Annotated in this window: 57 protein-coding genes (2 of these 57 cut by a window edge); 21 read left to right on the forward strand and 36 right to left on the reverse strand. The window is 35.2% G+C overall.

Annotated features, from left to right (window positions below; genetic code table 11):
* The 3 genes from ftsZ to RT037_RS04720 form a co-directional block, all read left to right on the forward strand.
* Nucleotides 1-1,059, forward strand: partial view of a cell division protein FtsZ gene (ftsZ, locus tag RT037_RS04710; protein ID WP_313028494.1) — the 3' portion only. It extends 900 nt beyond the left edge of the window; the window shows 1,059 of its 1,959 coding nt (coding positions 901-1,959); its start codon lies beyond the left edge, outside the window; its stop codon occupies nucleotides 1,057-1,059.
* An 89-nt stretch (nucleotides 1,060-1,148) separates the two neighbouring features.
* Nucleotides 1,149-1,595, forward strand: coding sequence for a GatB/YqeY domain-containing protein (locus tag RT037_RS04715; RefSeq protein ID WP_313028495.1), 447 nt, complete (start codon nucleotides 1,149-1,151; stop codon nucleotides 1,593-1,595).
* 249 nt (nucleotides 1,596-1,844) lie between these two features.
* Entirely contained in the window at nucleotides 1,845-2,255 is a 411-nt protein-coding gene (locus RT037_RS04720) for a BrxA/BrxB family bacilliredoxin (protein ID WP_079667618.1), read from the forward strand.
* 433 nt (nucleotides 2,256-2,688) lie between these two features.
* Here RT037_RS04720 and recN read toward each other — a convergent pair whose 3' ends face one another.
* The 6 genes from recN to RT037_RS04750 form a co-directional block, all read right to left on the reverse strand.
* On the reverse strand, nucleotides 2,689-4,341 hold the full coding sequence (gene recN, locus RT037_RS04725) for a DNA repair protein RecN (protein ID WP_313028496.1): 1,653 nt from the start codon (nucleotides 4,339-4,341) through the stop codon (nucleotides 2,689-2,691).
* 24 nt (nucleotides 4,342-4,365) lie between these two features.
* Nucleotides 4,366-5,268, reverse strand: coding sequence for a DUF4835 family protein (locus RT037_RS04730; protein WP_313028497.1), 903 nt, complete (start codon nucleotides 5,266-5,268; stop codon nucleotides 4,366-4,368).
* Nucleotides 5,269-5,352: 84 nt separating this feature from the next.
* Entirely contained in the window at nucleotides 5,353-6,555 is a 1,203-nt protein-coding gene (coaBC, locus tag RT037_RS04735) for a bifunctional phosphopantothenoylcysteine decarboxylase/phosphopantothenate--cysteine ligase CoaBC (RefSeq protein WP_313028499.1), read from the reverse strand.
* Nucleotides 6,556-6,646: 91 nt separating this feature from the next.
* Nucleotides 6,647-6,970 carry a DNA-directed RNA polymerase subunit omega gene (locus RT037_RS04740; protein WP_313028500.1) on the reverse strand — a complete coding sequence of 108 codons (324 nt, stop codon included), beginning with the start codon at nucleotides 6,968-6,970 and terminating at the stop codon, nucleotides 6,647-6,649.
* A gap of 34 nt (nucleotides 6,971-7,004) precedes the next feature.
* Nucleotides 7,005-7,994, reverse strand: a complete 990-nt coding sequence (locus tag RT037_RS04745) for an outer membrane protein assembly factor BamD (protein ID WP_313028501.1) — start codon at nucleotides 7,992-7,994, stop codon at nucleotides 7,005-7,007.
* Between the two features lie 130 nt (nucleotides 7,995-8,124).
* Nucleotides 8,125-8,760 (reverse strand): TetR/AcrR family transcriptional regulator, encoded by a 636-nt coding sequence (locus RT037_RS04750; RefSeq protein WP_313028502.1) that lies wholly within the window; start codon nucleotides 8,758-8,760, stop codon nucleotides 8,125-8,127.
* A 72-nt stretch (nucleotides 8,761-8,832) separates the two neighbouring features.
* Here RT037_RS04750 and RT037_RS04755 point away from each other — a divergent pair, with 72 nt between their 5' ends.
* The 4 genes from RT037_RS04755 to RT037_RS04770 are packed head-to-tail and all read left to right on the forward strand — an operon-like array spanning nucleotide 8,833 to nucleotide 11,203.
* Nucleotides 8,833-9,459 carry a TatD family hydrolase gene (locus tag RT037_RS04755; RefSeq protein ID WP_313028503.1) on the forward strand — a complete coding sequence of 209 codons (627 nt, stop codon included), beginning with the start codon at nucleotides 8,833-8,835 and terminating at the stop codon, nucleotides 9,457-9,459.
* Nucleotides 9,452-10,177 (forward strand): tRNA threonylcarbamoyladenosine dehydratase, encoded by a 726-nt coding sequence (locus RT037_RS04760; RefSeq protein ID WP_313028505.1) that lies wholly within the window; start codon nucleotides 9,452-9,454, stop codon nucleotides 10,175-10,177. The genes RT037_RS04755 and RT037_RS04760 overlap by 8 nt, the downstream gene beginning before the upstream one ends.
* A gap of 3 nt (nucleotides 10,178-10,180) precedes the next feature.
* A complete protein-coding gene (gene rnpA / locus RT037_RS04765; protein ID WP_313028506.1) occupies nucleotides 10,181-10,546 on the forward strand; it encodes a ribonuclease P protein component in 366 nt (121 codons plus the stop codon).
* A 48-nt stretch (nucleotides 10,547-10,594) separates the two neighbouring features.
* Entirely contained in the window at nucleotides 10,595-11,203 is a 609-nt protein-coding gene (locus tag RT037_RS04770) for a DUF4126 domain-containing protein (RefSeq protein WP_313028508.1), read from the forward strand.
* 55 nt (nucleotides 11,204-11,258) lie between these two features.
* On the opposite strand, the gene RT037_RS04775 is transcribed toward RT037_RS04770, so the two are convergent.
* Both RT037_RS04775 and RT037_RS04780 read right to left on the reverse strand, forming a co-directional pair.
* Entirely contained in the window at nucleotides 11,259-12,650 is a 1,392-nt protein-coding gene (locus tag RT037_RS04775; RefSeq protein ID WP_313028510.1) for a DUF5689 domain-containing protein, read from the reverse strand.
* A gap of 19 nt (nucleotides 12,651-12,669) precedes the next feature.
* Nucleotides 12,670-15,537 (reverse strand): carboxypeptidase regulatory-like domain-containing protein, encoded by a 2,868-nt coding sequence (locus RT037_RS04780; RefSeq protein WP_313028511.1) that lies wholly within the window; start codon nucleotides 15,535-15,537, stop codon nucleotides 12,670-12,672.
* 227 nt (nucleotides 15,538-15,764) lie between these two features.
* Between RT037_RS04780 and RT037_RS04785 the strand changes: the two genes are divergently transcribed.
* Complete coding sequence (locus tag RT037_RS04785; protein WP_313028513.1) at nucleotides 15,765-16,967, forward strand: endonuclease; 1,203 nt, start codon at nucleotides 15,765-15,767, stop codon at nucleotides 16,965-16,967.
* Between the two features lie 152 nt (nucleotides 16,968-17,119).
* On the opposite strand, the gene RT037_RS04790 is transcribed toward RT037_RS04785, so the two are convergent.
* Complete coding sequence (locus RT037_RS04790) at nucleotides 17,120-17,716, reverse strand: superoxide dismutase (protein ID WP_313028514.1); 597 nt, start codon at nucleotides 17,714-17,716, stop codon at nucleotides 17,120-17,122.
* Between the two features lie 318 nt (nucleotides 17,717-18,034).
* Between RT037_RS04790 and lepA the strand changes: the two genes are divergently transcribed.
* The 3 genes from lepA (at nucleotide 18,035) to RT037_RS04805 (ending at nucleotide 20,996) form a co-directional block, all read left to right on the forward strand.
* Nucleotides 18,035-19,831 (forward strand): translation elongation factor 4, encoded by a 1,797-nt coding sequence (gene lepA / locus RT037_RS04795; RefSeq protein WP_312324348.1) that lies wholly within the window; start codon nucleotides 18,035-18,037, stop codon nucleotides 19,829-19,831.
* A gap of 106 nt (nucleotides 19,832-19,937) precedes the next feature.
* A complete protein-coding gene (locus RT037_RS04800) occupies nucleotides 19,938-20,561 on the forward strand; it encodes a hypothetical protein (RefSeq protein WP_313028516.1) in 624 nt (207 codons plus the stop codon).
* Between the two features lie 3 nt (nucleotides 20,562-20,564).
* Nucleotides 20,565-20,996, forward strand: a complete 432-nt coding sequence (locus RT037_RS04805) for a nucleoside deaminase (protein ID WP_312324345.1) — start codon at nucleotides 20,565-20,567, stop codon at nucleotides 20,994-20,996.
* A 37-nt stretch (nucleotides 20,997-21,033) separates the two neighbouring features.
* On the opposite strand, the gene RT037_RS04810 is transcribed toward RT037_RS04805, so the two are convergent.
* The 6 genes from RT037_RS04810 to RT037_RS04835 form a co-directional block, all read right to left on the reverse strand.
* Complete coding sequence (locus RT037_RS04810; RefSeq protein ID WP_079667735.1) at nucleotides 21,034-21,792, reverse strand: type III pantothenate kinase; 759 nt, start codon at nucleotides 21,790-21,792, stop codon at nucleotides 21,034-21,036.
* A gap of 74 nt (nucleotides 21,793-21,866) precedes the next feature.
* Nucleotides 21,867-23,726 (reverse strand): M1 family metallopeptidase, encoded by a 1,860-nt coding sequence (locus RT037_RS04815; protein WP_313028517.1) that lies wholly within the window; start codon nucleotides 23,724-23,726, stop codon nucleotides 21,867-21,869.
* Between the two features lie 210 nt (nucleotides 23,727-23,936).
* Nucleotides 23,937-25,652 (reverse strand): hypothetical protein, encoded by a 1,716-nt coding sequence (locus tag RT037_RS04820; protein WP_313028518.1) that lies wholly within the window; start codon nucleotides 25,650-25,652, stop codon nucleotides 23,937-23,939.
* A gap of 74 nt (nucleotides 25,653-25,726) precedes the next feature.
* Nucleotides 25,727-26,713: an AAA family ATPase gene (locus RT037_RS04825; protein ID WP_313028519.1), complete on the reverse strand. Its 987-nt coding sequence runs from the start codon at nucleotides 26,711-26,713 to the stop codon at nucleotides 25,727-25,729.
* A gap of 2 nt (nucleotides 26,714-26,715) precedes the next feature.
* Nucleotides 26,716-28,692 (reverse strand): TonB-dependent receptor, encoded by a 1,977-nt coding sequence (locus tag RT037_RS04830; protein ID WP_313028521.1) that lies wholly within the window; start codon nucleotides 28,690-28,692, stop codon nucleotides 26,716-26,718.
* A gap of 107 nt (nucleotides 28,693-28,799) precedes the next feature.
* Nucleotides 28,800-29,474, reverse strand: coding sequence for an NUDIX hydrolase (locus RT037_RS04835; RefSeq protein WP_313028522.1), 675 nt, complete (start codon nucleotides 29,472-29,474; stop codon nucleotides 28,800-28,802).
* A gap of 126 nt (nucleotides 29,475-29,600) precedes the next feature.
* On the opposite strand from RT037_RS04835, the gene RT037_RS04840 reads away from it, so the two are divergent.
* On the forward strand, nucleotides 29,601-29,918 hold the full coding sequence (locus RT037_RS04840) for a hypothetical protein (RefSeq protein ID WP_312324469.1): 318 nt from the start codon (nucleotides 29,601-29,603) through the stop codon (nucleotides 29,916-29,918).
* A 32-nt stretch (nucleotides 29,919-29,950) separates the two neighbouring features.
* Here the strand turns inward: RT037_RS04840 and RT037_RS04845 are convergent, their stop codons facing one another.
* The 9 genes from RT037_RS04845 to RT037_RS04885 all read right to left on the reverse strand — a co-directional run bounded on the left by RT037_RS04845 (nucleotide 29,951) and on the right by RT037_RS04885 (nucleotide 38,595).
* Nucleotides 29,951-30,589, reverse strand: coding sequence for an outer membrane beta-barrel protein (locus RT037_RS04845; RefSeq protein WP_313028523.1), 639 nt, complete (start codon nucleotides 30,587-30,589; stop codon nucleotides 29,951-29,953).
* A gap of 12 nt (nucleotides 30,590-30,601) precedes the next feature.
* Nucleotides 30,602-31,381, reverse strand: a complete 780-nt coding sequence (locus RT037_RS04850; protein ID WP_312324466.1) for an ATP-binding cassette domain-containing protein — start codon at nucleotides 31,379-31,381, stop codon at nucleotides 30,602-30,604.
* Entirely contained in the window at nucleotides 31,381-32,133 is a 753-nt protein-coding gene (locus tag RT037_RS04855; protein ID WP_313028526.1) for an ABC transporter permease, read from the reverse strand. The genes RT037_RS04850 and RT037_RS04855 overlap by 1 nt, the downstream gene beginning before the upstream one ends.
* A gap of 27 nt (nucleotides 32,134-32,160) precedes the next feature.
* Nucleotides 32,161-33,474, reverse strand: a complete 1,314-nt coding sequence (locus tag RT037_RS04860; protein ID WP_313028527.1) for an exopolysaccharide biosynthesis polyprenyl glycosylphosphotransferase — start codon at nucleotides 33,472-33,474, stop codon at nucleotides 32,161-32,163.
* Between the two features lie 90 nt (nucleotides 33,475-33,564).
* Complete coding sequence (locus RT037_RS04865; RefSeq protein ID WP_312321644.1) at nucleotides 33,565-34,197, reverse strand: 7-carboxy-7-deazaguanine synthase QueE; 633 nt, start codon at nucleotides 34,195-34,197, stop codon at nucleotides 33,565-33,567.
* Nucleotides 34,190-35,074: a bifunctional 5,10-methylenetetrahydrofolate dehydrogenase/5,10-methenyltetrahydrofolate cyclohydrolase gene (locus RT037_RS04870; RefSeq protein WP_312321643.1), complete on the reverse strand. Its 885-nt coding sequence runs from the start codon at nucleotides 35,072-35,074 to the stop codon at nucleotides 34,190-34,192. Before RT037_RS04870 ends, RT037_RS04865 begins: the two co-directional genes overlap by 8 nt.
* Before the next feature lie 35 nt (nucleotides 35,075-35,109).
* Nucleotides 35,110-35,940 (reverse strand): class I SAM-dependent methyltransferase, encoded by an 831-nt coding sequence (locus RT037_RS04875; protein ID WP_312321642.1) that lies wholly within the window; start codon nucleotides 35,938-35,940, stop codon nucleotides 35,110-35,112.
* Nucleotides 35,934-37,583, reverse strand: a complete 1,650-nt coding sequence (gene pgi / locus RT037_RS04880; protein WP_313028528.1) for a glucose-6-phosphate isomerase — start codon at nucleotides 37,581-37,583, stop codon at nucleotides 35,934-35,936. Before pgi ends, RT037_RS04875 begins: the two co-directional genes overlap by 7 nt.
* Before the next feature lie 109 nt (nucleotides 37,584-37,692).
* Nucleotides 37,693-38,595, reverse strand: a complete 903-nt coding sequence (locus RT037_RS04885; protein WP_312321640.1) for a DUF4349 domain-containing protein — start codon at nucleotides 38,593-38,595, stop codon at nucleotides 37,693-37,695.
* 209 nt (nucleotides 38,596-38,804) lie between these two features.
* Between RT037_RS04885 and RT037_RS04890 the strand changes: the two genes are divergently transcribed.
* Nucleotides 38,805-40,163, forward strand: a complete 1,359-nt coding sequence (locus RT037_RS04890; protein ID WP_312321639.1) for an acyl-CoA dehydrogenase family protein — start codon at nucleotides 38,805-38,807, stop codon at nucleotides 40,161-40,163.
* A 93-nt stretch (nucleotides 40,164-40,256) separates the two neighbouring features.
* Complete coding sequence (msrB, locus tag RT037_RS04895) at nucleotides 40,257-40,685, forward strand: peptide-methionine (R)-S-oxide reductase MsrB (protein WP_312321638.1); 429 nt, start codon at nucleotides 40,257-40,259, stop codon at nucleotides 40,683-40,685.
* Between the two features lie 86 nt (nucleotides 40,686-40,771).
* Here the strand turns inward: msrB and RT037_RS04900 are convergent, their stop codons facing one another.
* The 3 genes from RT037_RS04900 to RT037_RS04910 form a co-directional block, all read right to left on the reverse strand.
* Nucleotides 40,772-43,171 (reverse strand): TonB-dependent receptor domain-containing protein, encoded by a 2,400-nt coding sequence (locus tag RT037_RS04900; RefSeq protein WP_313028529.1) that lies wholly within the window; start codon nucleotides 43,169-43,171, stop codon nucleotides 40,772-40,774.
* Nucleotides 43,172-43,189: 18 nt separating this feature from the next.
* Nucleotides 43,190-43,582, reverse strand: coding sequence for a copper chaperone (locus RT037_RS04905; RefSeq protein ID WP_312321636.1), 393 nt, complete (start codon nucleotides 43,580-43,582; stop codon nucleotides 43,190-43,192).
* 68 nt (nucleotides 43,583-43,650) lie between these two features.
* Nucleotides 43,651-44,031: a hypothetical protein gene (locus RT037_RS04910; protein ID WP_312321635.1), complete on the reverse strand. Its 381-nt coding sequence runs from the start codon at nucleotides 44,029-44,031 to the stop codon at nucleotides 43,651-43,653.
* Nucleotides 44,032-44,183: 152 nt separating this feature from the next.
* On the opposite strand from RT037_RS04910, the gene RT037_RS04915 reads away from it, so the two are divergent.
* Entirely contained in the window at nucleotides 44,184-44,969 is a 786-nt protein-coding gene (locus RT037_RS04915) for a murein L,D-transpeptidase catalytic domain family protein (RefSeq protein WP_313028530.1), read from the forward strand.
* A 26-nt stretch (nucleotides 44,970-44,995) separates the two neighbouring features.
* Here the strand turns inward: RT037_RS04915 and RT037_RS04920 are convergent, their stop codons facing one another.
* From RT037_RS04920 to RT037_RS13830, 8 genes are all read right to left on the reverse strand, one after another.
* Entirely contained in the window at nucleotides 44,996-45,871 is an 876-nt protein-coding gene (locus RT037_RS04920) for an SH3 domain-containing protein (RefSeq protein ID WP_312321633.1), read from the reverse strand.
* Between the two features lie 46 nt (nucleotides 45,872-45,917).
* Nucleotides 45,918-46,145, reverse strand: coding sequence for a hypothetical protein (locus RT037_RS04925; protein ID WP_313028531.1), 228 nt, complete (start codon nucleotides 46,143-46,145; stop codon nucleotides 45,918-45,920).
* Nucleotides 46,146-46,391: 246 nt separating this feature from the next.
* Nucleotides 46,392-47,078, reverse strand: a complete 687-nt coding sequence (locus RT037_RS04930; RefSeq protein ID WP_312321631.1) for a response regulator transcription factor — start codon at nucleotides 47,076-47,078, stop codon at nucleotides 46,392-46,394.
* A 66-nt stretch (nucleotides 47,079-47,144) separates the two neighbouring features.
* Nucleotides 47,145-48,683, reverse strand: coding sequence for a HAMP domain-containing sensor histidine kinase (locus RT037_RS04935; protein WP_313028532.1), 1,539 nt, complete (start codon nucleotides 48,681-48,683; stop codon nucleotides 47,145-47,147).
* Nucleotides 48,684-48,835: 152 nt separating this feature from the next.
* Nucleotides 48,836-49,180, reverse strand: coding sequence for a hypothetical protein (locus RT037_RS04940; protein ID WP_313028548.1), 345 nt, complete (start codon nucleotides 49,178-49,180; stop codon nucleotides 48,836-48,838).
* A 1-nt stretch (nucleotide 49,181) separates the two neighbouring features.
* Nucleotides 49,182-51,218: a S9 family peptidase gene (locus RT037_RS04945; RefSeq protein WP_313028533.1), complete on the reverse strand. Its 2,037-nt coding sequence runs from the start codon at nucleotides 51,216-51,218 to the stop codon at nucleotides 49,182-49,184.
* A gap of 84 nt (nucleotides 51,219-51,302) precedes the next feature.
* Nucleotides 51,303-52,043 (reverse strand): uroporphyrinogen-III synthase, encoded by a 741-nt coding sequence (locus RT037_RS04950; RefSeq protein ID WP_312321628.1) that lies wholly within the window; start codon nucleotides 52,041-52,043, stop codon nucleotides 51,303-51,305.
* A gap of 24 nt (nucleotides 52,044-52,067) precedes the next feature.
* Nucleotides 52,068-52,709, reverse strand: a complete 642-nt coding sequence (locus RT037_RS13830) for a DUF4271 domain-containing protein (protein WP_409456490.1) — start codon at nucleotides 52,707-52,709, stop codon at nucleotides 52,068-52,070.
* Between the two features lie 117 nt (nucleotides 52,710-52,826).
* Here RT037_RS13830 and RT037_RS04960 point away from each other — a divergent pair, with 117 nt between their 5' ends.
* The 4 genes from RT037_RS04960 to RT037_RS04975 are packed head-to-tail and all read left to right on the forward strand — an operon-like array spanning nucleotide 52,827 to nucleotide 56,164.
* Nucleotides 52,827-53,543 (forward strand): polyprenol monophosphomannose synthase, encoded by a 717-nt coding sequence (locus RT037_RS04960; RefSeq protein ID WP_312321625.1) that lies wholly within the window; start codon nucleotides 52,827-52,829, stop codon nucleotides 53,541-53,543.
* Between the two features lie 4 nt (nucleotides 53,544-53,547).
* Nucleotides 53,548-53,910, forward strand: a complete 363-nt coding sequence (locus tag RT037_RS04965) for a DUF4296 domain-containing protein (RefSeq protein ID WP_313028534.1) — start codon at nucleotides 53,548-53,550, stop codon at nucleotides 53,908-53,910.
* A gap of 10 nt (nucleotides 53,911-53,920) precedes the next feature.
* On the forward strand, nucleotides 53,921-55,054 hold the full coding sequence (tgt, locus tag RT037_RS04970) for a tRNA guanosine(34) transglycosylase Tgt (RefSeq protein WP_313028535.1): 1,134 nt from the start codon (nucleotides 53,921-53,923) through the stop codon (nucleotides 55,052-55,054).
* Between the two features lie 15 nt (nucleotides 55,055-55,069).
* Nucleotides 55,070-56,164: an LptF/LptG family permease gene (locus RT037_RS04975; RefSeq protein WP_313028536.1), complete on the forward strand. Its 1,095-nt coding sequence runs from the start codon at nucleotides 55,070-55,072 to the stop codon at nucleotides 56,162-56,164.
* On the opposite strand, the gene RT037_RS04980 is transcribed toward RT037_RS04975, so the two are convergent.
* A complete protein-coding gene (locus RT037_RS04980; protein ID WP_313028537.1) occupies nucleotides 56,158-56,871 on the reverse strand; it encodes a biotin--[acetyl-CoA-carboxylase] ligase in 714 nt (237 codons plus the stop codon). The genes RT037_RS04975 and RT037_RS04980 overlap by 7 nt on opposite strands.
* Before the next feature lie 86 nt (nucleotides 56,872-56,957).
* Between RT037_RS04980 and rsfS the strand changes: the two genes are divergently transcribed.
* A complete protein-coding gene (gene rsfS / locus RT037_RS04985) occupies nucleotides 56,958-57,335 on the forward strand; it encodes a ribosome silencing factor (protein WP_313028539.1) in 378 nt (125 codons plus the stop codon).
* 34 nt (nucleotides 57,336-57,369) lie between these two features.
* Nucleotides 57,370-57,671, forward strand: the start of a protein-coding gene (ftsH, locus tag RT037_RS04990) for an ATP-dependent zinc metalloprotease FtsH (RefSeq protein ID WP_313028540.1). Its footprint extends 1,711 nt past the window's final position; the window shows 302 of its 2,013 coding nt (coding positions 1-302); its start codon is at nucleotides 57,370-57,372; its stop codon lies off the right edge, out of view.

The raw sequence follows: 57,671 nt of genomic DNA on the forward strand, positions 1-57,671 counted from the left end.
GACATTATTTTTGGAGTTGGTTCGGACGAAGAATTGGGCGATGCAATCAGCGTATTGGTTATTGCAACAGGTTTTTCTAAAGATGATGTTAGACAAACTAATGTTAAAGAAACGATCCAGAAGATCGACTTGTTCGCAGATAGAGATCAATCTATACCAAGACGTACGGATTCTCCTTTCAAAACCAGAGCTGAAAGAGATGCTGAAGGCGGCTTAGAAAATCGCGGAAAAAATGTTTTCCGTCTAGAAGATGATGAGGATTTTTCAACTCCCAATTTTCCAACTAATACCTTCGCGGGAACTGCTGTAGAAAAAGTTCCACAAGAAGTTAAGTTTTTCGAAAAAGAAGAATCCGAAAGCTTCAATCAAAATTGGGAGCGAGACGAAGCACCTCAAGAATTCAACCTTTTTAATTATGATGAAGAGGAAGAATTTAATCATAATGAAGACCTAGAAGCGGAAGCTTTTACGTTTGAGGTGGAACATAAAGTTAATGACCAACAAAATATCCAAATCTCTGATGAGGAAAAACCTGTTGAAATTAACTTCGTAATCAACGAGCCGATCAACGAAGAATCGATGTTTGTACACAAAGAGGAAGAAGTTGAGCCGATTATTAATAAAGTAGAAGAAGTTAAAGAAGATTTTAACCCAGTTTTCGAAACTAAAATTGAGGAAGAAATCCAGGTTCCAAAACCGGATATGCTTTACAATCGTCCTGCGGTTAACGAGCCAAAACCAGTAGAAAATTCATTGGAAAAAATCATTGAAAAACCTGTGGTAGAGGAGAAAGTTGATGAGTCAGAATTTACGTTTATCAATAAGTCAACCGAGTCTAACAAGATTCAGGAGAGAAGAAATAAACTTAAAGAATTCAATTCTCGTTATCAAAAATTTGATCACGTTGAAGAGTTTGAAAGCATCCCAGCATTCAAAAGAAAAAATATTGACATCGATAGCAATAGCGCATCAGATAGCAATATCAATAACTTTTTGAGTGACAACAACGGAAGAGTTCAACTTCGCGAAAACAAGTTTTTGAACAAAGACGTAGACTAAATAATATAACAATGTAAAAATGTAGCATTGTAACAGATAGACTTTAATTGCTAAACTGTTACTTTGATACATTGTTAAATTAATTAAAAATGAGTTTAGAACAGAAAATAACAGATGCGATGAAAACCGCTATGAAAGAGAAAGACAGAGTTGCTCTCGATTCTCTTCGTGCCGTTAAAGCGCAGATTCTTTTGCTTAAAACTGAGCACAAAGGTGCCGAAGTTTCAGAAGAACAAGAGATTGCAATTTTGCAAAGAATGATCAAACAAAGAAAAGATTCTTACGATCAGTTTTCGGCTCAAAATCGTATGGATTTGGCAGACGTAGAAGTTGCCCAATCCAAGGTTATCGAGCAGTTTTTGCCAGCCCAACTTTCAGAAGAAGAATTGGAAGCGGCTATCAAAAACATTATTGCTCAAACAGGTGCCGAAGGCGCCAAAGATCTAGGAAAAGTAATGGGTGTTGCATCCAAAGAATTAGCTGGTAAATCGGACGGAAAGAGCATCTCGACGATGGCTAAGAAGTTACTTTCTTAGAAGGTTGCAGTTATCAGAATTGAGGTTGCAGTTTTTGCTAAAACCTTCAACCTACGACTAAAAACCTAAATAAAAGGATATCCAAACTTTGCATATCGATTTGATTAATGGAACCCAATTTCATCACGAAATTGGTTTTTTTTGTGTCAAAATGTCTCAATAGATTTTTGGCATTGTTTTGATAACATAACTCAATGAGAGAATTAGAGATTAATCAATATCTTTGTTAAACTAAAAAAAATAAATATTATGTATCCAGCAGATTTAGTGCTGCCAATGAAGGCAGAACTTACCGATAAAGGTTTCCAAGATTTGACAACGCCAGAGCAAGTTGATCAAGCTTTAAAGCAATCAGGAACAACTTTGTTGATGATTAACTCAGTTTGTGGTTGTGCAGCAGGAGCAGCAAGACCAGGCGCAGTATATTCATTAACTGGTGACAAAAAGCCAGATCATTTGGTAACAGCTTTCGCAGGTTTCGATACAGAAGCCGTTGCAGAAGCTAGAAAATTGTTAGCACCATTCCCACCATCTTCACCATGCATCGCATTGTTCAAAGACGGAGAATTGGTACACATGCTAGAGCGTCACCACATCGAAGGTAACCCAGCAGGCGCAATCGCCGCTAACTTACAAGCCGCTTACAACGAATATTGCTAAGCCATTAGCCATTCAAAAAATAGAATGCTTCCAGATTTTGGAAGCTTTTTTTATTTTTTCTTGGGCGGACAATTCGCGCTATCCGCTATATCTTTTGGCTTCGCTCGGTCGGCTCCGCTGCGCTCCGCCGCCTCACTCGCCAAAAGGATGCCGCTTCTATCGCGGCCGCAATTCGGGCTCGTTGAAAGATTAAGTTTTTTTGAAGTTTCCTTAATATTAAATAAAATCAGTTCGCGATAAAGCACTTTTCTTTAAATCAGTCGTCACTTCGAGTAAAAATCTGAAAGATTTTGTATCGAGAAGTTTTAATGATAAGAAAATTAACTTATTTTCGATACAGTTTTCTGCGAAAACCACTCAAACTGACGTTTATTTTCTTATCTCAAACGCAGTTTTTCTAGACTTTATAAAACGAAGCTTTCTTATTGTTTGACTAGATTCCCATCAACTCTTTCGCTTGCGAGATAGCAGCTTGCGTTACGGTGCTACCCGAAAGAAGCTGTGCAATCTCTTGTAGACGATCGTCTTCATTTAAAGGGATAATATTCGAGCGCGTCAATCCGTCCACGTCCATTTTGGTTACTTTGTAATGGTCGTCGGCTTTTGCAGCAACTTGTGCGAGATGGGTGATAACAATGAGTTGCATATTTTTTCCCATATCGTGCATCACTTTTCCGATTTCTTCTGCAACACGACCAGAAACGCCGGTATCGATTTCGTCCAAAATCAAAGTTGGAAGATTGCTATGTTCTGCCAAGATTTTCTTTATTGAAAGCATAACACGAGAACGTTCTCCACCAGAAATAGCACTTTGGATTGGCTTCATAGGAAAGCCAGAATTCGCCTGAAACATAATCTGGATATGCTCTTTCCCAAAAGAGTTATATTGCTCCGAAAGCGAGCGTTCCAAAGCAATTTTGGCTTTTTCTAAACCTAACTGTTTTAGGAGACTTTCAATTTTTTCAATAAGATTGGGTGTGCCTTTATCACGAAGCTTAGAAAGTTCTTTCGCTTCTTTTTCCAAATCTTTTTCAAGCTGAATAATTTGACCTTCGATGTCCGCAATTTCTGCCTCCAAATGCGTGAAGCCAGATTGTTCTTTGTCGAGTTGTTTTCTAATTTCGACCAGCGACTCTACATCCGAAACCTGATGTTTTAGGAACAAAGAATTTAGCGTGTTCATTTGTCGCAACATTTCTGCGAGAGCAGCAGGATCGATGTCAACTTTTTCAAGTTCGTTTTCGAGTTCGCTTAGGATGTCTTTTATTTCAAAATAAGATTCGTCAAAACGTTTTTGGATGTCCTCAAATTTTGGTGACAAATCCGAAATCTTTTGCAGTTTTTGTTTAGCATCCAAAAAACTTTGTAACACGCCAATCTCGTCTTGATGAAATTTTTGGATAATTTGACCAAGGTTTTCAGAAATATATTCTGCATTTTCACGCGTACTCAACTCATCCTGAAGCTGTTTGAAATCAATTTCATCGAGATTAATTTCATTAAGCTCGTTTAACAAAAAGCTTTTGTAGTCAGACTCTTTATGCGCATCTGCAAATTTTTGTTTTAAATTTTGAAGTTGGCGTTTAAGACTTTGGTAGGTGCTAAACTTCTTTTGATACGACTCCAAAACCTTTTGATTTTCCGAAACAGAATCCAATATCTGAAACTGATAAGCTTCCGAAAATAATTGCGAAGTCTCAAACTGCGAATGGATGTCGATTAGCTTGGACGTCAATTCTTTAAGAACGTCCAAAGTCACCGGAACATCATTGACGAAAGCCCGCGACTTCCCACTAGAAAGGATTTCTCGACGGATAATAGATTCGGTATCAAAATCCAAATCTTGTTCGTCAAAAAAGCTTTTAAAATCTTCACCAATCGTGAAATGCGCTTCTACAAGGCATTTTTTGTCGGCGTTGCTAATCGATTTTAGGTCGGCGCGTTCGCCCATGATTAGGCGCAAAGCACCAAGTATAATAGATTTTCCTGCGCCCGTTTCACCCGTGATGACTTCCATACCTTTGTGAAGTTGGATGTCGAGGTGGTCAATCAGCGCAAAATTCTGAATAACAATTCTTGAAAGCATAAGATAGTTTTCCTCTGTGGAGGCTTATTTCCACTTATTCCATTTTGTGTCAATTTCTTTAGGCGCAAACATTGACATCAATTGTTTAAGATCATTCATATTAACAGAACCATTGTTGTTACTGTCAAAAATGCTGAATATTTCGTTTTTCTTCGTGTCGATAAATACGTTGAAAGCAGGATTCATTTGGAAGTCATTTTCGTAGACTTTTAGTTGCATCAACGCATCTGCTATATTCTTCTTAGCAGGATTTTGATCTGGTTTCGCCATATTATCAAGACCAATACGATGATAATTATAATAAACAGTTCTCAACGTGCTGTTAGACTCTTTTTGGATTGCGTCAATAACAGAACCACGAGATTTAAGACCTTCAACTTGAGACCAGCCTGCGTAGTTGTTGTTCATTGAGTTTTGCGAAATTTTCAAAGCTTTATCAAACCAAGCTTGACCACCTTTTAATTTAAAACTATCGCCGTCATAACCCAAAATAACATAAACATAGAAGCTAATAACATCGATTAAGTTTTTCCCAGAAAATTGTCTTTCATTAAAAACTAAGTTCTCGTTTTCGCTATATTCAAAACCGAAATTATTGTCGTTAAAGTTGATAAGCGGCGACTCGTATTGTGAGTTAAAAACAGGTCTAGTGGCTTGTATAACAATACTTCCTTTGTAAGTATTACCCGATTTTTCAGAAATAACGATGGCAAAATTTGATTTTACTTTTTCAAAATTTTGAAGTCTTTTGCCTGTCCAAGATGTGTTGTTGATGAAATCTCTTAAGGATTTTTCTAAAGTCTTATAGGTCTGTACGTTACTACCGCCTAATTGCTGATAGTTGATTTGGACGGTTGCCAAAAGTTCTTGCGATTGTGCAAATCCTGTTAAAACCAATAAAATAAATATGCTGAATAACTTTTTCATTCTAAAATTAAACTTTGAAACGTAAAAATACACTTTTCGATTGAATAAAAAACGTGAAAAACAAGGCTTTCTTATATAATCTGACTAAAGCTTCAATTTTTCTTTAACCAAATTGAGAATATCGATGGCGACTTCTTCTTTTGACTTCAAATCAAAAACTCTTTTTTCGTCTTTTGTAAAGATTTTTATTTTATTAGTGTCGTTTTGAAAACCTGCACCTTCATCTCTTAAAGAATTAAGGACAATCATGTCAAGGTTTTTCTTTTCTAATTTTCCTTTTGCATTTTCTTCTTCATTTTGAGTTTCTAAAGCAAAACCGACCAAAAACTGATTTTGTTTTTCCTTTCCCATTTGGAGAAGAATATCTTTATTCTTTACTAACTCAATGCTAAATTCTGAGTCGTTTTTCTTGATTTTTTCTGAAGCGACAACTTTCGGCGCGTAATCTGCAACTGCTGCACTCGCAATTGCAATGTCAACATTTTGATAATATTTAAACACTTCATCAAACATTTGTGAAGCTGATGTCACACGATGGATTTCAATGTTAGGATTTTCGGGTTTTAGTTGCGATGGTCCCGAAACCAGAATAACCTTTGCGCCTTGCGAAGCTGCTTCCTCAGCTAATGCAAATCCCATTTTACCAGAAGAATGATTCCCGATAAAGCGCACGGGATCGATGTTTTCATAAGTTGGACCTGCAGTTATCAAAACTGTTTTTCCTTTAAAAGCTTTTTCACCTTGTTCTGAGAAATGACGTTTAATATATTTTAAAATCGTTTCATTTTCTGCTAAACGTCCTTGCCCAACTAATCCACTTGCTAATTCGCCATATTCTGCTGGTATAATTGTAAGACCAAATTCTTCTAATGTCGCTAAGTTTTTATTAGTTGACGGATGTTGGTACATATCCAAATCCATTGCTGGCGCAATTATCACAGGACATTTTGCAGACATATAAGTTGCCATGAGTAGATTGTCGCAAAGTCCAGTAGTCATCTTTGCCATTGTATTTGCTGTGCAAGGCGCGATCAGCATAAGATCTGCCCACAGCGCCAATTCTACATGGTTGTTCCAAGATTGGTCTTGGTTGTAAAAATCGATATATGCTGGTTTTTTAGAAAGTGTCGACAGCGTTAACGGACTTACAAAGTCTGCAGCGGATTTTGTTAAAATAACTTGGACTTCGGCGCCAGATTTTATTAAGTCTCTTACAAGATAATTTATTTTGTAAGCAGCGATTCCGCCAGTTATTCCGATTAAAATTTTCTTTCCAGAAAGTGTCATAATTTGGATTTTTAACTTAACAAAAGTATCAAATTTAAAACAAAAAAACCACAGAATAATCTGTGGTTTGTCTATTGGAAGTTGTATTCTTCTAGTTTTTTTCTCCAGTTTCTCTGAAGTAGATTTCGTCGTCTAACCATTCTTGGATAGCGATAGATGTCGGTTTTGGAAGTTTTTCGTAATGTTTAGAGATTTCGATTTGTTCTCTATTTTCAAAAACTTCTTCCAAAGTAGAGTTATGCACAGCAAATTCATCCAACTTATTATGTAACTCGGTACGGATCTCGGCATTAATTTGCTCCGCTCTTTTACCCATAATTACGATAGCTTCGTAGATGCTTCCTACTTTGTTCTCGATTTTGTTTCTGTCGTAGGTAATGGTATTAACCTCTGCTTTAGTATCTTTTACACTCATTGTGCGAAATTTTTTAGAATTGCAAATATACAAATTATCTTCTTATTCTGAAAGTCGAGTTAGGATCACTAACTGTTGCGCTATCTTTCTTAGCTTTTTCGATGTTATTCTCGATAGCCTCTTGGTTGTTTTCTTCTTTCTTAAGCTCAGTTTTTGCAGCATTTTTAGCTTCCTCAGCTTTTTGTTTTGCTGTTAATTCTGCTTGTCTTTTCTCAGCTTCAGCAACGATTTTTTCAAATCTTACTTTTTCTTCTTCCAATTTTGGACGGAAAGCTAAAGCTGTTTTTGTATAATCCGTGTTAGGAAGTTCTTTTTCAATTGTTCTTGTATAAGCAATAGCGTTGTCTAGACGATCTTTCTTTTTTTCAGGCATCGAGAACATTGCTAACTCATATTTAGATTTCATTTTAAAATCTAAAATTTTTGGTTTAAGCTTTGTCGCAGGAAAATCTTCTAAAACATTGTCAAATGCAATATCCGCAGAAAGATATTCTCCCATTTTGTAATACTGACGAGCGTTTTCATAAGCTTTGAATTCTAACTTATAACCCAACTCATCCAACATGGTTTGGATATTTTTTGATCTTTCAGAATCTGGATAGTTGTTCAAGAAGTCTTGAAGCTCTGTAATCGCAGATTGTGTATTAGTCTGATCAAGATTATAATCGTTAGAACCTTGATAATAACAGATCGCGGACATATAAGAAGCTTCTTCACGACGTGGATCCTGAGGGAAGCTTACTGCAAAGTTTTTGAACTGATGTCCAGCAAGCTTGTAGTTTTTATCGTAATAGTTAGCATAAGCCGTGTTGTATCCAACATTTTGGAATTCGTCGGTTCCTGCAACAAGATTAGAAACTCTTTCGTACAAGGCAATCGCGTCGCTCCACTTTTTGTTTGCAAATTTTTCATTGGCAGTTTTCAAGATGAAATCTTTGTCGGCACTTTTCAATGCGCGATCCATTTCACGATTACATGATATAATAAGGCTTGATGCCAGAGCAACAATAATTAATTTCTTCATAAGGATGTAGTAAAGTTGACAAGGTCCAACATTACGATTTGCAAAAATAAAACTTTTTTGATAATAGGATTTATTATTATGATAATATTAACGTTTGTAAAAGCTAAAAAGTATTTTTAACTTAGAAAACTTACGCATATAGCTCAAAACCTAACAATGCAAAAGTTGTTTGTAGAAGATGTGATTTTACTTTTTTCTCCGCTTCCGAAAGATAATTGGCTTCGGTTGCACTTGGAAGATAAAGCTCGTAAAAATTTTTATTTCTAATAACAAATAAAGTAGAACCAATAATGTTGGTAAGGATGTCTTCGGATTTTGGCGCGTTGGTAAAAACCCCACTAATAATACCTTTTTTGATGATTTCTTCTAATCGACTGACGCAGATTTTGTAAAAGTCTAAAAGATCGTCTTTAATAAAATCGTTAACGCGAATCTCCTGCGTTACAAAGCCATGGAAGTAATTGTATTTGAAAAGAAGTCCAACAATGTAGTTGATAATTTCCTTCATTTGCATTTCTGCTTTTCCTTCTTTAATAGTCTCAGCAAACTCCGAAAAACTTTCTTTAGAGCGTTGTACACGATATTGGTACAAGAAAGTCATCATTTTCTCTTTAGAACCAAAATAATAAGAAATCATGGCGACATTAATGCCAGCTTTGCTACAAATATCTCTTACAGAAGTTGCGTCAAAACCTTTGGTAGCAATAAGTTCTTCTGCAACATCTAAGATTTTTTTCTGCTTATCGGTAAATTTTTTCTTGACCATATTAATTGTAAATTTAAGTAAAATTTTTAATTGTAAGAATTTGATTTTAATTTCATTAAATTATCTTTGAAAATGGATTTTTTTGACTTTCATCACCATCATCTTGGACAATTTGGGATTTATAATCTCGATTTGTTTTCTGATGATAATCCTGAAATTTTTTCTGTGGGCTTGCATCCAAAAGACATTACTAATGATTTTGAAAGTGCTTTGGATTGGGCTAAAAGTCGTGCGCAAGAACCGAATTGTCTAGCAATAGGAGAGTGTGGTCTCGATGCTTTGGTAGAAGTCGATTCGGCTTTGCAAGAAGAGCTTTTTACGCAGCAAATTTTATTGGCAAATAAATTACAAAAACCAATCATTATCCATTGTGTGAGACGACATCAAGATTTGTTGAAGTTTCAAAAAATAGCTAAAATTCCGTTGATTGTACATGGTTTTAATAAAAAAGAAAGTATCGCAACAAATTTATTAAATGCGGGTTTTTATTTAAGTTTTGGAAAATCTTTGTTGGAAAACCTATCTTTGCAATCTGTTTTTAAAGAATGTCCCAACCATCGTTTTTTTCTAGAAACTGATGCGGCGGAAATCAACATTTCAGAAATTTATGATAAAGCGTCAAGTATTAAAGCAATGTCAACTTCCGAAATGCAACAACTTATAAAGCAGAATTTGAATTTAATTTTAAACAATGAGTGAAATTTGGTTAGAGCGCACCGAGCTTTTATTAAAAGAAGAAGGTCTTAAAGTTCTTAATGATGCTAAAGTATTGGTGGTTGGTTTAGGTGGCGTTGGCTCTTTTGCGGCTGAATTTCTAGCTCGTGCAGGTGTCGGACACTTATACATTGCAGATGGTGACACCGTTGATATTACTAATATTAACCGTCAATTACCAGCATTAACCTCGACGGTTGGCCAACATAAAGTGGATGTTGTTGGAGATCGATTGTTGGATATTAATCCGAAATTGGATTTAATAAGGATCAACGAATTTCTTAGTCCAGAACGTATGGAAGAATTGGTTGTGTCGGAACAATTTAATTATGTTTTGGATTGTATCGATTCTTTAACGCCAAAATTAAGTTTGATAAAAACCTGTCGTCGTAATAAGATAAAGTTAGTTTCTGCGATGGGCGCTGGTGGAAAAACTGATCCGAGTAAAGTGATGGTTCGTGATATTAGCAAAACGAACAATTGTCTACTTGCGAAACAAGTTAGAAAACGTTTGAAAAAAGAAGGCGTAACTAAAGGTTTTAGATGTGTTTTTTCAACTGAAATTCAAGATGAAGATAGTTTGAAATTAACCGATGGTAGCAATTTTAAAAAATCATTTTATGGTACAATCAGCTTTATTCCTGCATTGTTTGGACTTTATGCTGCTGCTGAAGTGATCAATAGTTTAACTGGACGAAAATAATATATGACAGACTTTCGATATCCAAAATCTGAAAAATTAAAAAAGAAATCTGATATTGATTTACTTTTCAAAAAGGGAAAGTGGATGTCGCATGGCAATGTTCGGTTAATTGTTTTAAAAAATCTTCCTGACCAACAAAATAATCGTGTTGGCGTTTCGGTCTCGAAAAAGTTTTTTAAAAAAGCGGTTGATCGTAACCGTATCAAAAGATTGTTGAAAGAATACTATCGCCTGAACAAATCTGATGTTACAGAACAATTTGGAAGTTCGGCTTCCGTCATGTTGTTTTGGGTTTCTAAACAACTTCCTGAGAATCTACAATCGGTAGAACAAGAATTCAAAAATCTTTTTGCTAGTAGAAAACAATAGATCAAGTCTTTGCATAGTTTTTGATGCACGATGAAGTAAATAAAAACTATGTCCGAATTTCTTCCTTATGTTATCAGCATTTTTGTTGGTATTGGCTTAGCTGCTGCAACAGGTTTCCGAGTATTTTTGCCGATGTTTGCCGTAAGTCTTGCTTCGTATTATCATTGGATTCCTGCTAACGAAAGTTTTCAGTGGCTGGCTTCTTTGCCCGCACTTATAACCACTGGTGTTGCCACGGTTGTGGAAATTTTAGCCTATTACATTCCGTACATTGATAATATTTTAGATAGTATTTCGATTCCGTTAGCGACTATAGCGGGCTCGGTACTTTTCGCGAGTCAATATATGGGGCTTGATGGCGTGTCGGAGTGGGCTTTGGCATTAATTGCTGGGGGCGGAACTGCCGCGACTATTGCATCTGGATTTGCTGGGACTCGTGTGGCATCGACTGCCACAACCGGCGGTATCGGTAATCACGTTGTTGCTACCACAGAAACTGCTGGCGCTAGTGTTATGTCTATTTTTGCTTTAGCATTACCTGTTTTAGCTTTTATTTTTGCAATAGGTCTTGTCGTTTTAGTCTTTATTTTTGGTCGAAAAATTTGGAACAAGTTTCGAAAGAAAGAACCCAAAATAGAAGATGCAGATTATGTATAAATAAAAAAAGCCTCGAGTGATCGAGGCTTTTTTGTTTAATAAAGTTTCAAAATAATTATTGAACTTTGATATCGTCAATCTGAATTGTCGTTGTTGTACCAGGGTTTGCACCAGTATATTTGAACAACACATAACCTTTACCTGTTAAGTCTGTTGGGAAGTTATATGTTCCTGCAGAACTTAGTGTACCATAACCAGATGTAGGTGTTGTTGGGATGTTAAAGCTAGATGTAATATCTTTTAAAGTTGCTTTTGTAATATCTCCTAATGCTGTATAATCTGTTGTTGTATACACTTTAAGAGCTGCTCCGTTATAGAAACCAACATTAACAAAGAAACTGATATTATTAGCAGCTGTAAAGTCTACAGGAACTGCAAAATATGTTTCGTAATTACCAGATCCCGCATTAGCTGAAATTTGGATATACTTGTTCCCGTTGAAAGATCTAATTTGCCAATATCTGTTACCAACCGTTGGGTCATTAACATACTTAGGATAAGTTTCTTCCATATCGTTATAAGAGTTGAAATCTTCTGTAAACGAACCTAAGAAGTTAATTGCAGTTCCTCCTTTTGGTGGCGCTGCATCATAACGAGGGTTGTCAAACTTGATGTCAGCTTTGCTTCTGATATACATTTGATAGTTTGAATTATAACGACTTACAACAAATGTTAAATCGCCATTACCTGTTGGTAAAAGGTCACCACCAAAGGCGCAGAATCCTGAGTTTCTCAATACTGTAGATCCTCCAGTTGCATCTTCGATATTTCTATCTGTATCAGCACCAATACCAGCAACATAGTTGATAAATGTTTTTGGTTGTGGCAGAACTTCACTTGCAGCGAATTGTACTTTTGGTACTGTTACTAAAGTGTTAAGATATTTCTCATTTTTAGCCTCGTTTAAGTTGCTAACTTTTGTCGGAACTAATGTTGCAATATCCATAGCATTACCATTACACACACCAGAAATATATCTAGAGAATAATACACTAGGGATACGACCGATTGCATATTGAGGGTCTACAGAACCAATTTTTTTGGTACCTCTATCCATACCTAATACCAAACCATTTGCTTTGATTCTTACGTGCGCTCCAATTGGAAAATCCGCATAGTTAGATGCTTTGTCTACCTCGATAGAAAGACCAACAGTTGGGTTTTCTGGTTTATCTTGGATAGAGATTGTTTTGTAGAAATTGCCGTATTCGTCAGATGATACAATATAAGCATCAAAGATAACAGGTGCGCCTTCGGCAGGAACTTTATATGTTCCAGATGCAGGAGCTAAAGCTGCAAAATCAGCCATAGAAATAGTTGGTGCATCGAACTTGTTATTACATACGATAGGTGGAGTCTCCCAATCATCGTTCTTTACACAAGAGGTTAATGCTACTGTTGATACAGCAGAAAAAACTAAAGTTTTAAAAAGTGAATTTATTTTCATTACGATATTTTTAAATAGATTAGAATCTGAATTGTACATTTACAAAATAAGAACGACCTTGGGTATACCAGTATTTAGGACCAAACAAATTTTCTGCTCTGTCATAATCTTTAATGAAGCCATCATATTTAATGTTTCTACTTTGTTCAAATCCTCCGGTAATATATCTTTTGTTATCCAAAATATTATTAATAGTAGCAGAGATTAAAACATAATATTTACCAATCATCCAAGATTTACCAGCATTAGCATTGATAAAGAATGAAGATGGTAATCTTTTTGGAGACATAATAGTTCTTAGCATGTCAGGATCTACACTCGTATCAGGCGTATGTGTTGTACTATTCTGAACGAAGTTTTCTGATCTTAGAATCGCTGAAGGATTTAGGAAGTTTTGATCTAGATAGTTCCAGTTAGCACCAAACCACCAGTATTTCGGCGAGTTATATCTAAAGCCTAATGAGTAAGCCTGTTGTGGCGTTCCTCCTAATTTGTAGTTCTTAAGATTAGCTTTACCAAAATTCATGTATGGTAATCCGTTTGAGAATTCTCCTACTGCGTCAGAAGAGAAGTAGATTGTTGGATCGTTATTATAGGTATATTGTCCAACACTTGCTAAACCTTGTAATGATAAAGTTGGTGTAACTTTATAATCGATACCAAACTCTAAACCAATATTACGTTTTTCAACATTTGACATAACTTGTGTTAAGAAAGCACTTTGGATAGGTTTTGACGTGTCATCAGAGTCAAACTGAAGACCATCCGCAAAGAATCTTTGTGTATTGGTTTCGTTTTGTGTATCAACCCAATAACCAGTAAGTCTTAACTTTAAGAAAGGTGTAGACATTACATAGCTTAAGTCATTAGCATTAACAATAGTATTCTTAATGTTAGGAGCAACAGATGCGTTAAGTCTTGGATTGATGAATAAATCCTCTAAGAAAGGTGCTTGTGAGAAATAAGCGCCGTTATATACGATAAAGTTACGGCCATCAACTTTGTAAACCGCTTGACCTTTCATACCAAAGTTCCAGAAGTTTTGATCACCACTTTTTCCGTACGAATCTTTATAAAGGAAATGTTTGAAATGTCCTTCTCTACTAGATGAACTATAGCCAGCTAAAGCAGAAACAAATACATCAAATTTTCCAGTTGAGAACTTTAATCCTGGATTAACTTTTACTTCTTGTCTTGAGAAAGTATAGTCATAACCAATTTTGTCTCCCACTTTTTTAGCAACAGATCCATTTTCCAGATCAAGTTCGTTTAACAAACCTGAAGTTCCTGGTTGGTTAGTTGCTGCGAAAGGATCTTTATTCCAAGCGAAATCAGCACCTAGAAGGTCTTTTACTTCACGATAAAGATCAGACTTGTAGTTTTGATATGATAAGTTTAAGATAAATCTTGTTCTATCATTAAAGTTATATGTATAATGTGTGTTAGCATTCCAGATTTTGTCATCACTAACATCATTAACTTGGAAATACAAAGCTCTACGACCAGTCACTCCATATTGGCTTACAGGTGCTTGGTTCATGTTTGCACGATACATTGCATCCCAATTAAGTTGTGTATAAGCAGGATCTCCACTTTGCCACAATTGTGTAGCCGTATTATAAGCATCTCTAGCAGTAGCCCATCTTGTAGGATCGTTCGGGTCGATAACCTCCATAGAAGGATCAAGAGATAAGAAGTAACTAGGAAGTCTTCTGTAGTAAGCAGGAGAAGGGTTGGTTACATTTTGCCAATCCAGTCTAGCACTCTTATCTTTACCAAATTGATAAGATAAGCTAGTTGTTAAGCTAGATCTTTTATTAATTTTCCAGAAATCTGTTAATTGTAAAATTGGTTGGAAGCCAGTTCTAACTCTTTCGCTTCTTTTTTCACCATTTTGCCATCCCCAATATGAGTTATAATGTACACCCCTTAGGTCAAAAACTTCTTGAGTACTAGGGCTCGCAGTTGATCTTCTGTAAGGTGCTCCAATAGCATTGAAGGTAATAGTATGGTTGTCAGATAATTTCTTTTCAACACCGATGTAACCTCCCCAAGCATCATAAAAAGTACCTTCTTGGATACCTTCTTGCGCCCAACGTCTAGCAGCCATAGCTGTAATAGCCCATCCACTTTTTGACATTCCAGAAGAGTATCTTAGAGAAGCTCTGTTACGATAGTTTCTGTTGGTTAATGAGTAAGTTGCTTGGAAGCCTTTTCTGTATTCGCTAGCATTAGTGTACTTATTAAGCACTGAACTTGCACCACCGAAAGCATATTCTGAAGGAGCATGATTAGAAGCAATCTCCGGGTAACGAGTAATCTCATTAAGACCACCCCAGTTAGAGAAATCTACATTTCCGTTATCAGCTTTTACCATACTGATACCGTTAAGCATTGTTTCTCCAGATCTTCCATCAATTCCTCTTGGACGGAACCAATAGAAGCCCAAATCAAAACTTGCTAACTTATTGAATACGTCTTGAGAAGATTGTAACAAACCTACAGTAGAACCTTGGCTTGAGTTTTCCTCATCTCCAGTACTTTCAATAATTGCAAGACCCTGGTCTGCACCAGTTAGGGATGAGTACATTGTAACCACACCTAGATCTTTTCTCTTTTCAGTTGAGATATCAAACTCCATTACTTTTGTTTCGTAATTAGATTTCGAAATAACAATCTGATAATGACCCGGCTTAAGATCAACAAATTGGAAATATCCAATCTTGTCTGCCGTTACATCATTGGCTTCTCCTTTCAGGTCTACGTTAGCCCTTTCTACTGGCTTGCCTTCAGCATCCTTAAGATACGCAAATACAGTAGTTTGCGCATAATAAAATGATGCAGGCATCAGTGAGAATAAGGAGATTAATGATAATTTTTTAATCATACTTTGAACTATTTATAATCTCTTTTTTATACTTAATTTTCAATGCATTATGAATCGGGGGCACAAATGTACTTAAAAAAAATATATTTAATAATTATAATCCTAAATTTATGATTAAATTTAGTTAATACCTCTTAAAGGCTCTGTTAATTTTTTTAGATTTGCTAACAATCTATAGAATAATATAGTACATTTGTCGTCCTCTAAATTTTATTAAACTTTATACAATGAAAAAATATCTAAGTATTTTGACTTTAGCTCTTGGATGTTTGGTTTTTGCACAACAAAAAGGACAGCTAAGAAAAGTTGCTACAGTTGGCTTTCTTAACGTAGAAAACCTTTGGGATACTATCCAATCTGCTGATTACATAGATGGTACAAAGGATAAAAGCAATCCTTCTTTCCATAGAAGTGTACCGATTGACTCTATCAAACATCTTATTGTTGATGAGACACCTTTTAAAGGAGAATGGAGTGACGAAGCTCTTAAAGGTAAGCGTGTTGTAAAGTATCAAGGTGGATCGGATGAGTTTACACCCAAAAGTGCTAAAAACTATAACTACAAAGTATATAGCCAAAAACTTGAAAACGCTGCAAGAGTAATTTCTGAACTTGGTCAAAAACAAACAGGAACAGCGCCAGCTATTGTTGGATTACTAGAAGTTGAGAATAGACAAGTTGTTGAAGATTTGGTTAAGCAGCCTAAACTTGCTAAATATGACTACGGCGTTATTCATTATAATTCTTATGATTATAGAGGTATTGATCCAGCGTTTATTTATCAAAAAAGAAGATTCACACCAACTAATTCTATCAAGAAAGAGATTAAAATCTATGGTGAAAATGGTAAAAGAGAATACACTCGTCATATTTTAGTAGTTACAGGCATGTTGGATAATGAGCCAATCGCTTTGTTCCTTAATCACTGGCCATCTAGAAGAGGAGGAGAAGCGGTTTCGTTACCGAAAAGAAACGCAGCAGCAGCAGTTCTTAAACAACAGATGGACAGTATTCGTATCCAGTCGCCTAACACTAAAATGTTAGCGATGGGAGATTTTAATGATGATCCAGTAAGTTCAAGTCTTAAGAATGTTCTTAAAGCAGCAGCGTCACCAAAAGACCTGTCAGAGTCTATGCCATATCTTAACTTAATGTATCCATTATATAAGAAAGGTATTGCTTCGTTAGCTTATCAAGATGCACCTAACTTATTTGATCAAATTATTGTTTCGGCTAACTTGTATGCTCCAGCTAACGAGCTTAAGAAAGATTATACAGTACTAAGAACAGAAATCTATGCACCAGATTACCTGATAACTAAAGAAGGAAATTATAAAGGTTATCCTTTCCGTTCTTGGAGTGGCGATAAGTTTACAGGAGGATTTAGTGATCACTTCCCAGCATTTGTAATCTTACATAAAGAACCATAATATTTAGGTTCTTTAATATCAAATAGAAGCGCCCAATCGGAGATTGGGCGATTCTATTTTTATGATTTAATATTAATTTTAGTTCACAAAATCAAAATCCCGACTTACAGTATTGCAAGTCGGGATTTCTTATAATAGAGATTGTTTGTTGCTTATTTGTTAAAAAGCTCTTCAACTTTATCCCAGTTGATAACGTTAAAGAAAGAACCAACATAGTCAGGTCTTCTATTTTGATAGTTTAGGTAATAAGCATGCTCCCAAACGTCAAGACCAAGTACTGGAGTTCCTTTGCAATCAGCAACTGGCATTAGTGGATTATCTTGGTTTGGTGTAGAACATACGGCAACGCTACCATCTTCTTTTTTGCATAACCAAGCCCATCCAGACCCGAATCTTGTTTTAGCAGCTTCAGAAAAATCAGTTTTAAATTTCTCAAAACCACCATAATTTTCGATAGCATCTTTTACATTTCCTACAGGCTCTTTGCTACCACCAGGCGTCAAAATTTCCCAGAAAAGAGAGTGGTTGTAGTGTCCACCGCCATTATTTCTAACTGCAGGTTTGTCAGTTCCAACTTTGCAGATTTCTTCAATCGTTTTACCTTCTAGATCCGTACCTTCAATTGCTTTATTAAGATTGTCAATATAAGCTTGGTGGTGCTTAGTATAGTGGATCTCCATTGTTTTTGCATCGATGTTTGGTTCTAGAGCATCGTATGCGTAACCTAATTTTGGTAATTCAAAAGCCATAATAATTGTTTTTTTATGTTAATGTTCAATTGTTCCCCAAATTTAATCAAATAATATGCGAAGCCTCGAATAATGCCGTTAATTTTATAAATCTTTAACATTGTTTTCATGAATCATAATTTTTTTTGGCGGACATTTCGGGCTATCCGCTATATCTTTTCCCTTCGCTCGGTCGGCACCGCTCCGCTCCGCCGCCTCACTTCGGCAAAAGGATGCCGCTTCTATCCCGGCCGCGATTTCGGATAATTTAGGAATCGATGTTATATAATAGTAATAAAACTAAAAAAAATGTATTTTTGCAAATTACAAGAATTATACATGAAAAACATAAGAAACTTCTGCATCATTGCACATATCGACCACGGTAAAAGTACATTGGCAGACAGACTTTTAGAATATACCAATACCGTTAGCCAAAGAGAGCTACAATCTCAGACTTTGGATGATATGGATTTGGAAAAAGAACGAGGAATCACCATTAAGTCTCACGCGATCCAAATGGATTACGAATTAAATGGTGAAAAATATGTTCTGAATCTTATCGATACACCAGGACACGTAGATTTTTCTTACGAAGTTTCTCGATCTATTGCGGCTTGTGAAGGTGCTTTATTGATTGTTGATGCAGCACAAAGTATCCAAGCGCAAACCATTTCTAACTTGTATCTGGCTTTAGAAAACGATTTAACGATTATTCCGATTCTTAATAAAATAGATTTACCATCCGCAAATCCAGAAGAAGTTACCGATGAAATTATGAATTTAATTGGTTGCGAATATGAAGATGTTTTAAGAGTTTCTGGTAAAACCGGGGAAGGTGTTCACAATCTTTTGGAGCAAATTGTTGCAAGAATTCCTGCGCCAGTTGGAGAACCAGACGCGCCGCTTCAAGCTTTGATTTTTGACTCTGTTTATAATCCTTTCCGTGGAATTGAAGCTTACTTTAAAGTAGTAAACGGAAGCATTAAAAAAGGTCAAAAAGTAAAGTTTATGGCAACAGGAAAAACCTATGATGCTGATGAAGTGGGAACTTTAAAGCTAAAACAAGCGCCTAAACAAGAAATTAAAACAGGAGATGTTGGATATATTATTTCAGGGATTAAAGATGCTCGTGAAGTAAAAGTAGGTGACACAATTACAGCCACTGAAAACCCTGCTGCAGCTGCAATCGATGGTTTCGAAGAAGTAAAACCAATGGTTTTCGCAGGTATTTATCCAATTGAGTCTGAAGATTTTGAAGAATTAAGATTTTCATTAGAAAAACTTCGCCTGAATGATGCTTCTTTGGTTTTCGAGCCAGAAAGTTCTGCCGCTTTAGGATTTGGTTTCCGATGCGGATTCTTAGGAATGTTGCACATGGAAATTGTACAAGAGCGTTTGGATAGAGAGTTCAATATGAATGTTATCACAACCGTTCCCAACGTATCTTACCACGGTTACACCAAAAAAGAACCAGAAGTTCCAATTTTGATTAACAACCCATCCGAAATGATGGATCCAATGACAATGGACAGAGTGGAAGAGCCTTATATTAAGGCTTCTATCATTACAAAATCCGATTTCGTGGGTTCTGTAATGACGCTTTGTATTGAAAAACGTGGCGAAATTGTTAACCAAAGTTATTTAACAGCGGATAGAGTTGAATTAATCTTCAATATGCCTTTGGCGGAAGTAGTTTTTGACTTTTATGATAGATTAAAATCAATTTCTAAAGGTTATGCCTCTTTCGATTATCATCCAATTGGTTTCCGTGCATCGAAGTTGGTGAAAATGGATATCCTTATTAATGGTGATATGGTAGATGCTTTATCGTCGTTAATTCATGATTCTAATGCATATTACATCGGTAAAAGAATGTGCGAAAAATTGCGTGAGTTGATTCCGAGACAACAATTTGACATTGCTGTTCAAGCAGCTTTAGGAGCAAAAATTATTGCGAGAGAAACCATTAAAGCCTTAAGAAAAGACGTTACCGCAAAATGTTATGGTGGAGATATTTCCAGAAAGCGTAAACTTCTTGAAAAACAGAAAGAAGGTAAAAAGAAAATGAAACAAATTGGTCGTGTAGAAGTTCCACAATCTGCATTTATGGCAGTTTTGAAACTGAATGACTAGTTTAAAATTAAAATACATCAAAGCCGTTCCGTTGGAGCGGCTTTTTTAATTTTTTATTGAAACATGTTTTTTCTTTCTGTATTTTTACAAGATTAGAATACTTGCGATGGGCAAAATCCTCCTTTTTGTTTTTATGATATTTGGTTTTTTCGGAGCGAAAAGCCAAGTCAATGCGGATTTTCGAGAAGTGAAAGAGAAATTCCAGCATCATCGCACAATGTTGGAAACCGAATTTAATAAAAAACAAAATCAATTGACTAAATCCGGAATGATGGAGTTGGTTAATCAACAAAAAGAATATTTTTTAAAAAAACTTGATAGTGTCGAAAATGCAGCATTGGTGGCGACTTTGGTTAAAGTCAAAAATCTAGAGGACCTTTCTCGCACTTTTCCTAAAAACTTGGATGCTTCCAAAATTGACGATTCGCAAACTGAAGCTTTAGCAAAATATCCTGGCGGAATCGATGCTATCCGAAGTTTTATCTCTGAGCATCTTTATACAGATAGTGTTAATTTTGAGGAGCAAGAAAAGCTTTCGACCAAAGTCAAATTCATTGTTGAGCGCGACGGAAGTGTTAGCCAAGTAAAAGCCTCTGGAAATAGTGCAAGTCTCAACCGTCAAGGCGAGATAGTATTGTATTTATTACCCGAAAAGTTTTCCCCAGCAGCCATTAATGGTGTTCCTGTGCGTTCTAATTATTCAATTCCTATTACAATAGCTAAAAATTAATACATGTTTACCGACGAATATTTTATGAAGATAGCGTATCAAGGGGCAGAAGCGGCTTTTGAACGTGATGAGGTGCCAATTGGTTGTATTATTGTATCTAATAACCGAGTGATCGCGAAGTCGCATAATTTAACCGAGGCTCTTAATGATGTGACGGCACATGCTGAGATGCAAGCGATAACTTCTGCGGCCAATTATTTGGGAGGTAAATATTTACAAAACTGTACGCTTTATGTGACTTTGGAGCCTTGTGTGATGTGTGCTGGCGCTTTAACGTGGTCTCAAATTTCTAAAGTTGTCATTGGCGCTCGAGACGAACATCGAGGTTACATCAACAAAGGATTATCATTACATCCAAAAACGGAAGTAGAAATTGGTGTTTTGGAGCAGCAATGTTCACAAATTGTAAAAGATTTTTTTAAGTCTAAACGATGAATAAAAAACCACTCCTTTTGAGAAGTGGTTTTAATTTTTATAAATCTTTTCCGAGGAAGTAAAGTCCCTTCAATGTGTGAAGCCTATCCGCTAAATGGATTTTTTCGGTTAGAGGTTTGTAAACATGGCTAACGCCGCCAGTTGCAACAACAAAACAATCATCGTTAACTTCAGCATTTATTCGGTCAATAAAACCTTCTACCATTCCTAAAAATCCGTAAACCATACCGCTTTGCATGCAGGTAACGGTGTCGAGTCCGAGAACAGATTTTGGTTTTTTAAGTTCAATTTCTGGAAGTTGCGCCGTTTGATTAATCAAAGAATTAAGAGAAGTGATAATGCCTGGCGCAATGATAACACCCAGTGTTTCTCCAGTTTCGGTGACGCAACTTGCGGTAAGTGCCGTTCCAAAATCGAGGACAATTTTCTTCTTAGCGGGATAAAGATTATGAGCTGCAACTAAATTCGCATAAATGTCAGTTCCCATTTGTTTAGACTTCGCTTGCACACCAGATGGCGTTGTGCGATCCACCAAAACAGGTTTTTTCCCATGGATTTTTTCCACCGCACTCGATATATCTCTTGTTAGTTGGGGTACAACCGAACCTATGATAATTTTTTCGATGCTTTCTGGCTCTATTTTATAGGTTTGATAAAGCATCAGAAATTGCGCATACATTTCGTCTCTCGTGCGATAAGGTTTGGTATTAATCACCCAAGAAATATCGCAATTATCATCATCGAAAAGTCCGAAACGAATGTTGGTATTACCTATATTAATTACAATTGAATTCATTAGTTACTTGCTATCAAAGCTTTATTATTGATTTTAAACTAAATTTTAAGAGCTAATTTTTTTTAATATAAAAATTACTTAACCTCCAGATAATTATCTTCAGGATTAACGTCGGCTAATCTTTGACTAAAATCAATACCCATCGCAGAAATTTGCTCTTTTCCGTAAGGGATTGTGAAGCTGTATTCTTGTTGCGTCCAAGGCCAGTAAGTCAAACTTTGGATTGGTCCGTAGATGTCGGTTTTTTTCCAAGTGTGCGTCATATTCAACGGGATGTTGTAATTGATCACTTTTTTATCTTTAGTCAAGATGCTAAAATCAATAGGCATCGGCATTGTCCCTTTATTGACAAGCGTAATCGTTGTCGAGTTGCCATCGTATTTTACATTTTTAATACCGTAATCAATTGTTTTTGTGGTGTTGATCCAATAGTTGTAAAACCATTTAAGATCCATCCCAGAAACTTGTTGAGCAATATGCATAAAGTCACGCTCTGTTGGGTGTTTCATCGCCCATTCGTCGTAATAACGAAGCATCACTTTGCTTAGATTATCTTCACCAATAATATAGCCTAATTGAACCAAAAACAACTCTCCTTTAACATAAGATGCAAAAGAATAAGCCGTTCCGTTATCGCGATGATCTGCAAACCAAACCGCAGGTTCTTCTTTTCCTGTTTTAGTGAAATCGGCATAACGCGCAAGGCTTTCTACAAATGGATTTGGTTGAGGAGATTTTGGTGGAAATAATTGATTCATTACAAAATTCTCCGCATAACTTGTGAAACCTTCGTCTAGCCAAGGTTTTTCGCTTTCGTTGGTTGCTAACATTTGCTGGAACCAAGAGTGCGCACCTTCATGGAACATTAATCCGCAAAGACCTTCCAAAGATTTTGATTCACCCAAAATCATGGTACACATGCCGTATTCCATACCGCCGTCACCACCTTGTACGAAAGAGTAAGACGGCCATTTGTAACGGCCAAATTTGTTATTCATAATTTGGAAAAACTTCGTCACATAAGGTTTTGACTCTTCCCAATATTTAGTTTTCTCCGATTTCTGATATACAAAATATACTTTTGGTCCATCCAAAATTGTAAAGCTATCAACAGAGTAATCGCGATCTGCAGCCCAAGCGAAATCTAACATGTTTTTCGCAGTCCACTTCCAAGTTACCTTGTTGCTGGCATCGGGTTTTAAAGTCGGATTTTTAGTATAACCAGCAACCTCGTTAGGGTTTTCTAAAGTTCCACCAGCGCCGATGATGTAGTTTTTATCGATTTTAATATTGATGTCAAAATCGGCAAAAGGCGCATGGAATTCTCTTCCGATATAGTCAAAAGTTGCCCAACCATCGTAGTCATATTCAGCAATTTTTGGATACCATTGTGTCATCGTCATATCGACACCTTCGCGGTTATTACGTCCAGCACGACGAATTTGCATTGGGATATTCGCGTCCCATTCCATCGTGAAAGTCGCAGTAGATTTAGACTTTATTTTTTCAGGAAGATAAACCTTCATAATCGTCTCCTGAATTTCAAATTTCAATTCTTTACCATTAAGTTTTATCCAATGGATATTTTGGCGACCTTCTTCATTTTGTGGTATGCTCGCTAATCGGCTAACAACGCCATTTGCCGTTTTTGCAGCCAATCTTCCGTCGGCATTTACACCTTGGTTTTGCACACGTTGATCCATCATCGATCCCGCCTTAAAGGTGTTCCAATACAAATGAAAATACACCACATCCAAGTCGTCTGGCGAATTGTTGGTGTACTGCAAGGTCTGCTTACCTTGGTAGGTGAAATTGGTTGCATCGACATCGATGTCCATTTTGTACTTCGCATATTGTTGATAATAAGCGTCTTTTTGCGCTGATAAAAACAACGAACAAAGTACCAATAACAAAGAAAATTTCAAGTTTTTCATAACAAATTTTTTAGGGCGTGTCCCTTTGTTTTTTCTCCATGGCTAAAGCTCTCATCCAAAAAAACAAGCGGGTCGCTACGTTCGCTTCAATCTTTGGTTTGTCGCTCGGACGACTCCGCTACGCTCCGTCGCCTCACTCCAACCCAAAGGATTTCCGCTGCCATCGCTCACGCAAACACAACTTTTTATTTCAAATTTTCTCAAAAATACTTAATTAATCCTGAAAACAGGGTACAATCTGTGGGTTTTCTCGTAATAAGGCGAGTTTTTGTAGACCCAATCCAATTGTGCTGCGCCATCTTGAGCAAATTTAGGATCCTTTGCTTTTTCTAACTCGAAAGCCGTTTTTAGCGCTTTATCATTATTAATTAATTGCTCAGCCGTATCTTCAAAAACATAAGCCGAATAATATTCTTTTTGACCAAGAATAGCATCGAAAAAATTCCAGTTAAAATAAGAATCCACGGCTTCGGGTTCCAAAATTTCGAGTAAGAACTTCATGCCGTTTTGGTTGAGATTGAGAAGCACGTCACCAGTACGGAAAGTCTTTTGCGTATTTTCTTTACCAACAACAGTTTCGTAATGAAGGTAATGACCTTCGTAAGGATTTTGCACCGTTTTAAAATCTCGAATTCGATATTGCTCAACAGAAATTAAACTGTCTTTTTTAATGGTTTTCATTTCGATGTTATTTAGTTTTAAAAGGTCAATAACATGATATTCGGATTGCGGAATCACATAATATTTCGGGATTTTCACAAAACTTATTGGTGTGTAAGTGTCGTAATACAAAATCGGTTTTGAAAATTTTTTGTTTCTATCATAATACAGCCTTGGCTTCCCCGAAATGACGCTTGGCTTATATCCAGCTTCAAAACCTTTAAAGTCCAGTTGACTGTATTTTGTAGAATCCAACTTCCAACGAAGCGGATAATCTTGACCTATTTTGTATTCGTTGCGAGCTTCTTGGCGCTTTTGTTTTATTTGTTGATAATTTTTTTCCATATAATTAATGCTTTCCAACATATAATCATAAGTCACGGCAACACGATCTTTATAAGGTTTTAGCATGTGTGTTTCCACAACGGTTCCAATCGAGTTAAACAAAGTCGTGTAGCCAGTCGCATAACGTGGCGAATCTACAAAAGCAGGGAATCCTTTATCTGGAACATCTCCATGAATATTAACATAAGGCACCGAAAGAATATTGCGTTCCGTAAAACTTTTTAAAATTTCGGGTTGCATATTTTGATGAAAATAATTGCCAAGCGGTTTCCCTAAACGCTCTTTATTCGTTGAAATATAAGTGAAAGTATATTGATAATCTGCGCCATTGCTAACGTGATTGTCAATAAAAACATCAGGCTGAAAATATTGATAAATCTTCTGAAAACTCCAAGAATTCTTAGTGTCCGTTTTTATAAAATCTCTGTTAAGATCGTAGTTGCGGGCGTTTCCTCGGAAGCCATATTGTTCTGGACCATTTTGATTGGCACGCGAAAACTGTCCACGATTCATCATGCCGCTAACATTATAGGCTGCAATTGCTGCAATCAATATATTTTGTGGAGCATTTAGTTTTTTTGTTGCAAAATCACGCATCATCGCCATGGTCGCATCGATGCCATCTGGTTCTCCAGGATGAATTCCGTTGTTGATAAGCAACACAGATTTGGTCTTGATAAGAGTTTCAACATCTTGTTTGTAAGGATTAAATATCACAACTTCGATAGGCTCGCCGTTGTCATCTTTACCCATTTTTAGATAGCTGATAGTTTTAAAATCCTTTGCTAATTGTTGGTAGTAAGAACGCATCGTTGCGTAAGTGGTTGTTTGTTTGCCATTGCCTTGTTCGAAAGGCGTTTTGTAAGATTGTCCCCACAGAATTGTCGAGACAAATAGGCTTGCGATAAAAATTGCTTTCATAAAAGAAATCTGATTTCGAACTCAAATTTAAGAAGTAATTTCTTTTATGACCAATGTTATAATCTTATTTAAAACTAAATTTTTGAGTTTTCCAAAATGAGTTGATCAATGAGTTGAACACTTTTTTCGAAACGTTCTTGCCAATTTCCAGAAATTTCGATGAAGTCAATGTTAGATTTTTGGAGATGCTTTCGATGATGAATATCAAGGGCATTTCGGTCAGATTCGTTGAGTCGAGTTCCGTCTTGAAAGTAAGGTGCATCTGCTGAAAGATAAATGAAAAGCTGTGCTTTTTGTTCAGCTTTTATATATTTAGGAATATCTAATTCTTTATTAAAAATGAATTCTGAATATGATTCTGTAATGTGAAAATCTGTGTCAATGATGTTTAAGTAATTATTTAGACTAGATGATTTAATTCGTTTATAATGTTTAAGATATATTTTTTTAAGATCATTAAATTCGAAATCTTTAGAATCATCAACAATATTTCGTCCTGCTTCCAAAACAAAATTACAATAATAATGTTTTGCTAGTTTTTCGGTAAGCGTGGTTTTGCCAGTGCTTTCGGTTCCTAGTAAGACGATTTTTAATGAAAAATGTTTTTGAACAGCTTTCGGTAGAAAGTCCCAATTTTTGTAAATGTTAGCTCGAATTTCGGAAGCGGAAATATGATGTTTAAGTCGGTTAATATCAAATAGTTGGTGTTGAATACTCATTAGTTCAGCAATCATTTCTCCATAAGGTTCAGACGTGACAACAGTTTCAAAATCAGGAAAATAAGTTTTAAAAATTTCGCTCCATTGTTTAGAAACTTCCCAAGAAGCTTCAGACGTATTAGCGTAATCTTCTTCTTTGTAGTTGAACACAATAACTTTTAGTCGGTTGTTATTAGAAAAGCTTTCTACAATCCAACTTTTTCTGAGTTCGCCAGAAAGTCGTTCTTTTTGTTCTGTGCAAACCATTACTTCTACAAAATCATTGTTTTGTAAAGCAAAATCTATCAAAGCTTTATGTCCCAAATGAAATGGATAAAACTTCCCAAATACGAAGGCTTTCATGGTTAAAATGCTTTATATTTAATACTTATCATAAAGTTTCTTGGCATTTGCACGAAGTATTTTGCCGTGCCATCCGCCTCAGCGTAAGCGTGATTAAAATATATATTATTGAAAATATTATTGACAAGAATACCAACTTCCCATTTTGTAAAATTGTAGAATGCGGCTGCGTTTACAAGTTGATAAGATGGGATTTTTTTATCATTCGCAAAATTAATAAAAGATGTAGCTTGATAACGATAACTTGCTTGTAGTTGCAAAGCATTTTTTACGTATTTAATTTCTTGATTTACAATTAATTTTGGTGTTAGTATTGGAGTAAAACTTTCAGTGCTTTGTTTGATTTTTGAAGACATCCAAGAGCTGTTATTTGATAGCATCCAATTGTCATTAAGTTTATAATCAGCTGACAGCTCAAGTCCCATTCTATAACTTTTGTCCACTTTGTTGGTTATTGCAATTCCGTTGGGTCCAAATTGTCCGTTTAAAACAATTTCATCTTTAAATTTCATGTAAAAAAGATTCGCAGATATTTTTAGATTATTGCTAAAATACCGGTAACCCAATTCGTAATCGGTGACATATTCTGGTGTTGTCGTACCAAGAATTATTTGGTTGTGATCATCAACTGATAGATTATCATTTCCAGCAAAAATGTCGTTTCTAGTAGGTTCTCGTCCAACTTTTCCCAAACTGAAATATAGTTCTTGATTTGGTTTTAGGCTATAAGTTATTCCAAATTTTGGGTTTAGAAAATCCCATTCTAACGGTGTAAGTTCTGCGTCACCTTTGTATGAGAATTTTGCATGACGGTATTGAAGACTTCCAGAAATTTTTATTTTTTCCCAGTGGTAATCTGCTTTTACAAAGGCGCTAAAATCGTTTTTGTAACCAGTATTTTCATAGAGTTGGCCTAATTGTTTTTCTGTGAAAATATGATCGCGGTTATACCAATTGGCATTAAGTCCAGTTTGTATTTTTAAGTGATTCCATTTTGTTTCTAAATTAGAATAAAACCCGCCAAAATTAGATTGGAAACCGTAGTTGTAGATTTCAGCATCTTCTGGAAGTCCGATAAAATTGTTGAGGTTAAAGTCATAATTTCCTTTTAGAAATGTGAAATGAACCGCATTTTGCCAAGTTGTATTTTGCCCAAGTTTAGTCTGATTTGATAATTGGAAAAAACTCTGGAAGAAATGATCTATTTCGTTTCTATTCGCATTGGTACGTGGATCCTGATCAATTTGTTCTTTGGTAACGCCCAGCCAAGCCAAATCGTTATTTTGATTTCCGATAACTGTGTTGAATTTCCACGTAGATTTTGGACTAAAAATACCTGCGCTTATCATTGCAGATTGTCCATGATTGGTTGAGTTATACTTGTAACCTCCGTTGTAAATTTCGCTTACTCTTACGTGGATTGCCTTATTTTTTATCAATCCTGAAGTGTATTTAGCATAAGCTCGAAATGCATTGTAAGAACCGTAATCTGTCCCAAATTCTAATGCTCTTTGATGAAGATTTGGTGCATTAATTTGTAAGCTTCCACCATAACTGGCAGTTCCGTTTTTGCTGAGTCCAATACCTTTTTGAATTTGCAAAAAGTCAACGGAATTAAAAAAATCAGGGAAGTTAGAAAAATAAGCACCTTGATCTTCTGGCTCGTTCATAGGAGCGCCTTCGAAGTTAACATTAACACGTGTTTGATCGACTCCTCGAATTCTGTAGTAAGAATATCCGTTGTTGCTACCAGTATCCGAATAAGAAGTTACAGCAGGAAGTTTATTGATAAGAAAGGGAAGTTCTTTACCATTATTCTGAACGTCTTTTTGTGGAAGATAATTGAGGTAATTGACTGCATCTAATTTTTTGGCTTGGCTTATAATAACAATACTGTCAATATTTTGGATGCTGTCTTGTTTTTGAGCATTAGTTTTAATAGCTACAAACAAAAAAAGGATTATGCTTAAATGTTTCATTTTGTGTTAATTTTACACAAATGTATAATTGATTTTTAAACTTTCAAAATTTTAATTAATGTTTATTTTACACAAATAATTAAAATACTGAAAACCAACATATAAAATTAAATCTCGAAATAAAAGCCTTGTTTTTCTAAACTCTGATATTTCTCTTGATTAAATTGAAATAGTCTAGCTGGTCTACCGCTTCCTTCTTTTCTTAAATTCTTTGTTTCGATTAGAAGATTGTAACTCATTATTTTTTTTCTGAAATTGCGACGATCAATGTCTCTTCCTAAAATACTTTGATAAAGACTTTCTAGATCCGAAAATGCAAACTCAGTTTTTAAAAGATTAAAACCAATTGGCTGATATTGGATTTTAGTACGTAGACGTTCTAACGCTTTCGTAACAATCGTTGAGTGATCAAATGCGAGATTGGGTAGATTATTAATACTAAACCACTGTGCGTCCGAGGCGTCTGTTGAAGCTTTTAGGTCGTATGATTTTGGATTAACAAGACCAAGATAAGCCACCGAAATAACGCGATTTCTAGGATCCCGATTGAGTTCTCCAAATGTGTATAGCTGTTCAATGAAGGTTGTGTTGACACCAGTTTCCTCGTGAAGTTCCCGAGAAATAGCTTCCTCCAAAGTTTCTTCATTTTTTACTAAACCACCAGGTAATGCCCAAGAGTAGAGGAAAGGTTCTATATTTCTTTTAATTAAAAGAATGTGCAATTCTCTATTTTCGAAATACCCAAATACAACTGCGTCAACGGCTACTTTTATATTTTGCATTTTGTGTTATTTTCACGCAAAGATAGGTTTTATTAAGTTTGTTATACCAGTCTTTTAAATATTTTAGACATACAAGATTCAAAAACATTAGTAAATTTGTATCTCAAAACACAAAAAAATAGAACTATGAGAAGTTTAACTATTATAGGTTTGGTCCTATTTGGGATTGCAGCTTTACTATTTTACGCAACAACCAATTTTTCTATAGGAGAAATGAAACTGTCCCACTTTATGGGAATTATGGCCGGTGTCGGTTTGGGTTTGATAATCGGAGGAATTGTTGGCTATGTGAGTAAGGGAAGTGCTATTAAGGAGGATGAGCGTAGAAAAGCTTATAAGCAATTAGAAAAAGATAAGTTGGAGCTTGAAAAGCAACAACAAACTTTGGCTAAAGAACTTGAAGAGGCGGCTAAGCAACAAAACAAAGAGCAGAATTATTTGTAATTCTGCTCTTTTTATTTAATGAAATTTTTTTATTAGAAATTGTAACCCAAACCTAGGATAAAGAAGCTTGGTCTATTGTCATAGTTTATCTCTGTATTGTTACCACCAACTGTGTTGATGAATTTTCTTTGATCTTTAGAGAAGGCTCCTTCGTATCTTGCATTGATAACGAATTTCTTAAGTGTTACATTTGCACCAAATTGGTAACCAACACCAAAGTCTTTAGTTTGTGATTCTGTAAAGTTTTCAAACTTATTGTCTTTTGAAGTGTTAACTGAAAAAACAGGACCAACAAAAGCGCTCAAAGTTTCTCCCATTAGATTGTAACCTAACAAAACAGGAATGTCTATTCTATCGTTTTTAGCTTCAAGTTCTATATTTTTACCAGCAACAGGGTCATTAACTTCAACAGAGTTTTTGATACTTGTGTAATAGATTTCTGGCATTACAAAAAGAGAAGTTACAGGAAGATTAATTTTAGCAGATAGACCAAAATTAAATCCAGTGTTGCTCTTTCCGTTGCTTTCCCAAGCATTAGAAGCTGTGTTTTTAATATCCTTCCATTTTGCTGAAGACGTATTGAACAAAAGGTTAGCTCTCGCTCCTAGTGTAACTTGAGAAAATGCTGCAACACTTGCAAACATTGCCATCGCTGTGATTAATTTTTTCATGAATATATAATTTTACGTTAAACTTGTTTGATCATTTTCAAGCATAAAATTTCTTAATTGCTTGAACAATTCTGATGAATAAACGAAGTCAATTAAGTTTTTATTCTTAGCTGTGGCCAAAATATCTTTATTGCCTTCCCATTCTTTAACACCGAGACGAAGATACAAAATCTTTTCTCCAATGGTCATTACCGAGTTCATATCGTGGGTGTTAATGATGGTTGTAGTGTTGTATTCTTTTGTAATTTCCATTAAAAGATCATCGATAACATTAGATGTATACGGATCTAGACCAGAGTTAGGTTCGTCACAAAAAAGATACTTCGGATTGTTAACAATTGCTCTCGCGATGGCAACACGTTTTTGCATTCCACCAGAAATCTCTGAAGGGAATTTTCTATTGGCATTTTGCAAATTAACACGCCCAATTACTTCTAAAACTTTACGTTTCTTTTCACGGAAAGTCATATTCGTAAACATATCTAGCGGAAATTGTATATTCTCCTCAACAGTCATCGAATCGAAAAGTGCACTTCCTTGGAAAACCGTTCCAATTTCTGATCTTAATAATTGCTTTTCGTCACGAGACATATCAACAATATTACGACCATCAAATAAAATAGCGCCACTTGTAGGTTGATACACATTAAGTAAACTTTTCAGGAAAACCGTTTTCCCAGAACCACTTTGTCCGATAATGAGATTAACTTTTCCTGTTTCAAAAGTTGTAGTAATACCTTTAAGAACTTCAGTTCCGTCAAAGCTCTTTTTTAAATCTTTAACTTCAATCATTAGCTTAAAAGCATTTGGGTTAATAATAAGTCACAAATAATAATTGATACGATTGTCCAAACAACCGCCTGCGTACTTGCCCGACCAACTTCCAATGAACCTCCTTTTACATTATATCCAAAATAAGCAGGAATTGTGGCAATTAAAAAAGCAAAAACTGCAGTTTTCAAAAATGCATACCAAATAAAGAATGATGGCATATACATTTGGATACCAGTAATATAATCTGCTTCCGTCCAGTTTTTAGTAACGATACCTGCAATATGTCCGCCCCAAATACCTACAGATATACTTATTGCAATTAATAAAGGATTAAAAATAACGCTCGCAAAAATTTTAGGTAAAATCAAAAAATTTGGAGAGTTAACACCCATAATATCTAGTGCGTCAATCTGTTCTGTAACACGCATTGTTCCTATACTTGAGGCAATATATGATCCTACTTTACCTGCAAGAATTACCGAAATAATCGTTGGTGAAAACTCAAGGACTAAGACAACCTTTGTTGCATATCCAATAAAGGATAAAGGAATCGGAAAACTAGAAGCTGAGAAATTGTTAAACATCTGGATGGCTACAACTGCGCCCACGAAGAAAGATGTGAAAAGTACCAATCCAAACGAATTAACGCCTAGGTCGTATATTTCTCTCATGAGTAGCTTCATGAAAACCTGCATTTTTTGCGGTTTGCTTATTACTTTTCCTAACAAGAGAACGTATTCGCCTATTGCCTTAAATAATCTTCTAAACATTTTGTAAAATTAAACTTTTTGCGGAGATTATCGTGCATTTTTATCTCCAACAATTACCAAGTATATGGTTTTGAGAATAATAACAAAATCTAGGCTAAAGCTCCAATTTTTTACATAAAAAGCGTCGGCAAGTGCTCTTTTTTTCATTTGGATGTTCATGTCGCCATCATCACCACGTAGTCCATTGACTTGGGCAAGTCCTGTTATTCCTGGCTTTACAAGACTTCGAATACTGTAACGACTAATCTTTGGTTTGTAAAATTCGTCAACTAAAAGCATGTGTGGCCTTGGTCCGATAACAGACATTTCGCCCTTAAAAACGTTAATAAATTGTGGCAGTTCGTCGATGCTAGATTTTCGAAGAAATTTTCCAAGTTTAGTAATGCGTTTATCACCGACTTCTGTTGTTTTGGTTGTGGAATCTGCATTGTTGACCATTGTACGGAACTTCCAGCATTCAAAAATTTCTTCATGAAAACCATAACGCTTTTGTTTAAAAAAGATAGAACCTTTACTGTCTAACTTTATTAAAATAGCAATAATGGGAAATAGCCAAGAGCAAATTCCAAATAATACAACTACTGAAAAGACAATATCAAAACATCTCTTTAATAATGCATTTGTGAAATAATCCAAAGGATATTTAGTAGGAGATAGGATTGGTAAGGTTACAATATAGTTAATGTCGTATTCAAAAAAATTATTCTGAATGATATTCGGTACTAATGAAATAATGACTTTGTTACTTTCAGCAGCAAGAAAAATTTTTCGTTCTAAATCTGCGTTTAAACAATTTTCAGAAGGAAGAAAAACAGTGTGGATTCCTTCTTTCTTCCAAAAATTAATAAGCTTGTCTATATTGTAATTTTCTTGTGGGTATTCAAAAATCTTGTAACCATAATCAGAACGAGTTTCAATGATTTCTCTTAGGATTTCCGTTGAACCATTTTCACCAATGAACATAACGTTTCGGTGGTTTTTCCCCAAAGTTCTGATGTACTTTAAAAGAGAAAAAACCAAGCTTTTAAAAGGAACCATCACTAAAAGCATGAAGCCAGCTAGATAGAAACGTTCTGTTTTTAAAAATTCGTTATTACTTACCTTTCCTAATAGAATGACACCCAAAAAGAAAATGAAGATGTGAACAATAATCCTCTCGAGGTAACTAGTAAATGTTAAGCTCCTTGGGACATCATATAGCCGAGTACGTCCACTCAACAGGATCCAAAATAAACATAATAAGGCTGTAGAAAGTAGATTTTGTTCAATCTCAACCGAGTCGTATTTCCATTCAAAATTTCGATAATAAAATATCACAAAAACAGATGCTACTAGAATCATATCTAATAGTATCATAAGGCTTTTAAAATATCGAGAATATCGAAGTTTTTGCATCTACATTATAATCAATCCGCTAATATAATATTTTTTTTAAGGAATATTTAAGTATTTATGCGTTTGGATTGAGGAACGCCATTCTGGATGTTCCAATATAAAGTCGGTTATCTTCGGATAATTAGCATCTTTTTTACTCCATTCACTTTGTAAAAACAATTCGCAGTTAGGATTTACCTTTGCGGCTTGTTCTTCAGCGAATTTTAAATCACTGTTGTTAAATACGATGACTTTCAATTCATTAGCTACTTTGTAGATGTCTTCTAATGGTAAGCCTGTCTTTTTAGGAGATAATGTAATCCAATCCAATTGTCCCGACATCGGATAAGCGCCAGAAGTTTCGATATGAATGGTGCAACCAAGTGATTTTAACTTAGATGTTAGTAAATCTAAATTCCACATCAAGGGTTCGCCACCAGTTAATACTATAGTTTTACAATATTTGGCTGCGGTTTCCGCAATTTCTTCGGTTGACATTAATGGATGAAGTGTCGGATCCCAACTTTCTTTAACATCACACCAATGACAGCCAACATCGCAACCACCTAATCTAATAAAATAAGCTGCTTTTCCAGCATGAAATCCTTCTCCTTGAATAGTGTAAAAATGCTCCATCACTGGGAGCATTTTACCTTCTTTTAATAATAAATCTTCTTGTTCTTTAGTCATTATAAACTGAAGTTTTGTAAGCGATAATCGTGTTTTTCATTAACATCGCTCGTGTCATGGGACCAACACCACCAGGTACTGGCGTTATCCAACTTGCCTTTGCAGCGCAACTGTCAAAGTCTACGTCGCCTGCAAGATGATAACCTTTTTCTGAGTCGTCGTCAACACGTGTAATACCAACGTCAATAATTACAGCGCCTTCTTTGATCATATCACCTTTTAGGAAGTGTGGATCGCCTAAAGCGGTAATCACGATATCTGCTTTTTTAGTATATTCTTCTATATGTTGTGTGTAAGAATGCGTCAACGTCACAGTCGAATTCCCGGGGAAATCTTTTCTCCCCATCAAAATGCTCATTGGTTTTCCAACGATGCGACTACGACCAATAATTACACAATTTTTTGCTTTTGTTTCAATATTGTAGCGCTCTAGCAAAGTCAAAATTCCAAAAGGAGTTGCAGGTAAAAACGTGTCCATTTCTAAAGCCATTTTCCCGAAATTTTCTGGGTGAAAGCCATCCACATCTTTTCTAGGGTCAATTGCCATAATGATTTTTTCTTGGTCAATTTGCTTTGGTAAAGGTAATTGAACAATAAAACCATCCACTGCTTTTGATTTGTTAAGTTCATCAATTTTTTCTAAAAGTTCAGCTTCAGAAACTGTACTTGGGAATTTGATTAAACTTGAACTAAAACCAACTTCCTCACAATCTTTTACTTTGCTATTGACATAAGCTTTACTTGCGCCATTGTTACCAACTAAGATGGCAACTAAGTGTGGAGCACGTCTTTTGCTAGCCAAAATTTTTTCGACCTCCTCGCGGATTTCTTGTTTAATTTCTTTTGAGACTTTTAGTCCGTCTAAGATTTGCGCCATTTTTCTTTCTTTTTACTTTTTATATTAGAATATTTTTACTTCTTTTTTAAAATCAAAACGTCTTGAAAATCTCGATCTTTTCTATCTAGACTAAAATCTCTCCAAAAACCAACTATGTGCTGCTCGATTTTGAGACCTGCATCTTGTATCATTTTTTCTAAAAAAGAATATTCGAGCGCAATGTTTGCACCTTGTACTTTTTCATCGAGTAGACGGTAGCCATCTTTTTCATAAGGAAATTTAAATCCAGGGAATTTACTCAAATCCTCATTTTTTCTATAAATAAAGAATGTCGCCAAGCACATTCCATCTATTTTTAAGACACGTTGGATTTCATTAAGATAGTTATCAATTTCATTAACTCTCATGTGCGTAAAAACCGAGAATAAAAAAGATTTATCAAATAAATTATCTTGATATGGGAACTTAAAATTTTCAGCTTTTCCTTCGTACTCATTATATAGATCATTATTTAATGGAACGAACTGAAATTTAAAATTCGGAAAATCTTTGCTAATTGTTTTTTGACACCAATTTACTCCTTTTTTTACCACATCAAAACCGTCGTATGTAGCATCAGAATTTAGATATTTTGTAAGATGAATGGCAGTTCTACCCATACCGCTACCTATATCTAGAACTTTGTCATTGGGCTTTAACGCTATGTATTTTTTAAGTAAGGATAATTGTTCTTGTCCCTTTTGTTTAAAATCGCCAGGTCCAATAAAAATATCTCCTTTTTTAGGAATATACTTTTCTCTTTTACCAGTAATGCCTTCATAAAAGTCAATAGGAGAGAAGTATAGCTTTCTAACGAAAAAACGATACTTTGGTGATAGTTTATAAAAAAGATTCCTTTTTAACATAGTTTAGATTTCTTATAATAATTCATCAAACCATTAGTTGATGAGTCGTGGCTTGTAACGTCTTGATTGTCTTTTAATTGTGATAGAATTTTGTTGGCTAGAACTTTTCCTAACTCAACACCAAATTGGTCAAAACTGAACACATTCCAAATGACACCTTGTACAAAAATCTTATGCTCGTAAAAGGCAATCAATTGTCCTAAAGTGTAAGGGGTTAATTCTTTGATTAATATAGAATTAGTTGGCGTGTTACCAACAAATATTTTATAATTGATAAGCTTTTCTATATCTTCTTCAGAAAGACCTTGATTTTCTAATTCTACTAAAACTTCTTCTTCGGTTTTTCCAAATGCTAAAGCTTCCGTTTGAGCGAAAAAATTGGCTAAAAGTTTATCTTGATGATCAGACACATCATTGCAAGATTTTGAAAACGCAATAAAATCTGATGGAATTAATTCTGTGCCTTGATGGATTAATTGATAAAATGCGTGTTGTCCGTTGGTTCCAGGTTCACCCCAAATAATAGGTCCTGTTTCATATTCGACAAAATCACCATTTCTGTCCACCGATTTCCCATTACTTTCCATGTCGCCTTGTTGCAGATAAGCCGCAAAACGATCAAGATATTGAGAATAAGGTAAAATAGCGTATGTTCCTGCCGCGTAAAAATTTCGGTACCAAATCCCCAAAAGTCCCATCAACACAGGGATGTTCTCTTTAAAATCTTTAGTTTTAAAATGAATATCTGTTGCTTCGGCACCTTTTAATAATTTTTCGAAATTATCATAACCAACTGCCAAAACAATGCTTAATCCAATCGCACTCCATAAAGAATAACGACCCCCAACCCAATCCCAAAACTCAAAAGTATTTTCGGCTAAAATTCCGAATTCATTAACTTTTTCTGTATTTGTAGAAAGCGCAACAAAATGTTTAGCAACATCAGCTTCATTTGCTCTAGATTTTAAGAACCAATATTTTGCAGACTGCGCGTTGGTCATTGTTTCTTGCGTGGTAAATGTCTTAGAAGCGACAATAAATAAAGTCGTTTCTGGATTTAGGTTTTTAAGAACTTCAGCAATATGATTGCCATCAACATTTGAAACAAAATGAACATCCAAACGTGTTTTAAAATGCTTCAAAGCTGAACAAACCATTACTGGACCAAGATCTGAGCCGCCAATCCCGATGTTGACAACATCCGTAATTTCTTTTCCTGAAAAACCTTTGTGCTCACCAGAAATTACTTTTTCTGAAAAAGATTTCATTTGGTTCAAAACCTTTTTGATAGCTGGTTTAATGTTTTCGCTATCTACCAAAATTGGTGTTTCCGAAAAGTCGCGTAAAGCAGTATGCAGAACGGCTCTGTTTTCAGTTTCGTTGATTTTTTCACCAGAGAACATTTGTCCGATGGCTTCCTTTAATTGCGTTTCTTCTGCTAATTTTAACAACAGATCCAAAGTACGCGAATCGATAAGGTTTTTTGAGTAATCAAATAGTAAATCTTCTGTTTCAAGAGAAAACTCTTTGAAACGTTCTGGATTGTATTTGAAAAGTGTTCTCAATTCAAAATCGTTGTTTGCGAAATGACTTTCTAAGTCTTCCCAAGCTTTGGTATGAGATGGATTAATTTTTGGAAGCATAATCACAAATGTTTTTAATCTACAAATTTACTGAAAATTCGTCGGATGAGCTTGCAGATTTTTATGCTTTTCTAAATAAAAAATTCCGCCTCGATAGACGGAACTTTTATTATGATTTTAGCTCTTTCGAAAAACGATTTAAGAAGAGTTTCTTTTTGTTTAAATAAATTAAACCAGCAATTATTAGTAAAATTGGCCAAATAGAAACCAAGAAAACCACAATCTGCTGAATCATATAAAAGCCTTCTACCAACCCATTTTTTAATTCGAATCCGAAGTTGCTTTTGAATTGATTATCATAGTTTTGCGTATTTGGAATTGGGATTTGTGCAACACTAACATTTGGTTCTTTTAGATAAATATCAACTGTACTGTATTTCAGTTGGTCGGCTATACTGATGTTGGCAACTTTTTGATTGTTGGCTTCGCGATAATTGTCGTCGGCCAGTTCTACTTTATCTTTGTTGGCTTTAAGTTGATTGATGTTTTCTTCGTTCTTTTGTTGACGTTGCGCATCTAGTTTTGCTAAAGCAATATTTGCGGTAACATCATCTGCATTGATAATTCTTGCATTTAGAAACAATTTATTTTGATTAATATCATTTAAAAAATCCCCTAAAAATTCAGTCGGAACCCGAACTTGCATCGTGTTTTCGTTTTGATATTTTCGAACTAAAGTCGCTTCAGTATCAGAAGTGTTGAATGTTCGTTCTGAAACCGTTTGCGCTTTCATTTGGCTTTTCGTAACAAAACCGCCCAATTTCACCAAAGATTTTTCGATAGCCACCGAAGCATCGTAGACATTCTTAACTTCCATGTCAATGTTGGCGGTTTTAATGAATTTCTTACCTTCAACTTGTTGAGACGCCGCAACAGAAGCGTTATCTGTAGTTGCGATTTCTGCTTTAGACATTTCCATTGTAGAAGCTTCTCCTGTTTCGTGTTTAACACATGAGATAACACCTAAACTAATAAAAGCTGCTGCGATTGAGATTTTAATAATTGATTTCATAATATATGGGTTTTAGAATTGTGATAAAGCTAAAACCAAACTGAAATTTTCTTTTTGTAAGCTTTTTGTTTTTTAGTTGTAAAGCTTAGTTTGCAATTTTAAACGATTGAAAATCTGTATTTTGTAAAATATAATTGTATTGGCTGAAAACTTATTATTGCTAAACTTTAGGAACAAAATTTGTTCTTTGTTTTTCAAAATCACAGCTTATGTCTTCTAGATTTTCAAAAATTAAAAATATAATAGAACTACTTCGTCATTTGGACATCGAAAAAATTTCTGAAATTTCTTCTAAAGTTAACCTTCCAAAATTGGTTAACAATGTTTCTCATTTAAGCGAAAAACAATTAAGTGCGATGATGAAAATGATGGATCCTAACAAAAAAGAAAAAATCCTTCCCGAAATAGATGGCGATTTTTACGACGTTAATCACACCTTAAGTCCAGAGCATCGAGAAATTCAGTTAAAAGTTCGTGCGTTTATGGAAAAAGAAGTAAAACCTTTGGTTAACGACTATTGGCTTCAGGACGAATTTCCGTTCCAGTTAATTGAAAAATTTAGAGAATTAAATATCTGTGGTGTGACTTATGATGGTTATGGTTGCCCGAATTTACCATTTTTAATGGAAGGAATTTTAGCAATGGAAATGGCGCGTGTGGACGCCTCTATTGCAACATTTTTTGGTGTACAATCTGGATTGTCAATGGGATCAATCTATATGTGTGGCTCGGAAGCTCAAAAAGAAAAATGGCTTCCCGCTATGCAAAAATTTGAAAAGATTGGCGCTTTTGGTTTGACGGAACCAGAAGTTGGTTCTGGTGCTGCAGGAGGACTGACGACGACTTGCAAAAAAGTGGAAGGCGGCTGGATTCTTAATGGTCAAAAAAAATGGATTGGAAACGCAACCTTTGCAGATGTTATTATCATTTGGGCACGCGATGTTGATAGTGATGAGGTTAAAGGCTTTATTGTTGAAAAAGATAATCCTGGTTTTGCAGTCGAAAAAATCAAAGGAAAAATGGCACTTCGTATTGTACAAAATGGTTTGATAACCTTGACAGATTGTTTTGTTACCGATGAAAATAAATTAGTAAACGCCAATTCTTTTAAAGATACCGCTAAGGTTTTACAAATGACTAGAGCAGGTGTCGCTTGGATGGCTGTTGGTTTATCGCGTGGCGCCTACGAAAATGCCCTCGAATATACGCGTGAAAGAAAACAATTTGGAAAACCGATTGCAAGTTTCCAAATGATACAAGTACATTTGGTGGAAATGTTGTCCAATTTAACAGCGATGCAAACGATGGTTTTCCGACTTTCAGAAATGCAGGATGAGGGAATTTTAAAAGATGAACATGCTTCTCTGGCAAAGGTTTTTTGTACGATGAGAATGCGAGATATCGTAAGTCGTTCGCGAGAAGTTATGGGCGGCAATGGGATTTTGTTGGAACATAATGTGGCGCGATTTGTTGCTGATGCCGAGGCGATTTATTCTTATGAAGGCACAAAAGAAATTAACTCTTTAATTGTTGGTCGAGCTATTACAGGCTTCAGTGCTTTTGTCTAAATTTGTGTCATGAAATTTATTTTTTCATTTTTTATATTTTTAAGTTTGATTAATTGTAGTCAAACACAACAACCTATTAAAACTACCAAAACAATGGAACATCAGGACAATCCTTACTTTTCACGAACGGATAGAACTAAATTAAATGTTAGTAATGACGAATGGAAGAAAATTCTTCCTCCCGATTTATATGCGGTGGCGCGAGAAGCAGCAACCGAAAGACCTTTCACGGGGAAATATAATGATTTTGACGCGATTGGCGACTATTATTGTGCGGTTTGTGGCAATCACCTTTTCCGTTCAACTTCGAAGTTTGCAAGTTCTTGCGGATGGCCCAGTTTTTTCGAAGCTGATAAAGAAGGTGTCATTTATAAAAGAGATTCTTCGCACGGCATGGAGCGTATAGAAGTTTTGTGCAAGCGTTGCGATTCCCATCTGGGACATGTTTTCAACGATGGACCACCACCAACAGGAACACGTTATTGCATGAATTCCATAAGTTTGGATTTTGAAAAAGATTAAAATTTAAACCATAAAAAACAAAAAGGCTGCTTCATTGCGAAACAGCCTTTCTTATTATAAGCCGATTTTGTATTTATTTAAAAATATTAAAACTTAAAATCTACACCAACATACATATTGATTCCCATGATTGGAGCATAGACCATTCCGCCGTCAAAGTTGTTGCCGAAAGGGTTTTGCGCATCAAGAATCGCATTGTGTTGTTTGTAATTGGTTAAGTTTTCGCCACCCAAATACACTCTAATTTTATCAGTAAAGTTTTTAGAAACCTGTGCATTAAGTGTTGTATATGGTTTTGAATAATTTCCTAAATGTCCAGCCGCAGCATTATGCCCCATATTTGGAAGTCGTTGTTCTCCAATCCAGTTAAGTGTTGCATCAAAATTCCAGAAACCACCTTTTTCGGATTTGTTGGTGGCGTAGGCTGCGTTAAAGAAAGCTCTGTGTTTCGCCATGAAAGGTACTTTCTTCAATCCACTAATGTAATCTGTTGCCACATCGTAATATTTGTATGCCAAACGGAAATCTAAATTTTTCGCAGCGTTGATGTCCCATTGCGTTTGGAAACTTGTTGCAAAAGATTTTCCTTCAAGGTTATAGAACAAAATTTTATGCGCCGATTGGTCAAGGTCAACAACAACTTGATCTTGGAAATCTGTTCGGAAAACGTCAGCAACAATGCTGTTTTTTCTATTAAATAATCTAAACTCTTGTTGTAAGCTGATTCCATAATTCCAAGCGATTTCTGGTTTTAGACCATAAATTTTTCCACCGTTGTTAACAATTTCGATCTTACGATTCGATGCGAAATATTGTTGATTTTCTGCAAAAACATTCGCTGTTCGGAAGCCTTTCCCTCCTGATAATCTCAGGATTGTTTGAGGTGTGATGTCATATTTAAAATTAAGTCTCGGCGTAAATTGCGTCCCAGCCAAATTATGAAAATCCACTCTTGCACCAGCAACCAACGTATATTTAGCTCCAGTCAACGTATATTCCGCAAAAAGTCCAGGCACCGTCTCTTGACGTTCGATGTTTTGGTTTAAATAATCTTCGTTGTAATTATCCAATAGGAAGCTCGCACCAACTTTGTACTTGTGGTTGGTATTTCCAAGAATACTTTCAAAAATTAAATTGGAATAAAAAGTCGATTGCTTTCCAAAGTAATTTCTAAATCCGAAAAAGCTATCTTGTTGATGATAAGTAAATTGATTCATCCAGCCCAAACTTTGGTAAGGTTTTCCTTTAAAAACATAACCTGTTTTATTCCAAACCTGAAATCTAGAAATGTCGATCCCTACACCATAAAGATCTTGTTCCTTTTGAGAAAGTCTTTTGTTATAGCCAACTTGTCCTGCAGTTCTTTGATCTTGCAAAAAGTTAACGCCAAAGTGCGATCCCAAACCAGAATGATCAAGGTCATTATAGTTTAATAAGTAAGTAACATTAAGTTGCGTGCCTTTTGGACGATCCAGAAAGCCATCTTTGTTCATATCCGTATTGCCCAAAGTTGCGTTGCCGTGTAGCAAAATACTTTGATTCCAATGGTCTGATAATGGGGAAGTATGCGTAATGTTGGCTTCTGTTCTTCCTTCAAAATCTGCAAAAAGATTGATTTCTGTCGCCGATTTTTCGTCGTTGGATTTTAGAAGTTCGGTGTTAATTTGTCCAGTAATACTTTCGTAACCGTTAACAACTGTGCTTCCGCCTTTTGTCAGTTGGATGCCGCCAATCCATTTTCCAGGAATGAAATTAAGTCCATAAGCTGATGCCAAACCACGAATTTCTGGTAGAAGTTCTTTCGTTAAACTCGTGTATTTTTGGTCAAGACCTAACATTTTAAGTTGTTTAGTCCCAGTCACTGCATTGCTAAACGAAACGTCAACCGTCGCATTGGTTTCAAAACTTTCGGAAAGATTACAACAAGCTGCTTTTAATAATTCCTTAGAATCGATATTAAATGTCAAACCAACTTCTTTTTTGCTAAGAGCTGTTGCTGCCTTAGTTTTTGTAACCGTTACACCATCAATTTGGTTGGCTTCTTTGTCATGCCCATGACCAGCGTGTTCATCTTCAGTTTTAGTGGCTTGTTTTGGAGCTTCTTCCTCTTCATCCATATGTACAAGTGGATTTTTTTCGCCCCATTTGAAGTTACGATCATAAAGACAACATTTTGGAAGTTTGTCATAGACTTTAGTTTCAGACGTGTATTTTTCGTTGTCGTGACCAACATCTGCAATATGTTTTAATATCTTATCCGATGAGGTTTTTGTTGAATCGTAAGTGATATGTATTTTTTGTTCGTTGGCATCCCAATTTACAAAGGAAGTTCCCATGTCTTTGGCAGCCTTTTCGATACGCATTTTACAAGAGCTGCAATTTCCTCGTACGTAAAAAGATTCTGTTTTCAGAGTTTCTTGTGCCCAAATTGTTATGGAACAAAGTAGCATAACAAAAGTGAGAACACTTTTATTTAAAAATTTCATTTGAAAAAAATTCGGAGGTTATTTTAATTTACAAACTTTGTTAGTATCACAATCCGCAGACATTTTGGAAGAATTGTCTGGACGCTTGTACTGACAGCATTCTTCTAAGGAAGAATATTTTTTGTTAGCCGCACGGAAAGCTTGGTTGTCGTAACCTGCATCAGCAACGTTTTTCAAAACATTATTGACAGAAGTATTAGCTGTTTTGTAAGTAACTGTTAAGACTTTTGATTTTTTGTCCCAAGTTGCAGTTTCAACATTTTTATCTGCTTTAGCTGCAGTTTCGATGTTATCTTTACACATACCACAATTACCTTCTACACGATAAGTTTCGGTTTTGGATTGCGCTGAAAAGTTTGAAAATAAAAATATAGATAGGATGAAAATCCCTGATTTAATAATAGATTTCATTTTTAAAATAATTTAATTGATAATAAAATTCGCTCGAAAAAATACTTCTCAAGCCTGTGATAATACAATTAAGCTATTTTGGGCGGTTGCCAAATGTTAAAGAAATTATTATTAATGAAATTAAAAGAATACCCAAATGTTTTTTGAGTGTTAAAAACATTAGCAAGACTATTCTTTGCGTTAAAATCTGTTAAAAATAACGGCATGTAGCAGCTATGACACGTGTGACATTGCTGACAATGGTCTTGACAAGAGTCTTTGGTGTTGTCCGATTTGGAGTCTGTATGACAAGCGTCTTTTTCTTCAGAGTGTTTTGTACAACAATCATCAGAGTTGGTTGTCATTTCGCAACAAGTGTCATCAGCAATAGAAAGTTCGATAACCTGCATTGAGAAAACCATACTTCCCAAACAGAACAGACTAACGAAAAATAGTAACTTTCTGAACATTTGTTTTAACACTTGATTGCAAACTTACAAAAAATATAATTGATGAAAATTCGTTTTAGTTAAAAATTATTAAATTTTAGTTAAACTTCTTAATATATAATTCATTGATAATCTTATAATTGTAATTTTGCCCTCGCAAATGTAAAGTATATATGAAGAGACTCCCAATTTTTCTTTGTTCAGTGTTTTTGTTAGGAACATCTTTTTATCCCAATACAAAAATCGAAACAAGTTCGACAACAGCTAAAAAAATTCACAAAACAGTTGTGGTTGAAATAAGCAAAGAAGAAACCAAAACAACAACAGCAGAAACGATCTACAATTCGATTTCTTTTGAAGGTAATGATGTTTTAAATTTTGAGGTTTTTAATAAAGCTTATTTAGGGTTTCAAAATTTAAAAAAATCTGGCGCACTTAACGAAGATGCGAGATTGTTAAGTATCTGCGATTTTAGCCTTTCGTCTAACAAAAAGAGACTTTGGGTTATTGATGTAGAAACGAAAACCGTACTTTTTAACTCATTGGTTGCGCATGGTAAAGGAACGGGCGAAGAATTCGCTACTAACTTTTCGAACACAGAAAATTCTCACCAATCAAGTCTGGGATTTTATGTGACGGAAACAACTTATAACGGTGACAATGGCTATTCTTTACGATTAGTTGGGATGGACAAAGGTTACAACGATGCCGCTATGAAGCGCGCTATTGTAATGCATGGCGCCGATTATGTAAGTGAGGATTTTATAAAATCCGAAAAAAGATTGGGTAGAAGTTGGGGTTGTCCAGCTGTGCCAAGAGCTTTGGCTGCACCAATTATTGATAGAATTAAAGATAAGTCTTGTCTGTTTATCTATTATCCAGATCAAAATTATCTTTCACAATCCCAGTGGTTGAAGGTGGCAGAGCCTTTGTCAAACGAGGTTCTTGCAAAGCAATAGATTAAATAATAATTGAAAGGAAGCCATCATGATTTGATGGCTTCTTTTATTGTTTTAATATTTTTAAAATCTTGACCGTCCCACTGATAAAGGTTTTTTATCTTTTCGCCAGTCGTCACATCGTTATCATCGGTTTGTCCTTTTTCTAAAATATAATAGAATTGATTGTTTAGTTTGTTTTCTGCGCTCGGCAATTCGATACTTTCGGAATGATAGAAAATTCCGCCATCAGCAACGCTTTCAGTTTTAGGTAACAAAATCAAATTATCTTTAGTCACAAAAAAAGTTTGTTCGTAGGTTGGGATACCACAAGCTTCTCCCGAAACCATCGCGTTAATCGTATAGTCGATATTTTTTAATCGTATAGCTTTTTCAACAATTAAAGAATGTGCGCTAAGATTTTCTGTGGTTCCAGCATCGAAATTCTTTTCTGAAACCAAATTTTCATTTTTAAAATATTTGATGCCGCCAACAAGACTCTTGTAGCTGATGTTATCAGGATTTATTTTTATTTCCGTTGAAGGAATACCAAACAGAATGTCAACACCGTCTTTTGAAAATTGAGAAATTGCGAGATTGCCACTCCAGATAAAACCAGTTTTATTGTCGTATGCAACGCGTAACCAATTTGCAGCTCGTTCACCAAGTTGGGTAACAGCGCCGGTCACTTCTATAATTTTTAAACTTTTGTTATGTGAAACACTGTCGACAACTTTTGATGTTAAGGTTGGAAGCTCACGGATTTTGGTTTGGTCAACATAGACTTTAACCATTTCATTTTTTTGATGATTAAAAACCGAATTCGCATACAAGCCATTATCAACATAAGCGTAAGCGACGTCACTTTGCGCAGTGACAAATCCAATCGTAAATAAAAAACTAAATATTAAATAACGTAACATAAATTAATTATTCAAAAAAAACCTGTAATTAGCAGGCTTTATATTGTTAAGTAAGTGGCTCTCCGACAGGTATTGCACAGTCATGATGTGGCTCTCCATGTGCCGGATTAAGTGCGGGTTTTGGTCCAATCGCTTGTGGTGTAGCTGGTTGTTGCGGTGCAACAGGCGTTATCTGCTGTACCGTTGGCGCTGGATTCATACCAACTGCAGGCGCCGGCGATGGTGCCGAGTTTAGCGGTTGTCCAACAGGAATGTCGCAACGGTGGTTAGGCATGCCATGTTCAGGATTTAGTCCAGCAGTTGTTGGTGCTGGAGTTGCAATTTGAACTTGATTTGGCTGCGCAACTTCAGTTTTAGCTTCTGTATTCGTGCTATCAATTTTTGCAACTTCAGTTGATTTGTTATCTGGTGTTGGAGAGATTTTATCATTCTTCCCACAAGAAATAACAGAAACGCAGATTATTGCTAGACTAAAAATTTAAGATTTCATAACTTATATTTTCTCAAAGATACAAAAGAATTAGTTTTTCACTAATAGTCGGAAACCTTCACCATGAACATTGATAATTTCTAAACCTTCGTCATCTTTAAGAAGTTTTCTCAGTTTAGCAATATATACGTCCATACTTCTTGCGGTAAAGTAATTTTCTTTTTTCCAGATTTTTCTAAGAGCTAAATCTCTAGGCATGAAGTCGTTACGATGTAAGCAAAGTAGCTTAAGAAGTTCATTCTCTTTTGGAGAAAGCTTGTATTCTTTTTCGCCAACACGCAGTTGTCTTAACATAGAATCGAAGAAAATATCACTAACCTTGAATTGCTCCTGATCTTCGTTTTCTAAAACTGCGCTTCTTTGCAGAATTGCTTTAATCTTATAAAGAAGAAGTTCTGTATCAAATGGTTTTGTGATATAATCGTCAGCACCAATTTGATAACCCTTCAAGATATCTTCTCTCATGTTACGAGCAGTTAAGAAGATAATCGGTGTATTTTTATCAATTTTTTTAACGTCCTCAGCAAGGCTAAAACCATCTTTTTTCGGCATCATTACGTCGAAAATACAGATGTCGAATTCTTTCTCTGTGAATTCCTTAAGACCCATTTCTCCGTCTGTCGCCAAAGTCACCTCGAAGTTGTTGATGCTAAGATAATCTTTAAGAACCGCACCAAAACTTTGATCGTCTTCTACTAATAATATTCTGTTGCTCATAGCCTTAATATTTTAATTGGTTAATCGGAATTGCTTCCTATTTTATTTAATTGTTTGATTTGTATTTTAACTCATAGGCAGTTTAACAACAAATGTGCTACCTTTTCCTTTTTGAGATTCTACCTGTATTTGTCCGTGGTGGATTTCTATGATTTTTTTAACATAAGAAAGTCCAAGTCCTTGACCTTTAACGTTATGGATGTTGCCAGTCTCTTCGCGGAAGAATTTTTCAAAAATCTTCGCTTTGTTCTCTGCGTCCATTCCCATGCCTTTGTCAGAAATTTCAATGACATACCAATTACCATCATTTCTGGTTTTAATAGTGATTTCTGGCGTGTCTGGCGAATATTTGTTAGCATTATCTAATAAGTTAACCAAAGCATTCGAAAAATGGAATTCATCTATTTTAAAATTATATTTCTCCGCTGTAAAGTTGGTTGTTAATATACCTTGACGTTCTTCAACAATTAATTTGAAAGACTCAGTAATCTTCTTAATCAACTCACGGACGTTGGTTTCTTTTAAAAATAGTTGCATCTCGTTACGTTCTAATTTTGACATATTAAGAACATTTTCGACTTGCTTTTTCATCCTTAGATTCTCTTGTTTTATTAGGCTCGAATAGTATTTGACCTTTTCTGGATCAGTTGCTATTTTATCGTTTGATAAAGAATCTGTCGCCACCGAAATCGTTGCCAAAGGCGTTTTGAATTCGTGTGACATATTGTTGATAAAGTCTGTTTTGACATCAGCAATTTTTTTCTGACGCATCATATAGTTGATCGAAATAATATAAATCCCCAAAATCGTCAACAATGATACAAAAGTCCCCACCAACATTGGTAAGTTGTGTCTCACCAACGAGTAATCTTTTCTCGGAAACACCAAAGCCAACGTGTATAATGTTTGGTCTTTACTGTTTGTAAAAAGAGGATACGTATAGTTGGTTTTATCTTTTTGATCCAAATAAGTGTTGTTGCTAATCGATGTTAACTTGTTGGTTTTATCGATCACGCCGAAACCTATTTTGGTGTCAATACCTTTTAATTTTAATTCTTTTGTTAAAACAGAATCAATCGTTTTATTGTCAACACGTTGTTCAATTGGAAGGTTGCTGGCATTTAGTTTTGCAAATTCTTTCAGTTGTAATGTGCTGTTGTCTAGGTCTTTACCGATTTGTGAAGTCAGTAGTTCTGGACTTTGTTTTTTAATCTTGTACAAACCTTCATCCTTGTATAATTTGGTGATATTAAGAGAGTCACCTTGCTTAGAAATTGGGATTTGTTGTTTTTCGATGATGCTTTTTTGAAACAAAATCGAGGTTCTGTTTGCAGAATCTTTAGTCTGCTGAATATAAGTCTGCGTCGGCTGATTGTTGCTTACAATTTCTGATTTTAAGTTTGTAAAATCTTTGTTGTAATATTTGTCAACTTCCAGTTCTTGTATTTTTTCCGAAGAAGTTTCTAAGGCAGAATAGACTTTATTAGAAAAATCTTGCTCCAGCGCGCCATATAATTCTTTAATCCAATATAACTGCAATGAGACGAACACAATGAGTGATATCGTCATAAAAACAGAGATAATCGGAATGAATTTATTGTTCATTGAATTGTTTTTGAAAAGTTAAAATTAAACGATTCTATATGCAGATAACAAATATTGTGCTAAAAAAATATATTTTGTTTCTTAAATCTTATTTTTTTAACATTTTTTCGTGAATCGTAAATGGTTTCGCTTAGAATGAGTTGAAATTCAAGCTAGTCCAAAGGGATTTCTTCATCCAAAAAGTATTGTACAATTGCTTTTCGCATCAAGATGCTTTGTTCATTTGGTTTTAGTTCTGGAAGATTATCCGTTTCATCATATTGCGGCCAACCATCAATATAATGTGAAAATTTGTAATAACCAAAAGGTTCCAAAAGTCTGCAAACCGCGATGTGGATGAGGTTAACCTTGTCGTCTTTGGTATATTTTTGTTTTCCACTGCCAAGCTCTTGCACGCCAATTAAGAAAAGCATGCTTTCGATGGGTGGATTTTTTTCGGTATCAAAATTATTTTCGAAAAAAGATTCTATCTTTTTCCAGATTTCTGCTTCATTCATATTAATTCTTATTTTCAATTTTTAAAAGGAAAGCATATTCCAAAGCGATTTCTTTTAAGCTTTCGAATCTGCCACTTGCGCCACCATGACCAGATGTCATATCGGTTTTAAAGATTAATATATTATCATCGGTTTTTAAATCTCTAAGTTTTGCTGTCCATTTTGCGGGTTCCCAATATTGAACTTGGGAATCGTGGAAGCCTGTCGTTATCAGTATATTTGGATAATCTTGCGCTACAATATTATCATACGGCGAATATGATTTCATGTACTGATAATATTCTTCCTCATTTGGATTTCCCCATTCGTCGTATTCTCCTGTCGTTAAAGGAATACTATCGTCCAACATTGTAGTAACAACGTCCACAAACGGAACTTGCGCTACAACACCTGTGAAAAGTTTGGGTTCCATATTAATAACGGCGCCCATCAAAAGTCCCCCAGCACTTCCGCCCATTGCATAAAGATGTTTTGGAGAAGTGTAATTGATTTCTGTTAAATATTTTCCAGCATCGATAAAGTCGGTAAAGGTATTTTTCTTTTGAAGCATTTTTCCGTCTTCGTACCATTCGCGACCAAGATATTCTCCTCCTCTGATGTGAGCGATTGCATAAATAAAACCTCGATCCAAAAGTGATAATCTAACATTCGAAAAAGTCGCATCAATCGTCACACCATAACTTCCATAACCATAAAGTAATAAAGGAGTGTCCGATTTCTTCGCAGTGTTTTTATGATAAACTAAAGAAATAGGAATTTTTTTACCATCGCGAGCTGTTGCCCAAATTCTTTCAGAGATATAATTGTCAGCGTCAAATTTTCCTCCTAAAACTTCTTGTTGTTTTAACAATGTTGAAGTTTGGGTTTCCATATCATATTCAAAAGTCGAATTTGGTTTGGTTAAAGACGTGTATCCGTAACGCAAAATTTTGGTATCAAATTCTAAATTGATGCCGATGTAGGCGGTATAAGTTGGATCTGAAAATTCTAAATAATGCGCATTTCCAGAGTCGTTGTTGATGATTTTAATTTGTAAAAGACCTTCAGTTCTTTCTTCAATGACAAAATAATTTTTAAAAATTTCAAAACCTTCCAACAACACCTCTTCACGATGCGGAATATGGTCTGTCCAGTTTTCTTTGCTTGGTTGCGAAACAGGTGTTGTTACGATTTTAAAATTAGTGGCATCATCAGTATTTGTAATAATATAGAACAAATCACCATAATGCTCGACAGAATATTCGAGGTCCTCAGTTCTCGGTTGGATAATTGTCCATTCGGCATTAACGTTATCTGCTGGGATAAAGCGTTGTTCGTCCTCGTTGGTGCTAGATGTTGCAATGAAAATATATTCCAAAGATTTAGTTTTGAACAAGCCAACATCAAAAGTGTCATCTTCTTCATGATAAACCAAAACATTTTCTGACTCTCCTAATCTATGACGATAGACTTTATCAGCGCGCAGACTTTCATCTTTAGTAATATAGAATACATGCTCGTTGTCATTCGCCCAAACAATTTTTCCTGTATTATTTTCAATTTTATCAGTGTAAAGTTCTTTAGTTTCTAAATTTTTAAAATTGATTTGGTAAATTCTTCTTCCAATTTTATCGTAAGAAAATGCTAGGGTTTTGTTGTCAGGACTAACAGTCAAACTTCCAATTTCAAAATATTCTAAACCATCAGCTAATTGGTTAGCATCAAGTAAAATTTCTTCTTCTGCTTCTAGGGTTTCTTTTTTTCTTGTGAAAATAGGATAGTCTTTTCCGTCTTCATAACGCACGATATACCAATAGCCGTTAAAAAAATAGGGCAGTGATGCATCATCTTTTTTGTAGCGCGCTTTCATTTCTTCAAACAGTTCGGATTGCAAAGTTTCAGTATCCTGCATTACAAAATCCGCGAATTTGTTTTCATCTTCCAAATACTGCAAAACGTCAGGGCTTTCACGTTGGTTCATCCAGTAATATTGGTCGTTTCGCACGTCTTTGTGCTTTTCGATAATATGGTCGATTTTCTTTGCTTGAGGCGCTTTCATATAGAAAAACTAAAGTTCTAAATTAATAAAAAAACCACCTTCCATGTAGGACAAGTGGTTGTAAATTTATAGATGCGTTTGATTTTATTTGTTCAAACTTCTAACGTATTTTTCAATTGCCATTGTCATCGATGGCGATTCTTTTGTTGGAGCCATAACGTCAACTCTTAAGCCGTGTTCTTCTGCAGCAGCTTGAGTCGTTGGTCCAAATACAGCGATTTTTTTATCACCTTGCTCGTAGTTAGGGAAGTTTTGTTTCAAAGATTTGATCCCTTGTGGACTAAAGAACACCAACATATCATATTCGTTAATGTCAATATCTGTCAGGTCGCTACAAACGGTACGGTACATAATCGCACGTGTCCAATCTACACCAGCATTATCTAGCGTTCTTGGAATGTCATCGTTAAGAACGTCCGATGAAGGTAATAGATATTTCTCGGTATTGTGCTTTTTAAGAAGCGGTGTAAGATCCGAAAAGGTTTTTTCACCAAAACTAATTTTACGCTTTCTGTACACAATATGTTTTTGCATAAAGTTGGCAATCGCTTCGGACTGACAAATGTAACGCATTGTGTCTGGCACCGTAAAACGCATTTCTTGAGCTAAACGGAAGTAATTGTCAATAGCATTTTTACTCGTAAAAATTACACCTGCGTATTGAGAAAGGTCAATTTTTTGGGTTCTAAGATCTTTGGCATCCACACCTTCGATATGGATAAAAGGACGAAAATCAATTTTTATTTTCTCTTTTTTCGCAAGTTCCAAATATGGAGAAGACTCTTTGGGAGCTGGTTGCGAAACCAATATAGACTTAATTTTCATGTGTTTTTGAATGTCTTTTATTAATTAGCTAAAAAGAAATTTCCAAAGCACAAACAAGGGTGCTATTTGGAGGGTGCAAATATACAAAATTTTATAATACCATTCGTTTGGCATTGTTTGAGGTTTGTTAAACCAATAAAGAAATAGTTTTAAAATAAATAAGAATAATACCGAAATCATCGTAATGTAAAGGTATTTTAACTCATCTATTGGGAAGTAGAAAAAAGTAAAAGATGCAATAATTAACAAAATGCTACTCAAAAAATAGTACTTGTTTGCCAGTAGATAAAGGTTAATTAGCAGCTTGTTGTAGCCCAAACTTGTGAAGAAAAAGTAGGTCATTATTGTTTTAATTAAAAAAAATAAAACAATACTAATGAAGACAAAACCAAATTTGTTGAGAGTAAATCCACCGATTTGTAAATCTGTAATAAATTTTGGAACAACAGGTACAAATTGCGAAAAAGCGACTGTTGACATCACAAAAAATACAATGGACGTCAATATCCACGACAATACAACGTTGCTGCTCTCGTCTTTTTTTAGTAGTAAAAATTCTTTGATGGAAGCATCGCGATGAAGAAAAATAAAACTAAAAATGAAGATGAAAATACAACCCAAGATGCAAAAAATTACCCAATCATGTTGTTCGTAAAGTCTTACCACTTCAAAATTTTTGCAAAAATACGGAAATAATTAAAGCCAAATATCGATTGTCAAATTTTGATTGGTGAGATTATTGTATGCTTCGAAAATACTATCTTTGCACATTGATTTTTTTTAATGAAGAAACTGGTCATTATACCAACTTATAACGAGAAGGAAAATATAGCACGAATTATCGCTGCTGTTATGGCATTGGACGGAGATTTTGAGGTTTTGGTAGTCGACGATTCTTCACCAGATGGCACAGCTGACATTGTTAAATCTTTACAAGGACAATATCCCGAAAAGCTTCATCTTACCATCAGAAAAATTAAAGATGGACTTGGGAAAGCTTATATTCATGGATTTCGTTGGGCATTAGATAATAGCTACGATTATATCTTTGAAATGGATGCCGATTTTTCGCATAATCCAAATGATCTTCCTAAATTATATGAAGCTTGTTTGGATGCCGATATGACAATTGGTTCGCGTTATAGCAAAGGCGTTAATGTTGTTAACTGGCCGATGTCTAGAGTATTGTTGTCGTATTTTGCGTCGAAGTATGTGCGTTTTATTTTAGGAATTCCTGTGCACGATACAACGGCGGGTTTTGTATGTTTTTCAAGAAAAGTTTTGGAAGGTATTGGGCTTGATAATGTTAAACTTAAAGGTTATGGATTTCAAGTTGAAATGAAATTCCGTGCTTTTAAAAAAGGATACAAAATAAAGGAAGTTCCAATTATTTTTACGGACAGAACAGAAGGCGAAAGTAAAATGAATGGCGGCATCATCAAAGAAGCGGTGTTTGGTGTTTTGGATTTAAAACTAAAAAGTATTTTCGGTAAGTTATAGACTTATGAAAAAATGGTCTTTTTTAATATTATTTGTTTTGATGGCTTGTTCCAAATTAATGGATAAGCCCAAAAACTTAATTCCTCAAGATCAAATGGCAGAGATTATGGCAGATTTTGCAATCAATGATCAAAGCTATATTTTCAACCAAAAAGATAATAGAGAAGGCGCAACTAAGTTTCTTCTCAAGAAATATAAAATAACGTCCAAAGATTTTAGTGAAAGTTACTCCTATTATGTAGCAACCAATCAATTGGACGCCATTGTAGAACAGTCGAAAGAGTATTTGTTTAAAAAAGAACCAAAACTCGAAGACTATATCAAAAAGAAAGAGCAAGCTAACTTGCCACCAGAAAAGACGAACTAGAAGAAATATAATGTCGAAGTTTTTTGAAATTGAAAAAACATCCCAAAGCAAAGCTAGAGCTGGGTTTTTACATACAGATCATGGCGATATTCAGACGCCAATTTTCATGCCGGTTGGTACTGTTGCAAGTGTTAAAACTGTGCATCAACGCGAGTTGAAAGAAGATATCGATGCGCAAATTATTTTAGGGAATACTTACCACTTGATGTTGCGTCCAGGGATGGGTATTATGCAGCAAGCTGGAGGTCTTCATAAGTTTATGAATTGGGATCGTCCAATCTTAACAGATAGCGGTGGTTATCAGGTTTTTTCACTTTCTAAAAGTCGCAAAATGACGGAAGAAGGTGTTAAGTTTAAATCACATATCGACGGAAGTTATCATTTTATTTCTCCTGAAAAATCAATGGAAATTCAACGTCAGATTGGCGCTGATATTTTTATGGCTTTTGATGAGTGTACGCCTTATCCGTGCGAATATAATCAAGCAAAATTGTCCATGGAGTTAACACATCGTTGGTTAAAAAGATGTGTGGATTGGACTAAAGATAATGAAGAACTGTACGGACATAAGCAACGTTTGTTTCCGATTGTACAAGGTTCGACTTATTCGGATTTAAGAAAAATTTCAGCAGAAGTTATTTCTGAAGCTGGTGCCGAAGGTAATGCTATTGGTGGACTTTCTGTTGGTGAACCTGAAGAGGAAATGTACAGAATTACCAATGAAGTAACCGATATTCTTCCAAAAGATAAACCGCGTTATTTGATGGGTGTTGGTACACCTTGGAATATCCTAGAAAGCATCGGACTAGGCGTTGACATGATGGATTGTGTGATGCCGACAAGAAATGCGCGTAATGCAATGTTATTCACTTGGCAAGGTGTTATCAATATGAAAAATGAAAAGTGGAAAAACGACTTCTCAGCCTTGGATGAGTTTGGGACAAGTTTTGTAGATCGCGATTACAGCAAAGCCTATGTTCGCCACTTATTTGTTGCGAAAGAATATTTAGCAAAACAAATTGCATCGATACATAATTTGGCTTTTTATCTAGATTTGGTGAAGGTTGCCAGAGAGCATATTGTTGCTGGCGATTTTTATGAGTGGAAAGATTCTATTATTCCTCAACTTAAACAAAGACTATAATTCTTCGTAGGTTTTATGAAAATTATCGACGCATATATTATTAAAAAATATCTTGGCACCCTCTTCTTTATGTTGGCGCTTTTGTCGATAATTGTGCTAATCATCGATGTTCAGAGCAAGACACCTCGTATCGAAAATAACGGTTTTTCGGTGACTTACTTTTTGGTGAATTTTTATCCGTTTTGGATCCTTAATTTGATTATCACTTTTATGTCGATTTTGGTTTTTATCTCGGTCATTTTCTTTACATCGAGGTTGGCTAATAATACCGAAATTGTTGCAATTATCAGTAGCGGCGCAAGTTTTCATCGTTTTGCAAAACCTTATTTAATTGCATCTTTGATTATTGCGGGATTTGCCTTAGCGACCAATCATTTTATTTTGCCTTGGGCGAATATTAAAAAGAATAAATTAGAACCTTATACTTACAACCAAGTTAACAAAGACGAATTGTTGGGGAATACGACCATCGCGACCAATCTTAACCCTTTCGAGTATATTTTTATTAATAATTATAATCGTGAACAGAAGAAAGGTTTCGGTTATCTTTATCAAAAATTTGACAAGGACAAAAAGTTAACATATCAGATTATTGCGAATGATGTTACTTGGGATGCGAAATCAAAATCCTTTTTGCTAACAAGTTATATGGAGCGTTGGCCACAAAAAGATGACTCCCAAAAGTTAGCGAATGGTGATCAAAAAAAGCAAGATTTTGGATTGCCACCAGAAGAGCTTTTCCCTGACAAATTAGTTGGTCAGAATAAAATAACGCCTGATCTTATCAAACTTATCGAACGTGAAAAAATAAAGGGAAACAGCAATGTTAATACCTTTTATAATGAATTGCACCAACGTACGTCGATGCCTGTTTCTATTATAATTTTGACATTTTTGGCATTGTCTTTATCATCACAAAAAAAACGTGGTGGACTTGGGATTAACCTTGCCATTGGTATAGCATTAGCTTTTGTGTTTGTGTTTTCTTTCCAAGCTTTAAGCGTGGTTTCCGAGAACAAAAGTATGTCACCACTTCTTGCAATGTGGCTTCCTAACTTAATATTCGGACCAATTGCATTTTATCTTTATTGGAAGAGAGCTAATCAATAAAGTAACTCGACTTGTTTATGAAAAACACGTTGTAGACCATCTTTTTCAAAATCAATCCAAAGGTAACCGTCAGCATCGGCTTGTTTTATTATGCCATTTTGTCTTATGTCATCTTTTACAAACACCGAAATTTCATTTTTTCTAAATAAATGACTGTTGAAATTATTTAGAATTTCCACGTCATAAATTGTTTTTGAAATTTCATTTTTAAAATAATAATGAAAAGCTTCAGCAAAGTTTTTTATGTCGAAAGCTTGACCAGTAGTTGTTAAAATGGAACCTGCCTTTGGAAGATTGTCGTAGTTTTCTTGTAAAATATTAATGCCAATCCCAATAATGAAATAACTTTCGTGTTCTACTTTTTTCTTTTCGATTAAGATGCCACAGATTTTTTTTTGGTTTAAAATTAAATCATTTGGCCATTTGATATTGACAGCACTTTTGGTCATTTTGGCTATAAAATCACGTGTAATAAGCGCGGTACGATAATTGAAGCTGACATCGTCAAGATTTATGTTCTTCGTTTTTATAGCAAAGGTGTAGGCGAGGTTTTTGTCAATTTGGATATTCCATACATTTCCATATTGTCCGCGGCCTTTAGTTTGGTTAAAACTGTATAGCGCCAAGTGTTCTGGAGTGTTAATTAACAGGTCAAGAATTTCTTCGTTTGTAGAAGTTACTTCAGATTTGTAAATTAGATCGGTCATTTAAGAAAACTTTAAGACATCCAAAGCTAAGAAGACAAAGCTTAAATAGATTAAAATCAATAAATTTGCAGATATATAATTTTTGAATGAGTAAAAATACAGAAAAACAACTATTAGTAGAGAAAATAATAGAAGCAATACAAGATACAAAAGGTGAGGACGTTTTAGTTTTTGATCTTTCGAATATTGAAAATGCAGTTGCAGAGACATTTATCATCTGTAGTGGTAATTCTAATACACAAGTATCGTCTATAGCTGGTAATATCGAAAAGAAAGTGAGAAACGAGCTTAAAGATCGTCCATGGCATGTAGAAGGTAACGAAAATGCAATGTGGGTGTTGTTAGATTATGTATCGGTTGTTGTGCATGTTTTCCAAAAACAAGTTAGAGAATACTATGATATCGAGACGCTTTGGGGTGATGCAAAAGTAACACGCATCGAAGACGCAAAGCCCAACTTCTAAGATATTATTTCCAAATATTTCAAAGTAAAAAATAATGAATAATAATAAAGGTTTTAATTGGTTTATTCCCATTATTATTTTGGTTATGGTGCTCTTTTTAGTGCCAGGATTTCTAGGAGATTCTAATGCCAAAAATATCGGTGAGAATGACTTCTATAAGCTTGTCCAGTCTGGTAAGGTTGGAGAAGTTATGGTGTACAGAGATACGCCAAAAGCAGAAATTTTTCTTAACAAAGCAGCTAAAGCAGAACAAAAATCTGCCACTAAAAAAGACGAAAATCCATTATCGATGTTGGCAATGAAGCCAGGTCCAGATTACACCTTGACATATGGTGA

The sequence above is a fragment of the Soonwooa sp. genome, from assembly GCF_032062245.1.
Taxonomy (GTDB): Bacteria; Bacteroidota; Bacteroidia; order Flavobacteriales; family Weeksellaceae; genus Soonwooa.

Excerpts from the sequence above, each read along its gene's own strand:
- coaBC (WP_313028499.1), bottom strand. The coding sequence starts at position 6,555 with ATGACACTTTCTGGAAAGAAAATTTTAATCGGAATAACTGGCGGAATC.
- RT037_RS04730 (WP_313028497.1), bottom strand. The coding sequence starts at position 5,268 with ATGAAAAAGTTATTCAGCATATTTATTTTATTGGTTTTAACAGGATTT.
- RT037_RS04790 (WP_313028514.1), bottom strand. The coding sequence starts at position 17,716 with ATGGCTTTTGAATTACCAAAATTAGGTTACGCATACGATGCTCTAGAA.
- lepA (WP_312324348.1), top strand. The coding sequence starts at position 18,035 with ATGAAAAACATAAGAAACTTCTGCATCATTGCACATATCGACCACGGT.
- RT037_RS04810 (WP_079667735.1), bottom strand. The coding sequence starts at position 21,792 with ATGAATTCAATTGTAATTAATATAGGTAATACCAACATTCGTTTCGGA.
- RT037_RS04930 (WP_312321631.1), bottom strand. The coding sequence starts at position 47,078 with ATGAGCAACAGAATATTATTAGTAGAAGACGATCAAAGTTTTGGTGCG.
- RT037_RS04805 (WP_312324345.1), top strand. The coding sequence starts at position 20,565 with ATGTTTACCGACGAATATTTTATGAAGATAGCGTATCAAGGGGCAGAA.
- RT037_RS04890 (WP_312321639.1), top strand. The coding sequence starts at position 38,805 with ATGTCTTCTAGATTTTCAAAAATTAAAAATATAATAGAACTACTTCGT.
- RT037_RS04865 (WP_312321644.1), bottom strand. The coding sequence starts at position 34,197 with ATGACTAAAGAACAAGAAGATTTATTATTAAAAGAAGGTAAAATGCTC.
- RT037_RS04855 (WP_313028526.1), bottom strand. The coding sequence starts at position 32,133 with ATGTTTAGAAGATTATTTAAGGCAATAGGCGAATACGTTCTCTTGTTA.
- RT037_RS04835 (WP_313028522.1), bottom strand. The coding sequence starts at position 29,474 with ATGCAAAATATAAAAGTAGCCGTTGACGCAGTTGTATTTGGGTATTTC.
- RT037_RS04870 (WP_312321643.1), bottom strand. The coding sequence starts at position 35,074 with ATGGCGCAAATCTTAGACGGACTAAAAGTCTCAAAAGAAATTAAACAA.
- RT037_RS04850 (WP_312324466.1), bottom strand. The coding sequence starts at position 31,381 with ATGATTGAAGTTAAAGATTTAAAAAAGAGCTTTGACGGAACTGAAGTT.
- RT037_RS04910 (WP_312321635.1), bottom strand. The coding sequence starts at position 44,031 with ATGTTCAGAAAGTTACTATTTTTCGTTAGTCTGTTCTGTTTGGGAAGT.
- RT037_RS04720 (WP_079667618.1), top strand. The coding sequence starts at position 1,845 with ATGTATCCAGCAGATTTAGTGCTGCCAATGAAGGCAGAACTTACCGAT.
- RT037_RS04755 (WP_313028503.1), top strand. The coding sequence starts at position 8,833 with ATGGATTTTTTTGACTTTCATCACCATCATCTTGGACAATTTGGGATT.
- RT037_RS04860 (WP_313028527.1), bottom strand. The coding sequence starts at position 33,474 with ATGATTCTAGTAGCATCTGTTTTTGTGATATTTTATTATCGAAATTTT.
- RT037_RS04980 (WP_313028537.1), bottom strand. The coding sequence starts at position 56,871 with ATGACCGATCTAATTTACAAATCTGAAGTAACTTCTACAAACGAAGAA.
- RT037_RS04965 (WP_313028534.1), top strand. The coding sequence starts at position 53,548 with ATGAAAAAATGGTCTTTTTTAATATTATTTGTTTTGATGGCTTGTTCC.
- RT037_RS04950 (WP_312321628.1), bottom strand. The coding sequence starts at position 52,043 with ATGAAAATTAAGTCTATATTGGTTTCGCAACCAGCTCCCAAAGAGTCT.
- RT037_RS04750 (WP_313028502.1), bottom strand. The coding sequence starts at position 8,760 with ATGGTCAAGAAAAAATTTACCGATAAGCAGAAAAAAATCTTAGATGTT.
- RT037_RS04800 (WP_313028516.1), top strand. The coding sequence starts at position 19,938 with ATGGGCAAAATCCTCCTTTTTGTTTTTATGATATTTGGTTTTTTCGGA.
- RT037_RS04830 (WP_313028521.1), bottom strand. The coding sequence starts at position 28,692 with ATGAAACATTTAAGCATAATCCTTTTTTTGTTTGTAGCTATTAAAACT.
- RT037_RS04875 (WP_312321642.1), bottom strand. The coding sequence starts at position 35,940 with ATGTTAAAAAGGAATCTTTTTTATAAACTATCACCAAAGTATCGTTTT.
- RT037_RS04975 (WP_313028536.1), top strand. The coding sequence starts at position 55,070 with ATGAAAATTATCGACGCATATATTATTAAAAAATATCTTGGCACCCTC.
- RT037_RS04920 (WP_312321633.1), bottom strand. The coding sequence starts at position 45,871 with ATGTTACGTTATTTAATATTTAGTTTTTTATTTACGATTGGATTTGTC.
- RT037_RS04945 (WP_313028533.1), bottom strand. The coding sequence starts at position 51,218 with ATGAAAGCGCCTCAAGCAAAGAAAATCGACCATATTATCGAAAAGCAC.
- RT037_RS04770 (WP_313028508.1), top strand. The coding sequence starts at position 10,595 with ATGTCCGAATTTCTTCCTTATGTTATCAGCATTTTTGTTGGTATTGGC.
- RT037_RS04915 (WP_313028530.1), top strand. The coding sequence starts at position 44,184 with ATGAAGAGACTCCCAATTTTTCTTTGTTCAGTGTTTTTGTTAGGAACA.
- pgi (WP_313028528.1), bottom strand. The coding sequence starts at position 37,583 with ATGCTTCCAAAAATTAATCCATCTCATACCAAAGCTTGGGAAGACTTA.
- RT037_RS04815 (WP_313028517.1), bottom strand. The coding sequence starts at position 23,726 with ATGAAAAACTTGAAATTTTCTTTGTTATTGGTACTTTGTTCGTTGTTT.
- RT037_RS04925 (WP_313028531.1), bottom strand. The coding sequence starts at position 46,145 with ATGCCTAACCACCGTTGCGACATTCCTGTTGGACAACCGCTAAACTCG.
- RT037_RS04785 (WP_313028513.1), top strand. The coding sequence starts at position 15,765 with ATGAAAAAATATCTAAGTATTTTGACTTTAGCTCTTGGATGTTTGGTT.
- RT037_RS04840 (WP_312324469.1), top strand. The coding sequence starts at position 29,601 with ATGAGAAGTTTAACTATTATAGGTTTGGTCCTATTTGGGATTGCAGCT.
- RT037_RS04760 (WP_313028505.1), top strand. The coding sequence starts at position 9,452 with ATGAGTGAAATTTGGTTAGAGCGCACCGAGCTTTTATTAAAAGAAGAA.
- RT037_RS04940 (WP_313028548.1), bottom strand. The coding sequence starts at position 49,180 with ATGAATGAAGCAGAAATCTGGAAAAAGATAGAATCTTTTTTCGAAAAT.
- RT037_RS04845 (WP_313028523.1), bottom strand. The coding sequence starts at position 30,589 with ATGAAAAAATTAATCACAGCGATGGCAATGTTTGCAAGTGTTGCAGCA.
- RT037_RS04740 (WP_313028500.1), bottom strand. The coding sequence starts at position 6,970 with ATGAGTGTAAAAGATACTAAAGCAGAGGTTAATACCATTACCTACGAC.
- RT037_RS04715 (WP_313028495.1), top strand. The coding sequence starts at position 1,149 with ATGAGTTTAGAACAGAAAATAACAGATGCGATGAAAACCGCTATGAAA.
- rnpA (WP_313028506.1), top strand. The coding sequence starts at position 10,181 with ATGACAGACTTTCGATATCCAAAATCTGAAAAATTAAAAAAGAAATCT.
- RT037_RS04820 (WP_313028518.1), bottom strand. The coding sequence starts at position 25,652 with ATGAAAGCAATTTTTATCGCAAGCCTATTTGTCTCGACAATTCTGTGG.
- RT037_RS04885 (WP_312321640.1), bottom strand. The coding sequence starts at position 38,595 with ATGAAATCAATTATTAAAATCTCAATCGCAGCAGCTTTTATTAGTTTA.
- recN (WP_313028496.1), bottom strand. The coding sequence starts at position 4,341 with ATGCTTTCAAGAATTGTTATTCAGAATTTTGCGCTGATTGACCACCTC.
- RT037_RS04745 (WP_313028501.1), bottom strand. The coding sequence starts at position 7,994 with ATGAAGAAATTAATTATTGTTGCTCTGGCATCAAGCCTTATTATATCA.
- RT037_RS04905 (WP_312321636.1), bottom strand. The coding sequence starts at position 43,582 with ATGAAATCTATTATTAAATCAGGGATTTTCATCCTATCTATATTTTTA.
- RT037_RS04825 (WP_313028519.1), bottom strand. The coding sequence starts at position 26,713 with ATGAAAGCCTTCGTATTTGGGAAGTTTTATCCATTTCATTTGGGACAT.
- rsfS (WP_313028539.1), top strand. The coding sequence starts at position 56,958 with ATGAGTAAAAATACAGAAAAACAACTATTAGTAGAGAAAATAATAGAA.
- RT037_RS04900 (WP_313028529.1), bottom strand. The coding sequence starts at position 43,171 with ATGAAATTTTTAAATAAAAGTGTTCTCACTTTTGTTATGCTACTTTGT.
- tgt (WP_313028535.1), top strand. The coding sequence starts at position 53,921 with ATGTCGAAGTTTTTTGAAATTGAAAAAACATCCCAAAGCAAAGCTAGA.
- RT037_RS04780 (WP_313028511.1), bottom strand. The coding sequence starts at position 15,537 with ATGATTAAAAAATTATCATTAATCTCCTTATTCTCACTGATGCCTGCA.
- msrB (WP_312321638.1), top strand. The coding sequence starts at position 40,257 with ATGGAACATCAGGACAATCCTTACTTTTCACGAACGGATAGAACTAAA.
- RT037_RS04935 (WP_313028532.1), bottom strand. The coding sequence starts at position 48,683 with ATGAACAATAAATTCATTCCGATTATCTCTGTTTTTATGACGATATCA.
- RT037_RS04960 (WP_312321625.1), top strand. The coding sequence starts at position 52,827 with ATGAAGAAACTGGTCATTATACCAACTTATAACGAGAAGGAAAATATA.
- RT037_RS04775 (WP_313028510.1), bottom strand. The coding sequence starts at position 12,650 with ATGAAAATAAATTCACTTTTTAAAACTTTAGTTTTTTCTGCTGTATCA.